This is a genomic window from Streptomyces sp. NPDC111507 (genome assembly GCF_055638955.1).
In genome coordinates, this window is record NZ_JBVKBU010000004.1 from 509,309 (window position 1) to 565,693 (window position 56,385).

The 56,385-nt window shown below is 71.6% G+C and carries 49 protein-coding genes and 1 pseudogene (1 of these 50 running past the window's edge); 25 read left to right on the top strand and 25 right to left on the bottom strand.

The genetic code is table 11. From position 1 onward, the window contains the following. The 4 genes from ACZ7M2_RS20005 to serC all read left to right on the top strand — a co-directional run. Window positions 1-110, top strand: partial view of a GTP-binding protein gene (locus ACZ7M2_RS20005; protein ID WP_403689366.1) — the 3' end only. Its footprint begins 535 nt before the window's first position; the window shows 110 of its 645 coding nt (coding positions 536-645); the start codon falls outside the window, past its left edge; it ends in the stop codon at window positions 108-110. Continuing rightward, window positions 107-1,330: a cytochrome P450 gene (locus ACZ7M2_RS20010; protein ID WP_471596372.1), complete on the top strand. Its 1,224-nt coding sequence runs from the start codon at window positions 107-109 to the stop codon at window positions 1,328-1,330. Before ACZ7M2_RS20005 ends, ACZ7M2_RS20010 begins: the two co-directional genes overlap by 4 nt. Beyond that, entirely contained in the window at window positions 1,327-2,547 is a 1,221-nt protein-coding gene (locus ACZ7M2_RS20015; RefSeq protein ID WP_471596373.1) for a cytochrome P450 family protein, read from the top strand. The genes ACZ7M2_RS20010 and ACZ7M2_RS20015 overlap by 4 nt, the downstream gene beginning before the upstream one ends. A 122-nt stretch (window positions 2,548-2,669) precedes the next feature. Further along, entirely contained in the window at window positions 2,670-3,788 is a 1,119-nt protein-coding gene (gene serC, locus ACZ7M2_RS20020; RefSeq protein ID WP_471596374.1) for a phosphoserine transaminase, read from the top strand. A gap of 104 nt (window positions 3,789-3,892) precedes the next feature. Here the strand turns inward: serC and ACZ7M2_RS20025 are convergent, their stop codons facing one another. Both ACZ7M2_RS20025 and ACZ7M2_RS20030 read right to left on the bottom strand, forming a co-directional pair. Next, on the bottom strand, window positions 3,893-5,404 hold the full coding sequence (locus tag ACZ7M2_RS20025) for a cellulase family glycosylhydrolase (RefSeq protein ID WP_471596375.1): 1,512 nt from the start codon (window positions 5,402-5,404) through the stop codon (window positions 3,893-3,895). 155 nt (window positions 5,405-5,559) lie between these two features. Beyond that, window positions 5,560-6,543: a YncE family protein gene (locus tag ACZ7M2_RS20030; RefSeq protein ID WP_471596376.1), complete on the bottom strand. Its 984-nt coding sequence runs from the start codon at window positions 6,541-6,543 to the stop codon at window positions 5,560-5,562. Between the two features lie 137 nt (window positions 6,544-6,680). On the opposite strand from ACZ7M2_RS20030, the gene ACZ7M2_RS20035 reads away from it, so the two are divergent. Further along, complete coding sequence (locus ACZ7M2_RS20035; protein WP_471596377.1) at window positions 6,681-7,355, top strand: SGNH/GDSL hydrolase family protein; 675 nt, start codon at window positions 6,681-6,683, stop codon at window positions 7,353-7,355. Here ACZ7M2_RS20035 and ACZ7M2_RS20040 read toward each other — a convergent pair. Next, on the bottom strand, window positions 7,343-8,275 hold the full coding sequence (locus ACZ7M2_RS20040; protein WP_471596378.1) for a MerR family transcriptional regulator: 933 nt from the start codon (window positions 8,273-8,275) through the stop codon (window positions 7,343-7,345). The two genes, ACZ7M2_RS20035 and ACZ7M2_RS20040, sit on opposite strands and share 13 nt — an antisense overlap. A gap of 150 nt (window positions 8,276-8,425) precedes the next feature. Between ACZ7M2_RS20040 and ACZ7M2_RS20045 the strand changes: the two genes are divergently transcribed. Both ACZ7M2_RS20045 and ACZ7M2_RS20050 read left to right on the top strand, forming a co-directional pair. Further along, window positions 8,426-9,013 carry a Uma2 family endonuclease gene (locus ACZ7M2_RS20045; RefSeq protein WP_471596379.1) on the top strand — a complete coding sequence of 196 codons (588 nt, stop codon included), beginning with the start codon at window positions 8,426-8,428 and terminating at the stop codon, window positions 9,011-9,013. A gap of 59 nt (window positions 9,014-9,072) precedes the next feature. Further along, window positions 9,073-10,065 (top strand): aldo/keto reductase, encoded by a 993-nt coding sequence (locus tag ACZ7M2_RS20050; protein WP_471596380.1) that lies wholly within the window; start codon window positions 9,073-9,075, stop codon window positions 10,063-10,065. 256 nt (window positions 10,066-10,321) lie between these two features. Here ACZ7M2_RS20050 and thpR read toward each other — a convergent pair whose 3' ends face one another. The 3 genes from thpR to ACZ7M2_RS20065 form a co-directional block, all read right to left on the bottom strand. Continuing rightward, entirely contained in the window at window positions 10,322-10,894 is a 573-nt protein-coding gene (gene thpR, locus ACZ7M2_RS20055; protein WP_471596381.1) for an RNA 2',3'-cyclic phosphodiesterase, read from the bottom strand. A 103-nt stretch (window positions 10,895-10,997) separates the two neighbouring features. Next, window positions 10,998-12,281: an MFS transporter gene (locus ACZ7M2_RS20060; protein ID WP_352044108.1), complete on the bottom strand. Its 1,284-nt coding sequence runs from the start codon at window positions 12,279-12,281 to the stop codon at window positions 10,998-11,000. Between the two features lie 344 nt (window positions 12,282-12,625). Further along, window positions 12,626-13,063, bottom strand: a complete 438-nt coding sequence (locus ACZ7M2_RS20065) for a MarR family winged helix-turn-helix transcriptional regulator (protein ID WP_352044107.1) — start codon at window positions 13,061-13,063, stop codon at window positions 12,626-12,628. Between the two features lie 143 nt (window positions 13,064-13,206). Between ACZ7M2_RS20065 and ACZ7M2_RS20070 the strand changes: the two genes are divergently transcribed. After that, on the top strand, window positions 13,207-13,392 hold the full coding sequence (locus tag ACZ7M2_RS20070) for a ribbon-helix-helix protein, CopG family (protein ID WP_403689393.1): 186 nt from the start codon (window positions 13,207-13,209) through the stop codon (window positions 13,390-13,392). 39 nt (window positions 13,393-13,431) lie between these two features. Here the strand turns inward: ACZ7M2_RS20070 and ACZ7M2_RS20075 are convergent, their stop codons facing one another. Beyond that, window positions 13,432-14,883, bottom strand: a complete 1,452-nt coding sequence (locus ACZ7M2_RS20075) for an NCS2 family permease (RefSeq protein WP_471596382.1) — start codon at window positions 14,881-14,883, stop codon at window positions 13,432-13,434. 282 nt (window positions 14,884-15,165) lie between these two features. On the opposite strand from ACZ7M2_RS20075, the gene ACZ7M2_RS20080 reads away from it, so the two are divergent. After that, window positions 15,166-15,444 carry a DUF2530 domain-containing protein gene (locus ACZ7M2_RS20080; protein ID WP_403689396.1) on the top strand — a complete coding sequence of 93 codons (279 nt, stop codon included), beginning with the start codon at window positions 15,166-15,168 and terminating at the stop codon, window positions 15,442-15,444. A gap of 133 nt (window positions 15,445-15,577) precedes the next feature. After that, window positions 15,578-17,977: a cation-translocating P-type ATPase gene (locus ACZ7M2_RS20085; protein WP_471596383.1), complete on the top strand. Its 2,400-nt coding sequence runs from the start codon at window positions 15,578-15,580 to the stop codon at window positions 17,975-17,977. A 34-nt stretch (window positions 17,978-18,011) separates the two neighbouring features. Here ACZ7M2_RS20085 and ACZ7M2_RS20090 read toward each other — a convergent pair whose 3' ends face one another. The 4 genes from ACZ7M2_RS20090 to ACZ7M2_RS20105 form a co-directional block, all read right to left on the bottom strand. Beyond that, on the bottom strand, window positions 18,012-18,776 hold the full coding sequence (locus ACZ7M2_RS20090; protein WP_471596384.1) for a calcium-binding protein: 765 nt from the start codon (window positions 18,774-18,776) through the stop codon (window positions 18,012-18,014). Window positions 18,777-18,887: 111 nt separating this feature from the next. Continuing rightward, window positions 18,888-19,670, bottom strand: coding sequence for a DUF5707 domain-containing protein (locus ACZ7M2_RS20095; RefSeq protein ID WP_471596385.1), 783 nt, complete (start codon window positions 19,668-19,670; stop codon window positions 18,888-18,890). A 238-nt stretch (window positions 19,671-19,908) separates the two neighbouring features. Then, complete coding sequence (locus tag ACZ7M2_RS20100) at window positions 19,909-23,124, bottom strand: sacsin N-terminal ATP-binding-like domain-containing protein (protein WP_471596386.1); 3,216 nt, start codon at window positions 23,122-23,124, stop codon at window positions 19,909-19,911. A 334-nt stretch (window positions 23,125-23,458) separates the two neighbouring features. Continuing rightward, on the bottom strand, window positions 23,459-24,385 hold the full coding sequence (locus tag ACZ7M2_RS20105; protein ID WP_352044099.1) for a DUF3027 domain-containing protein: 927 nt from the start codon (window positions 24,383-24,385) through the stop codon (window positions 23,459-23,461). A gap of 476 nt (window positions 24,386-24,861) precedes the next feature. On the opposite strand from ACZ7M2_RS20105, the gene ACZ7M2_RS20110 reads away from it, so the two are divergent. From ACZ7M2_RS20110 to ACZ7M2_RS20125, 4 genes are read left to right on the top strand one after another with little or no spacing between them, the layout of a single operon-like run. Continuing rightward, window positions 24,862-26,292, top strand: coding sequence for an MFS transporter (locus tag ACZ7M2_RS20110; RefSeq protein ID WP_403689410.1), 1,431 nt, complete (start codon window positions 24,862-24,864; stop codon window positions 26,290-26,292). 59 nt (window positions 26,293-26,351) lie between these two features. Further along, window positions 26,352-26,837: a DUF2771 domain-containing protein gene (locus ACZ7M2_RS20115; protein ID WP_471596387.1), complete on the top strand. Its 486-nt coding sequence runs from the start codon at window positions 26,352-26,354 to the stop codon at window positions 26,835-26,837. Window positions 26,838-26,863: 26 nt separating this feature from the next. Further along, the gene (locus ACZ7M2_RS20120) at window positions 26,864-27,601 is read left to right on the top strand and encodes a futalosine hydrolase (RefSeq protein ID WP_471596388.1); all 738 of its coding nucleotides are present in this window, start codon (window positions 26,864-26,866) and stop codon (window positions 27,599-27,601) included. Continuing rightward, window positions 27,579-28,442 carry a 1,4-dihydroxy-6-naphthoate synthase gene (locus ACZ7M2_RS20125; protein WP_471596389.1) on the top strand — a complete coding sequence of 288 codons (864 nt, stop codon included), beginning with the start codon at window positions 27,579-27,581 and terminating at the stop codon, window positions 28,440-28,442. The genes ACZ7M2_RS20120 and ACZ7M2_RS20125 overlap by 23 nt, the downstream gene beginning before the upstream one ends. A 91-nt stretch (window positions 28,443-28,533) precedes the next feature. Here the strand turns inward: ACZ7M2_RS20125 and ACZ7M2_RS20130 are convergent, their stop codons facing one another. Further along, window positions 28,534-28,917: a cold-shock protein gene (locus ACZ7M2_RS20130; RefSeq protein ID WP_054235168.1), complete on the bottom strand. Its 384-nt coding sequence runs from the start codon at window positions 28,915-28,917 to the stop codon at window positions 28,534-28,536. Between the two features lie 206 nt (window positions 28,918-29,123). On the opposite strand from ACZ7M2_RS20130, the gene ACZ7M2_RS20135 reads away from it, so the two are divergent. Continuing rightward, a complete protein-coding gene (locus tag ACZ7M2_RS20135) occupies window positions 29,124-29,390 on the top strand; it encodes a hypothetical protein (RefSeq protein WP_471596390.1) in 267 nt (88 codons plus the stop codon). Here ACZ7M2_RS20135 and ACZ7M2_RS20140 read toward each other — a convergent pair. Continuing rightward, window positions 29,366-30,037 carry an HAD family hydrolase gene (locus tag ACZ7M2_RS20140; protein ID WP_471596391.1) on the bottom strand — a complete coding sequence of 224 codons (672 nt, stop codon included), beginning with the start codon at window positions 30,035-30,037 and terminating at the stop codon, window positions 29,366-29,368. The genes ACZ7M2_RS20135 and ACZ7M2_RS20140 overlap by 25 nt on opposite strands. Window positions 30,038-30,092: 55 nt before the next feature. Continuing rightward, a complete protein-coding gene (locus tag ACZ7M2_RS20145) occupies window positions 30,093-31,160 on the bottom strand; it encodes a hypothetical protein (protein ID WP_471596392.1) in 1,068 nt (355 codons plus the stop codon). Window positions 31,161-31,381: 221 nt separating this feature from the next. Here ACZ7M2_RS20145 and ACZ7M2_RS20150 point away from each other — a divergent pair, with 221 nt between their 5' ends. Both ACZ7M2_RS20150 and ACZ7M2_RS20155 read left to right on the top strand, forming a co-directional pair. Next, window positions 31,382-33,970 (top strand): helicase-associated domain-containing protein, encoded by a 2,589-nt coding sequence (locus ACZ7M2_RS20150; RefSeq protein WP_471596393.1) that lies wholly within the window; start codon window positions 31,382-31,384, stop codon window positions 33,968-33,970. A gap of 75 nt (window positions 33,971-34,045) precedes the next feature. Then, window positions 34,046-35,689 (top strand): DNA repair helicase XPB, encoded by a 1,644-nt coding sequence (locus ACZ7M2_RS20155; protein ID WP_351308044.1) that lies wholly within the window; start codon window positions 34,046-34,048, stop codon window positions 35,687-35,689. Here ACZ7M2_RS20155 and ACZ7M2_RS20160 read toward each other — a convergent pair. Beyond that, complete coding sequence (locus tag ACZ7M2_RS20160; RefSeq protein WP_471596535.1) at window positions 35,647-36,735, bottom strand: glycosyltransferase 87 family protein; 1,089 nt, start codon at window positions 36,733-36,735, stop codon at window positions 35,647-35,649. The two genes, ACZ7M2_RS20155 and ACZ7M2_RS20160, sit on opposite strands and share 43 nt — an antisense overlap. Window positions 36,736-36,912: 177 nt before the next feature. Beyond that, window positions 36,913-37,107 (bottom strand): hypothetical protein, encoded by a 195-nt coding sequence (locus tag ACZ7M2_RS20165; RefSeq protein WP_067371831.1) that lies wholly within the window; start codon window positions 37,105-37,107, stop codon window positions 36,913-36,915. Window positions 37,108-37,537: 430 nt separating this feature from the next. On the opposite strand from ACZ7M2_RS20165, the gene ACZ7M2_RS20170 reads away from it, so the two are divergent. Next, window positions 37,538-39,502, top strand: coding sequence for a HelD family protein (locus tag ACZ7M2_RS20170; RefSeq protein WP_471596536.1), 1,965 nt, complete (start codon window positions 37,538-37,540; stop codon window positions 39,500-39,502). 109 nt (window positions 39,503-39,611) lie between these two features. Here the strand turns inward: ACZ7M2_RS20170 and ACZ7M2_RS20175 are convergent, their stop codons facing one another. Both ACZ7M2_RS20175 and ACZ7M2_RS20180 read right to left on the bottom strand, forming a co-directional pair. Beyond that, on the bottom strand, window positions 39,612-40,316 hold the full coding sequence (locus tag ACZ7M2_RS20175; RefSeq protein WP_471596394.1) for a copper homeostasis protein CutC: 705 nt from the start codon (window positions 40,314-40,316) through the stop codon (window positions 39,612-39,614). Between the two features lie 224 nt (window positions 40,317-40,540). Continuing rightward, window positions 40,541-41,215: a maleylpyruvate isomerase family mycothiol-dependent enzyme gene (locus ACZ7M2_RS20180; protein WP_471596395.1), complete on the bottom strand. Its 675-nt coding sequence runs from the start codon at window positions 41,213-41,215 to the stop codon at window positions 40,541-40,543. Between the two features lie 46 nt (window positions 41,216-41,261). Between ACZ7M2_RS20180 and ACZ7M2_RS20185 the strand changes: the two genes are divergently transcribed. The 3 genes from ACZ7M2_RS20185 to ACZ7M2_RS20195 are packed head-to-tail and all read left to right on the top strand — an operon-like array spanning window position 41,262 to window position 44,325. Further along, a complete protein-coding gene (locus tag ACZ7M2_RS20185) occupies window positions 41,262-41,945 on the top strand; it encodes an HD domain-containing protein (protein WP_471596537.1) in 684 nt (227 codons plus the stop codon). Between the two features lie 29 nt (window positions 41,946-41,974). Further along, complete coding sequence (locus ACZ7M2_RS20190) at window positions 41,975-43,201, top strand: Cmx/CmrA family chloramphenicol efflux MFS transporter (protein WP_471596538.1); 1,227 nt, start codon at window positions 41,975-41,977, stop codon at window positions 43,199-43,201. 20 nt (window positions 43,202-43,221) lie between these two features. Beyond that, window positions 43,222-44,325 (top strand): GNAT family N-acetyltransferase, encoded by a 1,104-nt coding sequence (locus ACZ7M2_RS20195; RefSeq protein ID WP_471596396.1) that lies wholly within the window; start codon window positions 43,222-43,224, stop codon window positions 44,323-44,325. A gap of 33 nt (window positions 44,326-44,358) precedes the next feature. Here ACZ7M2_RS20195 and ACZ7M2_RS20200 read toward each other — a convergent pair whose 3' ends face one another. Together ACZ7M2_RS20200 and ACZ7M2_RS20205 are read right to left on the bottom strand one after the other, a co-directional pair. Further along, on the bottom strand, window positions 44,359-44,625 hold the full coding sequence (locus ACZ7M2_RS20200; protein WP_471596397.1) for a DUF4031 domain-containing protein: 267 nt from the start codon (window positions 44,623-44,625) through the stop codon (window positions 44,359-44,361). After that, window positions 44,622-45,017, bottom strand: coding sequence for a hypothetical protein (locus ACZ7M2_RS20205; RefSeq protein WP_329367004.1), 396 nt, complete (start codon window positions 45,015-45,017; stop codon window positions 44,622-44,624). Before ACZ7M2_RS20205 ends, ACZ7M2_RS20200 begins: the two co-directional genes overlap by 4 nt. A gap of 55 nt (window positions 45,018-45,072) precedes the next feature. Between ACZ7M2_RS20205 and ACZ7M2_RS20210 the strand changes: the two genes are divergently transcribed. The 4 genes from ACZ7M2_RS20210 to ACZ7M2_RS20225 all read left to right on the top strand — a co-directional run bounded on the left by ACZ7M2_RS20210 (window position 45,073) and on the right by ACZ7M2_RS20225 (window position 49,146). Continuing rightward, window positions 45,073-45,996, top strand: coding sequence for a MurR/RpiR family transcriptional regulator (locus ACZ7M2_RS20210; protein WP_352044084.1), 924 nt, complete (start codon window positions 45,073-45,075; stop codon window positions 45,994-45,996). A gap of 126 nt (window positions 45,997-46,122) precedes the next feature. Continuing rightward, entirely contained in the window at window positions 46,123-47,073 is a 951-nt protein-coding gene (gene murQ, locus ACZ7M2_RS20215) for an N-acetylmuramic acid 6-phosphate etherase (RefSeq protein ID WP_471596398.1), read from the top strand. 16 nt (window positions 47,074-47,089) lie between these two features. Continuing rightward, window positions 47,090-48,562: a PTS transporter subunit EIIC gene (locus tag ACZ7M2_RS20220; RefSeq protein WP_471596399.1), complete on the top strand. Its 1,473-nt coding sequence runs from the start codon at window positions 47,090-47,092 to the stop codon at window positions 48,560-48,562. Then, window positions 48,559-49,146, top strand: coding sequence for a hypothetical protein (locus ACZ7M2_RS20225; protein WP_352044081.1), 588 nt, complete (start codon window positions 48,559-48,561; stop codon window positions 49,144-49,146). The genes ACZ7M2_RS20220 and ACZ7M2_RS20225 overlap by 4 nt, the downstream gene beginning before the upstream one ends. Window positions 49,147-49,156: 10 nt before the next feature. Here ACZ7M2_RS20225 and ACZ7M2_RS20230 read toward each other — a convergent pair whose 3' ends face one another. From ACZ7M2_RS20230 to ACZ7M2_RS20250, 5 genes and pseudogenes are all read right to left on the bottom strand, one after another. Beyond that, on the bottom strand, window positions 49,157-50,515 hold the full coding sequence (locus tag ACZ7M2_RS20230; protein WP_471596400.1) for a phosphoribosyltransferase family protein: 1,359 nt from the start codon (window positions 50,513-50,515) through the stop codon (window positions 49,157-49,159). 129 nt (window positions 50,516-50,644) lie between these two features. Then, window positions 50,645-51,785: pseudogene (locus ACZ7M2_RS20235) on the bottom strand (CapA family protein). Between the two features lie 9 nt (window positions 51,786-51,794). Next, window positions 51,795-53,336, bottom strand: a complete 1,542-nt coding sequence (locus ACZ7M2_RS20240) for a subtype B tannase (RefSeq protein ID WP_471596401.1) — start codon at window positions 53,334-53,336, stop codon at window positions 51,795-51,797. A gap of 512 nt (window positions 53,337-53,848) precedes the next feature. After that, on the bottom strand, window positions 53,849-55,399 hold the full coding sequence (locus ACZ7M2_RS20245; protein ID WP_471596402.1) for a carboxylesterase/lipase family protein: 1,551 nt from the start codon (window positions 55,397-55,399) through the stop codon (window positions 53,849-53,851). A 41-nt stretch (window positions 55,400-55,440) separates the two neighbouring features. Beyond that, the gene (locus ACZ7M2_RS20250) at window positions 55,441-56,322 is read right to left on the bottom strand and encodes a metallophosphoesterase family protein (protein WP_352044077.1); all 882 of its coding nucleotides are present in this window, start codon (window positions 56,320-56,322) and stop codon (window positions 55,441-55,443) included. Window positions 56,323-56,385 lie beyond the last annotated feature (63 nt).

The window sequence follows — 56,385 nt, forward strand, 5'->3', positions numbered from 1 at the left end:
ACGCGCGTTCGCGGGAGTCCAGCAAACGGGTGCTGATCACGCTGGTGGAGCACCTCAAGACCTTGTACGCCGCCGAAAGCGCCCTCACATCACCGGAGTTGGCCCTGTGACCCCCGCCCCCGTGCCCCTCAGCGGGCCCCGGTTCCAGACCGAACCCGCCGAGCTGTACCGGGAGATGCGGCGCGACCACGGTGCCGTGACGCCCGTCGTCCTGGACGGCGACATCCCGGCGTGGCTGGTGCTCGGCTACCGCGAACTGCACCAGGTCACCGGCGACCCCGTGCTGTTCAGCCGCGACTCCGAGCTGTGGAACCAGTGGGACCGCATCCCCGACGACTGGCCGCTGCTGCCGATGATCGGCCGCAGACAGCCCTCGATCCTCTACACCGTCGGCGAACGCCACCGCGAGCGCGCCGCGATGATCAGCGACGCCCTCGAAGCCGTCGACCCCTTCGAACTGCGCGCCCAGGCCGAGAGGTTCGCCGACGAACTCATCGACGCGGCGTGCGCCAAGGGCGAGACGGACCTCATCGGGGACTACGCCGCCCTGCTGCCCGTCCGTGTCCTCGCCATGCTCTACGGCTTCGCCGAGGAACAGGGCCCCGGCCTCGTCACCGCCCTCAACGACATGGTCAACGGCCGTGAGGACGCGCTGGCCGGGCAGCAGCACCTGGCCGGCTCCATGGCCCGGTTGATCGCCGACCGGAAGGCCGCGCCCGCGAACGACGTCGTGTCCCGCATGCTCGCGAACACGGCCGGCTTCACGGACGAGGAGATCATCCAGGACCTGATGGTCATGATGGCCGCAGGCCACCAGCCGACCGCGGACTGGATCGGCAACTCGCTGCGCCTGATGCTGACCGACGAACGCTTCGCCGCCTCGCTCTTCGGCGGCCGCAACAGCGTCGCCGAGGCCATGAACGAGGTCCTCTGGGAGGACACCCCCACCCAGAACGTGGCCGGCCGCTGGGCCTCCCGCGACGCCCAGCTCGGCGGTCACCGCGTCCGCGCGGGCGATCTCCTCCTCCTCGGCCTCCAGGGCGCCAACTCCGACCCCCAGGTCCGCACCGACGGCTCCGCCCTCACCGGCGGCAACAACGCGCACTTCTCCTTCGGCCACGGGGAGCACCGCTGCCCGTTCCCGGCGCAGGAGGTCGCGGAGGTCATCGCGCGGACGGGGATCGAGGTCGTACTGGACCGCCTGCCGGACATCGACCTGGCGGTCCCGGCCGACTCCCTGACCCGGCGCCCCTCACCGTGGCTGCGGGGCCTGACCGAACTGCCTGTGCGCTTCACCCCGACCCCGGCCCTGGGAGGCACCCCCGCATGACCAGTCGTATCGCCCTGGACCCGTTCGTGTCCGACCTGGACGGCGAGAGCGCCCGGCTCAGGGAGGCGGGCCCGCTCGCCGCCGTCGAACTGCCCGGCGGCGTCCCGGTCTGGGCCGTCACCCACCACGCCGAAGCACGCGCCCTGCTCACCGACCCCCGGCTGGTCAAGGACATCAACGTCTGGGGTGCCTGGCAGCGCGGCGAGATAGCCCCCGACTGGCCGCTGATCGGGCTCGCCAACCCCGGCCGCTCCATGCTCACGGTGGACGGCGCGGACCACCGCCGGATGCGCACGCTGGTCGCGCAGGCGCTCACCCCGCGCCGGGTGGAGCAGATGCGGGAGCGCATCACCAAAATGACGGAGGGTCTGCTGGACGCCCTCGTGCCGGGCCCGGGCGGGATCGTCGACCTGAAGGCCGACTTCGCCTACCCCCTCCCCATGTACGTCGTCGCCGACCTCATGGGCATCGAGGAGTCCCGGCTCCCCCGCCTCAAGGAACTCTTCGAGAAGTTCTTCTCGACGCAGACCCCGCCCGCGGAGGTCATCGCCACGCTGACGGAGCTGGCCGGGATCATGGCGGCGACGGTCGCCGCGAAACGCGCCGAGCCCGGCGACGACCTGACCTCCGCCCTGATCCTGGCCTCCGAGGACGGCGACCACCTCACCGACGAGGAGATCGTCTCCACCCTCCAACTGATGGTCGCGGCGGGCCACGAGACGACGATCTCCCTGATCGTCAACGCGGTGGTCAACCTCTCCGCCCACCCCGAGCAGCGCGCCCTCGTCCTCTCCGGCGAGGCGGACTGGTCGGCGGTCGTCGAGGAGACCCTCCGCTACTCGACCCCGACCTCGCACGTCCTGATCCGCTTCGCGACGGAGGACGTACCCGTCGGGGACAAGGTGATCCCCGCGGGCGACGCCCTGATCGTCTCGTACGGTGCGATCGGCCGCGACGAGAACGCCCACGGTCCGAGCGCGGGCGACTTCGACATCACCCGCACCACCCAGAACCGTCACATCTCCTTCGGCCACGGCCCCCACGTCTGCCCCGGCGCCGCTCTCTCCCGCCTGGAGGCGGGCGTCGCCCTCCCGGCCCTGTACGCCCGTTTCCCGTCCCTGGACCTGGCGATCCCCTCCTCAGAACTCCGCAACAAGCCGGTAGTGACCCAGAACGACCTCCACGAACTCCCCGTGCGCCTGGCCCCGACCCCCTGACCCGCTCCCTCGCTCCCGCCGTCCCTGAAGGGGTGGCGGGGGCGAGGAAAAGTGGTCCGCGCCCCGTCTCACCGGCCGGACGACGTTTCCACCACGTTTCGCATAACGGATACGCTCCCACCGTGGCTGATATCCAGATCCCCGCTGACATCAAGCCCGCCGACGGACGTTTCGGCGCGGGCCCCTCCAAGGTGCGGACGGAGGCGCTGGACGCGCTGGCCGCGACCGGTACCTCCCTGCTCGGCACCTCCCACCGCCAGGCCCCGGTGAAGAACCTGGTCGGCAAGGTCCGCGAGGGTGTGCGCGACCTGTTCTCGCTCCCCGACGGCTACGAGGTCGTCCTCGGCAACGGCGGCTCCACCGCCTTCTGGGACGTCGCGACCCACGGCCTGATCGACAACAAGTCCCAGCACCTCACCTTCGGCGAGTTCAGCTCCAAGTTCGCGAAGGCCGCCAAGCTCGCCCCGTGGCTCGCCGAGCCCACCGTCATCTCCTCCGACCCGGGCACGCACCCCGAGCCGGCGGCCGAGGCGGGCGTGGACGTCTACGCCTACACCCACAACGAGACCTCCACCGGCGTCGCCGCCCCCCTCAAGCGCGTCAATGGCGCCGACGAGGGTTCACTCGTTCTGGTGGACGCCACCTCCGGCGCCGGCGGCCTCCCGGTCGACATCACCGAGACGGACGTCTACTACTTCGCCCCGCAGAAGTCCTTCGCCTCCGACGGCGGCCTGTGGATCGGCGTCTTCTCCCCCGCCGCCATCGAGCGCGCCGAACGCATCCACGCGAGCGGGCGTCACGTGCCGGAGTTCTTCTCGCTCCCCACCGCGATCGACAACTCCCGCAAGAACCAGACGTACAACACCCCGGCCCTCGCCACCCTGTTCCTGCTCAACGAGCAGCTGGAGTGGATCAACGGCCAGGGCGGTCTGGAGTGGTCCACGGGCCGTACGAAGGACTCCTCGACCCGTCTCTACACCTGGGCCGAGGAGAGCAAGTACGCGACCCCGTTCGTCGCCGACCCCGCCAAGCGCTCGCAGGTCATCGGCACGATCGACTTCGCCGACGAGATCGACGCCGCCGCCGTCGCCAAGGTCCTGCGTGCCAACGGCATCGTCGACACCGAGCCCTACCGCAAGCTCGGCCGCAACCAGCTCCGTGTCGCGATGTTCCCGGCGATCGCCCCGGCGGACGTCGAGGCGCTGACGAAGTGCGTCGACTACGTGATCGAAAAGCTGTAGTCCTCACCCGTACGCACCTTCTCGTACGGTCTTTTCGTACGCGGACAGGGGCGCCCGGCGCGGGCAATCGCGCCGGGCGCCCCTTTCTCATGCCGTACGCATCCTCACGTCGCGGTGCACGTCACCGTCGGCACGGCCCCACCCCCCGGCGCTCCCCCGAACCCGAAGCTCACCGAACCGCCCACCGCGACGGCCCCGTTGTGATCGGCGTTCGACGCGGTGACGCTCGTCCCGCTCTGCGTGTAGCTCGCGTTCCACATGGTGGTGACCTGCTGCGCCCCGCCCCAGGTCCAGCTCACCTTCCAGGACTTGAGAGCGACCGTCCCCGTGTTGGTCACCTTCACGTCGGCGTTGAAGCCACTTCCCCAGTCACTGCTGACGGTGTAGACGGCGGCACAGGCAGCCGTACTGCCGCCGCCACTCCCGCCGCCCCCGCCACTGCCCGGAAACCCGGGCGCCTTCACGCTCGCCAGATACCCGTCCTTCACCGTGTCCACGGTCACCCAGTCGTCCTTCAGGATCCCGCCCGTGTCACCGGAGTTGGGGTTCCACGCCCAGAAGGTCCAGGAGATGCTGTCGGCGCCGTAGGCGGCCGTCGGCCGCAGGTAGGAGACGAGCGCGGCCAGCCACTTCTGGTCCACGGTCGACTGGAGGGTGGTCCCGAACTCGCCCACCCACACGGGGGCGATGTTCTGCTTGAACAGATAACCCCAGTACTTGTCCCACACGCCCGGCATGTTGTCGGGGAAGGACGGGTCACTGAACCAGCTCTGCTGGGCGACGCTCGTCGCGTAGTCGTGCGCGGAGTACACGACCCGGCCGGCGACGCTCAGCTGCACCGGATACTGGCCGGCGCCCATCAGATTGCCGCCCCACCACCCGGAGACACCCGCGTACGTCTGCACGCCCTCCACGAAGATCAGCAGGTCCGGGTTGACGGACAGCACGGCGTTCCCGGCCCGCTGCGCCGCCAGCCGCCAGTCCGTCGCCGTGTCCCCGCAGCCCCAACAGGCAGGATCGTGGGGCTCGTTGTGCAGGTCGATGCCGATGACGGTGTCCTGGCCCGCGTACCGCGCCGCCAGGGCCTTCAGATCGGCGATCCACGTCGACTCGGGAACCGCCGAGGTGTACCAGAGCGCCGACTGCCCGCCCGCGTCCGGCCGGTGCCGGTCGAGGATGACCTTCAGGCCGTCCTGGCCGGCGTAGGCCACGATCTTGTCCATGACCTGGAGCGAGTTCAGCCCTTGCAGGTCGGCGTTCTTGCCGCTGGAGAAGTCGATGCTGTTGGGGACGGCGCCGCCACCCTTGAACAGGTCGTCGCTGTACGGGAGCCGGACGGTGTTGTACCCCAGCGACTTCATCTGGTCGATCATGCTCTTGTAGTCGCGCGACCAGAGGCCGTGCACGACGTGGTTCCCGGTCTCGAAGCCGAACCAGTTGACTCCGGCGATCCGTACGGGCTGGCCTGCCGCGTCAAGGATCTGACGGCCGCTGGTGTGCCAGTACCCGGCGCCCGGCGCCGCCGCGGTGGCGGCGTGCGCCCCCTGTACGGCCGCGAGCGGCAGCAGAAGCCCGGCGGCCACGGCACACAGCGCTCTTCGCAAACTGCGGAACATGTGCGGGTTCCTCTCGGGGAGGCGCGGCCCCGGAACGGATGGGAGCGCTCCCATACGCCGCGTACTCCCCATGGAACGGATGGTTCATGAGCACGTCAAGGATCTGAGCCGAATCCAGTGGCATCGAGCCGAATCCAGCGGTATCCATGGGGCGACTACGACTTGCGCAGCAACCTCTTCAGCCCGAACCCCGCCGCCACAACCGCGGCGAGGGCGAGCGCCCCCTTGGCACCGGAGCTCAGGCCGCCGCCCCCACCGGCCGACGCCGATCCTCCGTCCCCCGAAGGCGACTTGGAACCGGACCCGCCCCCGGGAACCGAGCCGGGCTGGACCGGACTGTCCTTGCCCTCGCTGCCGTACATGAGCGCGGACCCGTCGGGGGTGTACGTGACCGACTCCCCCTGCCGCTGGAGCGGCACGTTCAACCGTCCCTGGCGCTTGAGCTTCCCGTCGTTCCAGGCGTACGCGATCCCGCCGAAGTACCCGCGCACGACGAGCTGTTCGCCGTCGGGCGAGAAGGCGCCGTCGGTGACCCAGAGGTCGATGGTGGCGACGGGCCGGAAGATGTTGGTGCCCGATGTGGAAAGCCGGGCCGGACCCTCGTACAGGTGGCCGCCGTCCTCGTTCTTGTCGGCGATGTAGACCCGTCCGGTCTTCGGATGGACCATCAGCGCCTCGGCGTTGCGGGGCCCGTCCGCGTACTTCACGACGTACTGCGTGGCCCGGATCGTCTGGTCCTTGAGCACCTTCGGCTCGGGCAGCTTGTAGATCCACACGTAGGACCACTTGCCGCCGAGGTTGTCGCCGATGTCGCCGACGTAGAGGTCGCCGTCGGGCCCGAGGGAGATGGCCTCGACGTCACGCGGCGCGCCCACTCCCTTCATGGTGATGGTGGCGACGGTCTTGCCGGTCCTGCTGTCGACGGCGTAGAGGTAGGGACCGTCGTCGCTGTCGTTGTGGGTCCAGTAGATGCCGGGGTGGAGATGCGAGGCGGCGAGCCCGCTCGACTCGGTGATCCGGGGATCCTTGATCGTGAACCCCCCGTCCCCGTCGGCGGCGAGGGCCGGTGCCGGCAGCGCGAGGGCGAGAATGGCTGCCGCGGAGGCGGCTCCGGCGAGGAACGAGGGCGATCGGCGCATGGCCCAAGCCTGCCATCCCGGAGCCGCCGGGACCCGGTGAGCCCGCGGGGAGCCGCCGCCCCCGGCGTGTCCATCCTCACACCTCGCACCCCACACGGCCCTTACTGATCGCCCGCCCGATCATCCATGATGAGCGGATGCTCAGGTTCATGCCCGTCGGCGACTCCATGACGATCGGAAGCGCGGGCGAACACACATGGCGTTACCGGATGTGGCAGCACCTGCGCGCGACGTACGGGGGCCCGTTCCGTATCGTCGGCCCGCGCGAGACGCTGTACGACAAGGCGACGGAGTCCCCCGACTCGCACGAGTACGCGGACCCGGACTTCCCGCGCGCCCACCTCGCGGGCTGGGGCGAGGGCTGGCAGCACATGGTGCCCCTGATCGGTGAGGCGGTCCGCACCCAGCGCGCGGACGTGCTCCTGGTCTCCCTCGGTCTGATCGACCTGGGCTTCTACACGAACGCCGTACAGACGGCCGCGAACGTCCGCGCCTTCGTCGCCGAGGCCCGTGCGGCGAACCCGCGCATCCACCTGGTCCTCCTCCCGGTGATACCGAACGTCCGCGCGGAGTCCGACGCGCCCTTCGCCGCCGAGGTCGCCGCCTTCAACGAACTCCTGGCGAAGGCGGTGGCCGACCTGGACGAACCCCGCTCCCCCGTCCTCCTCGCCTCCCCGCCCCCCGGCTACGACATCCACCACGACACGTACGACGGCACGCATCCCAACGCGGCCGGCGAGCACAAGATCGCGGAGGCCTTCGCGGAGGCGATGTACCAGGCCTGGGACCTGGGCGAGCCCTACTCGGCCTGACCGCCGACGCCGGCCGGTGGCTTTCCCTGCGTCCGGATCGCCTCGATGGCCCAGTCCAGCACGGGCGCCTGACTCTCCGGGGCCGGCCAGCCGTTGATGACGGCGAGCAGCTCGGTGTACCGCTCCCTGCGCGGGTCGTTGACGGCTTCGAGCCGGGTCAGGACGTGTACGTCGTGAGCGAGGAGCGCCTCGACGACCGGCGCGGCGGCACCGTCTCCCGGCTCGATCCCCGCCGCGAGGACCGGGCCGACCAGCTCACGCACGGCCGGGACCAGTCCGGGGCGGGGCGCGCCGCCCCGGGCACCCTCCTGCTCCGCCTCCAGATGTGCGACCAACCGCCTCACGACGGCCCGGAACTCCCCGTCCTGGGACAGCTCGGCCAACTCCACCCAGGCCGTGATCTGTTCGGGCTCGGGGTTGTCGGGCAGTTCGGGGGTGAACGAGCGCCGTATCCCGACGAACGCGCCTGAACGGGCCGACCCGGCGAATACGGAGTCGAGGAAGTCGTCGATCAGACGTCGGCGTTCGTCCTCTGAGAGCCCTGCCAACCGGTGCATGAGATCCATCTCCTCGGGGCTGGAGTCGTGCCGGGCCACCGCCGTCAGCACCGCGTGCCGCAGCCGCAGGGTGCGGATCTGCACGGCGAGCGCGTCCGCGTGCGCCGCCGCGACCTCGGAGAGCGAGAGCTCGCGTGCCACGACCTTCCGGATGTCCGGAAGTCCCACTCCCAGCTCACGCAGGGTCCGCACGAGATCCAGACGCGCGAGGGCGTCGGCGCCGTAGAGGCGGTAGCCGGCCGGGCTGCGACCGGTCGGCGGCACAATGCCCCGATCGGAGTAGAACCGAATCGCCTTGACCGTCAGCCCGGTCCGCCGCGCCAGCTCACCGATCGAGCAGAGCGGACCAAGGGGGTCGTTCATGCCGCCGTCCATGCCCCCACCCTGCCGCCTCCCCCTACGGGAGACTCAAGCGACCGCCGGGAACTGATCCCCACGTAACCAGGTCACCGTGCGTATCGTTGTACCGCGCGGCTGCACTCGACCGAGTGGCAGCCGGGGAGGAGCGCCACGATGACCGTCCTTGAAGACAGGATCGCGATGGCCGAGAGCGACAACACGAGCACACTCGACGAGATGTTCGAGCGACTCGAGACGATGCACGTCCCCGAGGGATACAAGGTCGAGATCGTCGAGGGGACCATCTACATGTCGCCGCAGCGGGACACCCACTGGGAGATCATCGCGGACATCTACGAGCAGCTGCGGACCAAGTACCCCCGCAAGCGCGTGAAGTCCGACGTGCGCATCGACTACCCGGGGAACCTCAACGGATTCGCGACCGACGTGACGGCGATGGCCGAAGACGCCGCCAAGACGGAGGACCGCCGCTGGCGCTACGAGGACGTCGAGTTCGTCGCCGAGGTGATCTCCAAGGGCACCGCCGCCAACGACTACGGCCCCAAGAAGACCGCGTACGCCACCGCCGAGGTCCCCGTCTACCTCATCGCCGACCCCTACCAGGGCAGGTGCCATCTCTTCACCCAGCCCAAGGACGGCGAGTACGTCAGTGAGCTGTCCGTCGCCTTCGGAGCGGACATCGACCTCACCACCACTCCCGTCGGCCTCACTCTCAGGACCGAGGACTTCCCTCGCGACTGACCCGCAATGCGGGGATCCCACTTGCCTAGAGCGCACTCCACCCCGTTGGCTGGGGAGTCATGAAGTACACGCAGCTCGGACGCACGGGACTCAAGGTCAGCCGACTCGTCCTCGGCACCATGAACTTCGGTCCGCAGACCGACGAAGCCGACAGCCACGCCATCATGGACGCGGCGCTGGACGCAGGAATCAACTACTTCGACACCGCGAACGTGTACGGCTGGGGCGAGAACAAGGGCCGTACGGAAGAGATCATCGGGAACTGGTTCGCGAAGGGCGGTGAGCGGCGCGACAAGGTCGTGCTCGCCACCAAGGTGTACGGGAACATGGCCGCCGACGGCGACGCCTGGCCCAACCACGACAAGCTGTCGGCCCTCAACATCCGACGGGCCGTGGACGCCTCCCTCAAGCGGCTGCAGACCGACTACATCGACGTCTACCAGTTCCACCACATCGACCGCCGCACTCCCTTCGAGGAGATCTGGCAGGCCGTCGACGTACTGGTGCAGCAGGGCAAGATCCTCTACGTCGGGTCCAGCAACTTCCCCGGGTACAAGATCGCCCAGGGCAACGAGATCGCCGCCCGGCGCCACGGCACCATCGGTCTCGTCAGCGAGCAGTGCCTCTACAACCTCGCCGAGCGGCGCGCCGAGATGGAGGTCATCCCGGCCGCGCAGGAGTACGGCCTCGGGGTCATCCCCTGGTCGCCGTTGCAGGGCGGACTGCTCGGCGGCGTCATCAAGAAGGAGGTCGAGGGCGGGCGCAGGGCAGGCGGGCGGGCCGCCGACTCCCTCGCGAACACCGCCATCCGCGCGCAGGTCCAGTCGTACGAGGATCTGCTCGACAAGCACGGGATCGAGCCCGGCGAGGCCGCCCTGGCCTGGCTGCTGACCCGTCCTGGCGTCACCGGCCCCATCGTCGGCCCCCGTACCGCCGCACAGCTCGACTCGGCCCTGCGCGCGGTCGAGCTGGAGCTGTCGGACGAGCTGCTGACCGGCCTGGACGAGATCTTCCCGGGTCCGGGCCCGTCCCCGGAGGCCTTCGCCTGGTAACGCTCCCCAGGGGGCGCCCGCCCGGGCGCCCCTCAAGGAGCGTGAGGAACCGCGCGACCGGCCTCGGCCTGCCCGCGAGCGGGCGGACAAGCGGCGCGGTGTTCCGGCCGACCAGGCACAGTGGCCCGGACGGCCCTACTTGACCGCCGCCGCCAGCGCCACCACGACGAACATCAGCACGAGCACACCGGCCATGATTTGGTTTCGGGTCTTCGGGTTCACGCCATCGAGGTTAACCGGCCGCCCCCGACGACCTTCAGCCGCCTGCCCCGTCCAGCGGCCAGCACGCCACCGTCTCGTAGCGCGGCTGCTCCCCCGACACTCCTGACGTCGGCAGATTGCTGCGTACGAGACACAGCTCCCGGACCGTCCAGTCCCGCCCGGCGAAGGCGTCCAGGACGGCGGCGTACGGGGCGAAGTCCGCGGTGTCGCGGCTGCGGGCCAGCGTCAGGTGCGGGCGGTAGCGACGGTGCTCGCCGGTCCCGACGCCCGCCTTCCGCGCCGCCGCCTCCGCCCGGTCGGCCAGCAGCCGCATCGTGGGGACGTCTCCCGACACCCCGGTCCACAGCGCCCGGCCCCCGAAGTGGCCACCGCCGTGGAGGGCGAGGGGGAAGGAGGGGGTGCGGTGGGCCGCACGGGCCAGGCGGTCCGACAGGGGCTGGACGAGCTCTTCCGCCACCTCGCCGTAGAAGGCGAGGGTGAAGTGCCAGCCGGGGCGGCCCGTCCAGCGCAGTCCGTCCGCGCCCGGCAGACGGTGCAACTGGTCCACCAGCGTGCCGAGTTCACGCACCGCGGCCTGAGGTGGCAGCACGGCCGCAAAGAGTCTCATGCACAGCACCCTTCCAGGGAATGGATCAGCGGGCCACCCTCGCGCCGTGCCGACGGCCGACCGCCGTACGGCGGTCGGCCGGGCAACCGTACGGCGGCCGTCTTCACACCGCCGTGGCCAGCCGCTCCTTCTGCTCCGCCGGTTCCCTGGGTACGAAGCCGACCTGCGGGTGGCCGTGGTGCCAGCCCACCGACAGGCGCAGGCCGCCGACACGGGCCAGGACCAGGCCGACGGTGGTCGCGGCGACGGCCGAGACCAGGCCGCCGAGGGCAAAGCCGACCCGGGCGCCGTAGGCGTCGGTGACCCAGCCGACCAGGGGCGCCCCCAGGGGCGTACCGCCCATGAAGACCATCATGAACAGCGCCATCACCCGGCCGCGCATGGCCGGGTCGGTGCCCATCTGGACCGCGGTGTTCGCCGTGACGTTGACGGTGAGACCGAAGATCCCGATGGGGACCATGAGGAGGGCGAAGAGCCAGAAGGACGGGGCCAGGGCCGCCACCACTTCCAGGATGCCGAAGGCCATGGCCGCCGCGATCAGGATGCGCAGTCTCGCCGTGCCGCGGCGGGCGGCGAGCAGCGCGCCGGCCACCGAGCCGACCGCCATCAGCGTGTTGAAGAGGCTGTACCCGCCGGCGCCCGCGTGGAAGATGTCGTCCGCGTACGCCGAGAGCCAGACCGGGAAGTTGAAGCCGAACGTGCCGATGAAGCCGACGAGGACGATCGGCCAGATCAGCTCGGGGCGGCCGGCGACATAGCGCAGGCCCTCGCGGAGCTGGCCCTTGCCGCGCGGCGCCCGCTCGACCGGGTGCAGGTCGCGGGCGCGCATCAGGAGCAGGCCGACGATGGGGGCCACGAAGGACAGGCCGTTGAAGAGGAACGCCCAGCCCGTGCCCACGCCGGTGATCAGGACGCCCGCGACGGCGGGACCGACCAGGCGGGCGGACTGGAAGTTGGCGGAGTTGAGGCTGACCGCGTTCTGCAGCTGACCCGGGCCGACCATCTCGGAGACGAAGGACTGGCGGGCGGGGTTGTCGACGACCGTGGCGAGGCCGACGGCAAAGGCCGCCAGGTAGACGTGCCAGACCTGGACGTGGCCGGAGAGGGTCAGGAAGGCGAGCGCGAGGCCGGTGACGCCCATGGCGGTCTGGGTGGCCAGCAGGGTGGGGCGCTTGGGGAGGCGGTCGACGAGGACGCCGCCGTACAGCCCGAAGAGCAGCATCGGCAGGAACTGCAGCGCGGTGGTGATGCCGACCGCGGCGGAGGAGCCGGTGAGGCTCAGGACCAGCCAGTCCTGTGCGATGCGCTGCATCCAGGTGCCGGTGTTGGAGACGACCTGGCCGAGGAAGAACAGCCGGTAGTTCCTGATCCTCAGCGAGCTGAACATCGAGGAGCGGGGGGAACGGGGGGAACTCTCGGGGGCGGGCGGGGAGTCGGGGGTGGCTGGTCCGGGGGCGGAAGGTATTCCGGATCCCGTACTCAAAGGGATTCGCCTCCTAGCGTGGGACGTCATTGCACGCGGGCGCGGCCGCGTCTGTCACGGTGAGGTTCGGGCACGGCGGAGCGTGCGGGGCAGTGCGCACGGCCGTCATGGCGTGCCCCTGGCGGTGCACGGGACACCGTGGCCGGCGCACATCCGGCGGTCCGCCGTGCGCGGCTGCGACCGCCGCGCGGCGCCCGCGCCGAAGCCGCGCCGCTCGCGTGCGGGCCCGGGGCGGGTGTGCGCCCCTGTCACAGTTGCGCGAGCTTTTCGAGGACGGGCGCGGCCTCGCGGACCTTCGCCCACTCGTCCTCGTCGAGGGCCTCGACCAGTCCGGCAAGGAACGCGTTGCGCTTGCGGCGGCTCTCCTCGAGCATCGTCTCGGCCTTGTCGGTCTGGGTGACGACCTTCTGGCGCCGGTCCTCGGGGTGCGGCTCCAGTCTGACCAGGCCCTTGGCTTCCAGCAACGCGACGATGCGGGTCATCGACGGTGGCTGCACATGCTCCTTACGGGCGAGTTCGCCGGGTGTGGCGGTGCCACAGCGGGCGAGGGTGCCGAGCACCGACATCTCGGTCGGGCTCAGCGACTCGTCGACCCGCTGGTGCTTGAGTCGACGCGACAGCCGCATTACTGCGGAGCGCAGGGCGTTCACGGCGGCAGCGTCGTCGCCATGGGTGAGGTCAGCCATGTCTTTAGGGTAACTCATTACCCTCTCTAAAGAGCCACAGGATGCCCGTGACACGGGCCACTGAACCTTTACGTCACCCATATGAGTGAGTCGCCTCCAGAAAGTGACCCCTCGTCCCTCCTGGTCCCGCGACCCTCGACTGCATGGGGACCAGCGTGCTCAGCCTGCGGATAGACGGGGAGCTGCTCGACCGGCTCCGACACCATGCCGCCAAACGCGGAATGAGCGTCCAGGACTATGTCGTCCGGACGCTCATTCGCGATGACTTCGACGAGCGGTTCCAGACCGCGGTCGAGGAGACGGAGAAGTTCTACGGCGGGGTCACGTGAGACCCCGCGGGGCCGCTCGCGTGACCCCCCTGGGGCCGCTCACGTCAGGCCAAGGGCCGGCATCAGGTAGTAGAAGGCGAACACCGCCGAGACGACGTACATCGCGACCGGGATCTCCCGGGCGCGGCCGGCGGCCAGGCGCAGCACCACGAAGGTGATGAAGCCCATGCCGATGCCGTTCGTGATCGAGTAGGTGAACGGCATCATCACCATGGTCACGAAGGCGGGCATGGCGATCGTGTAGTCCGCCCAGTCGATCTCCTTGACCGAGCCGGAGAGGATCAGGAAGCCGACCGCGAGCAGGGCGGGGGTCGCGGCCTGGGACGGGACCATCGTGGCGATGGGGGTCAGGAAGAGGGCCACGGCGAAGAGCGCGCCGGTGACGACGTTCGCGAATCCGGTGCGCGCGCCCTCGCCGACGCCCGCCGTGGACTCCACGAAGCAGGTGGTGGCCGAGGAGGAGGTGGCGCCGCCCGCGGCGACCGCGATGCCGTCGACGAAGAGGACCTTGTTGATGCCGGGCATGTTGCCCCGCGCGTCCGTCAGCTTGGCCTCGTCGCCGATGCCCATGATCGTGCCCATCGCGTCGAAGAAGCACGACAGCAGCACGGTGAAGACGAAGAGAATGCCGGTCAGCACGCCGACCTTGCCGAAGCCGCCGAAGAGGCTGACCTTGCCGACGAGACCGAAGTCCGGGGTGGCGACCGGGTTGCCGGGCCACTTCGGGGTGGTCAGGCCCCAGGACGGGACCTTCGCGACGGCGTTGATGACCAACGCGAGGACCGTCATGCTCACGATCGAGATGAGGATGGCGCCGGGCACCTTGCGCACGATCAGCGCGAGCGTGAGCAGCGTGCCGAGGATGAAGATCAGGACGGGCCAGCCGTTGAGGTGACCGTCGGCGCCGAGCTGGAGCGGAACGGTGGTCTGGGCGATGTCCGGGATGCGCGAGACGAAGCCCGAGTCGACCAGACCGATCAGCATGATGAACAGGCCGATACCGATCGAGATGCCCTTGCGCAGGCCCAGCGGCACCGCGTTCATGACGCGCTCGCGCAGACCGGTGGCGACAAGGAGCATCACGATGAAGCCCGCGAGGACGACCATGCCCATGGCGTCCGGCCAGGACATCCGTGGGGCGAGCTGGAGGGCGACGACCGTGTTCACGCCGAGGCCCGCCGCCAGCGCGATCGGCACGTTGCCGATGACGCCCATGAGCAGCGTGGTGAAGGCCGCGGTCAGGGCGGTCGCGGTGACCAGCTGGCCGTTGTCCAGGTGGTGCCCGTACATGTCCTTCGCGCTGCCCAGGATGATCGGGTTCAGCACGATGATGTAGGCCATCGCGAAGAAGGTGGCGAAACCGCCGCGGATCTCGCGGGGCAGGGAGCTGCCGCGCTCGGAGATCTTGAAGTAGCGGTCCAGCGCACCCTGCGCGGGGCCGGACCCCGGCTGGTCCGGGGCGGGGGCCTTGGTGGTGGCCGAGGTGGACATGGGTGACCTCATACGTGCGGGGCCTTGCGGGCCAGGACTGGCGCCGGGCGGCGACAGCGCCGGGCTGGGGGAAACATGATCGAGTCTGGCCGCTGCGCGATCACCAACAGGTTTCTCGGAAGTTTCTGTTGGAGTTTCGTACGAACAGAAAGAGCCAGACTCGGACCGTTTCAGTATGAACATATGAGTCCGAAATCGCTATCTCCGCGCGTAGACCGTTGGTATACAAGGGCCCGCACGGGTCCGGCGGAGCCGGGGCGGACGGCCTCGTAAGCTGTGTCCATGGCGAAGTGGACCCCCAAGCACGAGGCGCCGGAGCCCCTGGAGGGCCCCGTCGTCGCCACCATCACGGGCGGCACGATCCTCTGGTTCGTCCTCTTCGTGGTGCAGCTGCCGTTCTACGGCTGGTTCGACGACCACGGGCACCTGTGGTGGCTGTGGACCTGCCTGGCCGGCGCGGGCCTCGGCCTGATCGGCATCTGGTACGTGCGGGGGCGCGACGCCGCCCTCAAGAGGGCCGCCACTGAAGCGGAGCAACAGCCCTCCGCCACTACCGAGTAATCGGCCGCTGCTGCGGAGTAACCAGCTCCCCCTACAACCACGGCATCACGCGCCGCCGACCCGGTCCTCCCCTGGTCGGATCTTTGGGGCACTCGGCGGGTGAAGCCGTATTTCCACACGTACCGTCGAATGCATGACGCACATCGACGCGGGCGCCGAACTCGACCCTGTTCACCCCGTGCCCCTGCCCGCCCCCAAGCGGGCCCCGGGGCTGTCCGCCGCCGGAGTGGCCGAACGGGTCGCCCGCGGCGAGGTGAACGACGTCCCCGTGCGCAGCAGCCGCTCCATGGGCGAGATCGTCCGCGCCAACGTCTTCACCCGGTTCAACGCGATCATCGGTGTGCTCTGGCTGATCATGCTGTTCGTGGCGCCGTTCCAGGACAGCCTGTTCGGGTACGTGATCATCGCCAACACCGGGATCGGCATCATCCAGGAGTGGCGGGCCAAGAAGACCCTGGACTCGCTCGCGGTGATCGGCGAGGCGAAGCCGACGGTCCGCAGGGACGGGGTCGCGGGCGAGGTCAGTACGTCGGAGATCGTGCTGGACGACGTGATCGAGATCGGGCCGGGGGACAAGATCGTCGTGGACGGCTCGTGCGTCGAGGCGGACGGTCTGGAGATCGACGAGTCACTGCTCACCGGTGAGGCGGACCCGGTGGTCAAGCGCGCCGGCGACGCGGTGATGTCGGGCAGCTTCGTGGTCGCGGGCGGCGGCGCGTTCACCGCGACGAAGGTGGGACGGGAGGCGTACGCGGCGCAGCTCGCCGAGGAGGCGTCCCGGTTCACACTGGTCCACTCCGAGCTGCGCAGCGGTATCTCCACGATCCTCAAGTACGTGACGTGGATGATGATCCCGACCGCGATCGGTCTGGTCATCAGCCAGCTCGTGGTCAAGCAGCACGGCTTCAAGGACTCCATCGCCCGCACGGTCGGCGGGATCGTCCCGATGGTCCCCGAGGGGCTAGTCCTGCTCACCTCCGTGGCCTTCGCGATAGGCGTCATCCGGCTTGGCCGGAAACAGTGCCTCGTGCAGGAACTTCCCGCCATCGAGGGCCTCGCCCGCATCGACACCGTCTGCCTCGACAAGACCGGCACCCTCACCGAGGGCGGCATGGACGTCACCGAGCTGCGGCCCGTCCAGGGCGCCGACGAGACGTACATACGCAAGGCCCTCGGGGCGCTCGGCGAGTCCGACCCGCGCCCGAACGCCTCCCTCAAGGCGATCATCAACTCCTACCCGGACAGCGAGGACTGGCGCTGCACCGAGTCGCTGCCGTTCTCCTCGGCCCGCAAGTACAGCGGGGCGTCCTTCAGCGAGGGCAACGGCGAGTCGAGTACGTGGCTGCTCGGCGCCCCCGACGTCCTGCTGCCCGACGGGGATCCGGCGCTCGCCGAGACCGCGCGGCTGAACGAGGACGGGCTGCGTGTGCTGCTGCTCGCCAAGGCCTCGAAGGACCTCGACGACCCCAAGGTGACGGAGGGCGCCCGCCCCACCGCCCTGGTGGTCCTGGAGCAGCGTCTGCGCCCGGACGCGGCGGACACCCTGCGCTACTTCGCCGAGCAGGACGTCAAGGCGAAGGTCATCTCCGGCGACAACGCGGTCTCGGTGGGCGCGGTGGCCGGGAAGCTCGGCCTGAGCGGCACTGTCGTGGACGCGCGCCACCTTCCCGACGAGAAGGAGGAGATGGCGAAGTCGCTGGACAAGGGCACGGTGTTCGGACGGGTCACCCCGCAGCAGAAGCGGGACATGGTGGGCGCGCTCCAGTCACGCGGCCACACGGTGGCGATGACGGGCGACGGCGTGAACGACGTGCTCGCCCTGAAGGACGCCGACATCGGCGTGTCCATGGGCTCGGGCTCGGAGGCGACCCGGGCGGTGGCCCAGATCGTGCTGCTCAACAACAGCTTCTCGACGCTGCCCTCGGTGGTCGCGGAGGGCCGCCGGGTCATCGGCAACATCACCCGCGTCGCGACCCTCTTCCTGGTGAAGACGGTCTACTCGGTGCTGCTGGCCATCCTGGTGGTGTGCTGGCGGGTCGAATACCCCTTCCTGCCCCGGCACCTGACCCTGCTGTCCACGCTGACCATCGGCATCCCGGCGTTCTTCCTCGCGCTCGCGCCCAACACGGAGCGGGCGAGACCGCACTTCGTCCGGCGGGTCATGCGGTACTCGATCCCCGGCGGCGTCGTCGCGGCCGTCGCCACCTTCATCACGTATCTGGTGGCCCGTCACCACTACACCGGACCGGGCGAGCTGGACGCGGAGACCAGCGCCGCCACGCTGACGCTGTTCCTGATCTCGATGTGGGTGCTGGCGATCATCGCCCGCCCGTACACCTGGTGGCGCGTCGCCCTGGTGGCCTCGATGGGCCTGGCGTTCCTCGTCGTACTGATCGTGCCCTGGCTCCAGCACTTCTTCGCCCTGAAGCTGGTGGGCGTGCAGATGCCGTGGATCGCGGTGGGCATCTCGGTGGTGGCGGCGGCCACCCTGGAGTTCCTGTGGAAATGGGTGGACCGCCGCTTCCCGGCGTGAGCCGTGCCGACAGGTACGGCGGGTACGGCGGGTACTACTTCACGTCGATGTAGTCACCGGTGGCGTTGACCGCCGGGGTGGTCGTGGTGCCGGCGAAGGCGTAGCGGTAGGTGCCGTCGACGGACGCCTTGACCGTCGTCTTCAGGGCGCCGCCGCTGGTCGTCTTGACCGTCTTGACCGTGGTGTAGGCGCTGGCGCCCTTCTTCTTGAACTGCAGCTTCACCGGCTGACCCGTGTAGCCCACGTACTTCCCGTACTCCCAGCTCGCGCGCGTCAGGGCACCGGTGACCGTGATGGTCCTGCCCTTCTTCACCGGCTCCGGGGCCGCGTTGACCGTCAGCTTGGAGAGGCGCTGGAGCTTGAAGCTGCCCGCCTTCTCCTTCCAGATGAAGTTGGAGTCGTCGCCGTTGGCGTCGACCCAGGCGTCCACGTACCAGGTGCCCGCCTGGTCGCTCGTGACGTCGTACACCCGCGGGTCGACGGTGAAGCTGGTGGAGCAGGTCGACGTCGTGGCGCTCGCGGCGACGCACTTCACCGAGGACGTGGTGAGCATGCCGTAGCCGGGGCCGTTGAGGGTGATGTCGGCGCTCTTGATGCCCTTGTCGTCGGTGGCGGTGACCGAGACCGTGAACTTCTTGACGGTCGCCGCGCCGATGACGACGTCCTTGCCGCCGTTCACGACGACCTTGGTGATCCTCGTGTCCCCCTGGCTGCCGTCCGCGAAGGCCGCGGGCGCCAGAGCGGCTCCGGCTGCGGCGAAGGACGCGAGCAGGGCGACGGTGGTGGTGCGCTTGCGCATGGATTCCCCCCATGGGTTGATGTGCCGGCTGACGAACCGAGCGAGGTGCGAAACGACGAACCCGCGCCCCTGGAGGGGACGCGGGGAGAAGCACGGAACAGCTGGTGGTGACTACTGCACGTCGACGTAGTCGCCCGTGGCGCTGACGGCCGGGGTCGTCGTGGTGCCCGCGAAGGAGTAGCGGAAGGTGCCGTCGACGGACGCCGTGACCGTCGTCTTCAGCGCGCCACCCGAGGTCGTCTTGATCGTCTTGACCGTGGTGTAGGCGCTGGCGCCCTTCTTCTTGAACTGCAGCTTCACCGGCTGGCCGGTGTAACCCGTGTACTTGCCGGTCTGCCAGTCGGCGCGGGTCAGGGCACCGGTGACCGTGATGGTCTTGCCCTTCTTGACCGGCTCCGGGGCCGCGTTGACCGTCAGCTTGGAGGCGCGCTGGACGTAGAAGCTCTTGGCGTTGTCCTTCTGGACGTAGTTGTTGTCCTTGGCCTGCGCGATCGCCCAGACCTTCCAGGTGCCCGCGTGCGCGTTGAGCAGCTGCTCGTTGGCCTGGATCGTGAAGGTCTCCTTGCAGTTCGAGGTCGTGCTGCTGACCGCGGTGCAGGTGGCCTTCGCGCCGCCGTTCTCGTTCGGCACGGCGCCGTTGTCGGAGTCGTCGATGTTCGCGCCGTGGTACAGGACCGCGAGCGCCATTTTGATGCCGGAGTTGTCGGTGGCCGTGAAGGTGACCGTGAAGGTCTTCTTCGTGGTCGTGCCGAAGACGACCCCCTTGCCGCCGTTGACGACGACGTTGGAGATCTTGGTGTCTCCATGGGCCTCGTCGGCGTGAGCGGCCGGCACGACGAAGGCAGAGAGGGCCAGGGCGCCGGAGACGGCGGCCACAGTGGCGCGAATGCGCATGCGATCCCCAAGTGGAGAAAGGGGCCCCGGTGGTGAGTGGTCGTTCCTCACGGCTCGTCTTCCCTTGGGGCCCAAGTGATCATGGAGTCTGTTGACTCGGGTGATCAGATTCGCGAGGCGAGCGAATGGTTGTACGGCCCGTGGAACCTTTGTGCGGGTATGACGAAGGTCACAGTGCGAGCCCGCCGGAGGGGACGCGGACGACCGCGTACGCCCTCCGACGGGCCCCTGTCCGAGCTCAGTCGAACCAGCGGTCCCGGGCCAGTTCCTCCGTGCGGGACGGGTCCTCCAGCAGGGCCGCGACCTCGAAGCGGCGCGGCCACTGTCCGGCCGCCCAGGCGAGGCCGGCCGCCACGCCCTCCAGGGTGGCGGCGTGCAGCACCCCGTCCCGCGTGCGGCGCCAGTCCAATTCGGTGCCGTCGACGACGAGTTCCTCGTGTTCGACGTACGAGGTGGGGGTCGAGGGGCCCAGCAGGACCCGCACGGACTCCGGTACGTCGTGCTCGGTGCCCTCCGAGGTCACCTCGCCGGTCACCGACTCGCTGAGCCGCCGCACCTGGAACAGCTCGGCGAGATCGGCGGCGCGCGCGGGCCGTACGGGGAGCAGCGGCATGCCACCGGTGAAGGGCAGCAGGTCGGGCGAGTCGACGACCACGGCGTCGGCGGCGTCCACCACGGCCACCTCGCCGTCCACCACGGCCCGCAACTCGTCCGGCAGGGTCACCTGTTCGGGATCGAGGTCGGCCAAGGCCCCGTAGAGAGCGTGGAGTTGCGCTCCGGAGACCTCGCGGTCGAGATCGGCGAGCCGGTCGAGGAGTTCGGCGGCGCCGCCGGGCTCACCCAGGAGGGCGGCCACGGACGTGCGTACGCCCAGCGCCCGCAGGACCTGCTCGTCGTCGAAACCGGTGGCGTCGACGGCGTCGTACAGGCCGTGCAGGAGGGGGTCGCCGCCCTCGGCCCGCAGACCGGCCGGGCGGCGGCCGTCGAGGACGGGGTGGTCGCGCAGCCACCAGGCCGTGTACGGCCGGACGATCTCGTGCGTGCCGTCCGGGAGGAGGATCCGCACCGGCTGGGTGAGCGCGTCCCGCAGGGGCGGCCGGGAGAGCAGGGCAAGTGCCTGCGGCCAGCGGTCGTCGTCGACCAGGTCCAGGTCCCGTACGGCGACGATCTCCGTCGCGACCGGCGGCACCGGCGTGTCGGGCAGCCGGTCGAGGACGTCCTCGCACCACACGTCGACGGCGTCCAGCAGACCCGCGTCGTCGGGTTCGGCGAAGTCCGAGTCGCGGGGCTCCAGTTCGTCCGGGTCGAGGACGACGTCGGTGGCGCGGACGAGGGTGAAGTTGGCGAGCACACCACAGGCCGCGAGCGGCTGTTCGCCCCAGCGGTCGGCCAGCTCGCCGTCGACGAAGGCGAGTTCGTCCTCGCGCATGACCTGCGCGAAGGGGCTGCCGGGCAGCACGAGTTCGCCCGCGGGGAGGAGTTCGCCCTCCTCGTCGGGCAGGGCGAGGGCGCCGAGCCAGGGTTCGTCGCCGGGTTCGAGGCCGGCGTCACGGACGAGGGCGAGGACGAGGTCCGCCAGCTCCTCGGTGTCCGGGGTCTCCTGGTCCCAGGCCGCGCCCTCGTCGTCGAGGGAGGCGGCGACGGCGGCACGCACCTGCGGGGTGGTGAGGACGGCGCGGGGGGTGGCCGGGAGGGCGCCCAGCTTCTCCAGGAGGGGGTGGGCGGCGTCCGGGTGGGCGACCTTGAGGCCGAGGCGGGCGAGGGCGTCGGAGGTGGCGGCCCAGGTGTCGTCGGGAGTGGGCCCTTCGGGGAGCGGCAGCAGGATCTGGCGGGGGCCGATGGTCGTACGGCCGTCGGCGAGCGGTACGGGCAGGCCGGAGAGCCGGTCCGGGTCGACGCCGGCGAGGCTGTCGTACAGCCGCCGCCACCAGCCCGGGTCCTTCTCCAGGCCGGCCAGCCGGTCCACCGCCTCGGTGAGCGGGACGCGGGCGACACCCAGCGTCCGCAGCTCCACCCGGCGTTCCAGCCCGGCGGGCAGCAGGCTGGGGATCACCTCGGCGAGGACGCGGACGGTGTCGGCACCGGCGCCCTCGACGACCTCGGCGTCGCGCGGCCGGAGGGCGTCCGGGTTCTCCGCGATCTCCGCGAGACCGATCCCGGCTCCGGTCGCGTCGCTCTCGCCCTCGGGCCAGTCCACCGGAGTGTCCTGGTCCTTGGCCTGCGGGACGGCGGGTGGCAGGAAGGCGGTACGCGGCAGCCGGTCCAGGATCGCCTGGCGCAGGGTGCCGTCCAGCTCGCCCTTGCCGAGGGGGCCGGGCACGAGGTCGATGATCCCGGTGTCCACGGGGCGCCAGGCGGCGAGGAGTTCGGCGTAGGCGTCCGCGGCGCGCTCCACCAGGAACTCGGTGAGCGGGCCGGGCGCGGCATGGCGCCGGGTGGTGTCGAGCGGGAGGGAGGCGATGAGGAGGGCCGGCACGCCGAGGGGTTCGTCGCTGGGGGTGGGCGCGTGCACGACGGGGCTGGTACGGGGCCGGGCGGGCGTGCCGTCCTCGTCCACCGGGACGGCCCAGGTCACCGACCAGTGCGGGCGCAGTCGCTCCTCGACCGGGCGGTCGGCGAGCAGGGCGGGGTCGAGGGGGCCGTGGTGGGAGACGGTGCGGTAGGGCGTGGTGCCGTGGCGGGAGTCCTCGATGGTGACGCCGTGCTCGTCGTCGCGGCGTCGCAGCGTGCGTACGTCCTCGTCGCCCTCCCCGACCTCGACGATCACTTCGTCCAGGCCCGGGAGGGCGAGCAGGAGGGCGTCGTCGATGTTCTGCAGGAGGCGCTCGGCGAGGCCCTCGGCGGCGGGGTCGCGCAGCGGGAGGATCACGACGGTGTCGTACGGGTCCGGGGCGGTGCCCTCGGCCGCGAACGGCAGCCGCAGCAGCGGCACATGACCGTCGCGCCGACGGATCTCGTCCCCGAGGCCCGGGCTGTGGCGGGCGGTGTCCGCCGCCAGTTCGCGGGCCTCGGCGAGGGACCAGCGCACGCCGCCGTGCCGGCCGACCACGGCGGGCTCGTCGGTCACCGCGAGGACGGCCGCGAAGCCGACGCCGAAGCGGCCGACGGCGGTGTCGTGCGCGTCCCGCTTCGCGGAGGCGCGGAGGGTGGCGAGCGATTCGACGCCGGCCGCGTCGAGGGGGGCGCCGGTGTTGGCCGCGAGGAGCACTCCGTCGCGGAGGGTGAGGCGGAGACGGCCGGGGACGCCGGCGCGGGCTGCCGCGTCGGCGGCGTTCTGGGCGAGCTCGACGACGAGCCGGTCCCGGTAGCCGCCGAGGACGAGGTCCTCCTCGGCGTTGGCGTCCTCGCGGAACCGGGCCGGGCTGGTGGCCCAGGCGTCCTGCACGCCGCGGCGCAGGCGGGCCGTGCCGAACGGGTCCGCGCCCTCGGCTGCCGGCCGCACGAACTTGCTCACGGTTCACTCTCCCTCTCGCTTCGCGCGGTCGCGAGCGCTGGGCTCGGCCGCGGCACGAAGGTACCGCGCGGCGGAAGGGGTTCCGGCCCGGCCCACGGTGCGTGCGAGCCGCCGGGGTGCCTGAACCGGGGCTACGCCCCGGAATCCCCGCCCACAGATCCCCTGTCCGCGGGCCGGTGAGGGCTGATCGCGCAGATCCCCGCGCCCCTGAAAACCCGCAGGGCACCCGCCGTTCCAGGACCCGCGCCTCCGCCCGCCCGAATCGCCCGGCTACGGCCGACTGGGGGCTGGTCGCGCAGATCCCCGCGCCGCTGCGGGCGCGGGGCGAGGGATCTTACGAGTGGCCCAGTTCGGCTGCGGATTCGTCGGGGGTGAGGGAGACCGAACCGGAGTCCGGGGACGGGCGCAGGGGGAAGGGGTCCACCTGGGTCTCGTCGATGACCGGAGGGGCCGGGCGGGGAGTTTTGGGCATGACCGCGGCCTCGGAGTGGCCGCCGCAGCCGTAGGAGAGCGAGACGACACGCCCGTCCGCCGGAGAGAACTCGTTCGCGCAGACACCGAACGCCTGCCCGAGCGAGCCCCCGATGGGGTTCAGGAAGCCACAACTGACGCAGGACGCGGGGGCGGCCTGGGCCATCGCCGTCTTGGGGCCGTACGACTCCTCCCAGCGGTCGGCCGCGACATGCAGGCCGTAGCGGGAGAGGACACGCGCCCGGCGCAGGCCGAGTTCCTCCGCGACGGCCGCGATCGAGCCGCGGCGCGGGGCGAACGGCAGGTGCGCGGGGGTGCCGGCGGTGACCTCGGCGTCCTCCGCCTCGACCAGTTCCGCCATGTCCTGGGAGACCGCGGAGTTCGGCGCGGGCTCGTCCTCCCCGGAGAAACCGGGCTCCAGACGCAGATCCTCGGCGTCCGTGGGCAGCAGGTCGCCCGGGCCCATGTCCCCGGGGCGCAGCCGCTCGCTCCACGGCACCCACTCGGGGGCGAGCAGGGAGTCGGGGCCGGGCAGCAGCACCGTCTCGTCGAGCGTGACGACCTTCGCGCGGGAGGCACGGGCGACGGTGACGGCCCAGCGCCAGCCGCGGTACCCGAACTCCTTGCACTCGAAGTAGTGCGTGACAACGCGGTCCCCCTCGGAGACCAGTCCCACGTGCTCGCCGACGACGCCGGGGGCGGCGGCCTCCTCGGCGGCGGTGCGCGCGAGGTCGACGGCCTCGGCGCACAGGCGGTCGGGGGTGCGGCTTCGCGTTGTCGCTGCGCTCACAGGTATCGCTTCTCTCCTACGCCGTCTCACGGGTGCGCCATTCCTCGGCGGGAGTGCGGACGGAGCGGACCGGTGGGCCGCGTCGACGTCCACGCCCGATCGCACTCGGGCGCACCTACGTCATCCATTCTGCGGGATGACCGAGAGGCGCGCGGCCGAGAACAACCGCCGCAGGCGCGCTACGCACGCTACCTTCTCCTGAGCCCTGGGCCCACACCGGCGGGGCGCTTCCGCACTCCGCGCCAGGTTTCCGGACCCCTCCGAGGCCGTGTTTTCCCACCCCACACGCCCTCTCGTACGGATCGAAAAGAACCTCGCACAACCGTCGCGGTCGGCCGGAAAACGCTCCTCGCCCCCGCCCCGGTCCGGTTCGGCACCCCGACACGCGCCCCGCATGCGGCCCCTCACCAGCCCACTCGGCCGCCATACGCGCGGTAACCCCACTACGTACGCACTTCTCGGGGCACTATTGCGGAGTGGCAGCCGCAAGGTCGCCCCAAGGAGCCGCCGGTGTCGGCGCTGCCAAGGGGGGCACCAGAAGTGGCGGATCGGGCCGGATGACCGGTTCCGTCCGCGCGGTGGGCCGTGCCCTGCATTTCCCGGTGACCGGAACGGCGCGCGGGATCCGCAAGGCGACCCACGCGCACGGGGCGGGCGAATCCGGCCTCGGGAAACTGATCGAGCTGCACGCGGTGAACGGCGCCGGCGATGTCATGATCACCGTCGCGCTCGCCTCCACCGTCTTCTTCTCGGTGCCCACCGACGAGGCACGCGGGCGCGTCGCTCTCTACCTCGCCATCACCATGGCGCCCTTCACCGTCCTCGCCCCGGTGATCGGCCCGCTTCTGGACCGTCTGCCGCACGGCCGCCGGGCCGCGATGGCGGGCGCGATGTTCGCCCGGGCCCTGCTCGCGCTGCTGCTGTCGGGCGCGGTCGTGACCGGCAGCCTGGAGCTGTATCCCGCCGCGCTGGGCGTGCTGGTCGCGTCCAGGTCGTACGGGGTCGTACGAAGCGCCGTGGTGCCGCGGCTGCTGCCACCCCGGTTCTCCCTGGTGAAGGCGAATTCCCGGGTCACCCTGGGCGGACTCCTGGCCACCGGCATCGCCGCGCCGATCGGGGCGGGGCTGCAGGCCCTCGGCCCGCGCTATCCGCTCTACGGCGCCTTCGTCATCTTCATCGCGGGCACGTTCCTGTCGTTCACGCTGCCGCCCAAGGTCGACTCGGCCAAGGGCGAGGACCGGGCGCTGCTGGTCGCGGACGAGGAGCATCTGCACGGACCGCAGCTCATCAAGGACAAGCTGCGGCGGCCGGGACTGCGCACCGTCGGTACGGCCGTCACCCACGCCCTCGGCGCCAACGCGGCCCTGCGCTGTCTCTCCGGCTTCCTGATCTTCTTCCTCGCCTTCCTGCTCCGCGAGCACCCGCTCACCGGCGAGAGCGCGGCCGTCTCGCTCGGGATAGTGGGCGTCTCGGCGGGCGCGGGCAACGCGCTCGGCACGGCGGTCGGGGCCTGGCTGAAATCGCGCGCCCCGGAGATCATCATCGTGACGGTCGTCGCGTGTGTGCTGGGCGCCGCGATCACCGCCGCCCTCTTCTTCGGGGCCTTCCTGGTGGCCTGTCTGACGGCGGTCGCGGGGTTCTCGCAGGCGCTCGCCAAGCTCTCCCTGGACGCGCTGATCCAGCGGGACGTGCCGGAACTCGTCCGTACGTCGGCGTTCGCGCGCTCGGAGACGCTGTTGCAGGTGGCCTGGGTGTTCGGCGGCGCGATCGGCATCGTGCTGCCCCTCAACGGCACGCTCGGCCTGTCGGTGGCCGCCGCGATCGTCGCCGTCGGATGGCTGACCACCACGCGGGGGCTGCTCGGCGCGGCGCGGCGCGGGGGCCCGGCGCGCTCACGCGTGGCCTGACGGCGGCACGCCGTACCCCACGTGGGGAGAGCGGTGGACGTGCCCGATAGCCTTCGGCCATGACCTCCCTGCCCCGCGGCAGAGCCGCCAATGGACATCGCCGTCGCGCCGTTGCCGCTCTCGGCGCCGTTTCCGCCGGACTTCTCGTCCTGTCCGCCTGTGACAAGCCGACGCCGCTGGCCACCATCACGGTCGGCAAGAACTCCGTCAGCTCCGAGACCGACTGCTACAACGACGGCAAGGAGGTGAAGGCCGCGGACCTGGCCAAGTGCCTCAAGGCCACGGACATCAAGTCCATCAAGGTCGACCCCGACGAGACCGTCCGGTTCGGTGTGGACCCGAAGATCGCCGACAACGGCTGGACGATCCTGATGAACGGTCAGCCGCTGACCGACGCCAGCAAGAAGACGTACCGCACGATCCCGGGCAGCGTGTTCTTCAATGCGCAGTACGGCGCGAGCGGCAACTCCACGCTGGTCTCCATCAAGGAGGGCGACAAGACGGTGACCGGGCTGTGGACCTTCAAGTTCAAGAAGGACGCCTGATCGCTGCCGCTGGGCTGAAGGTGCTGGTGGCCACCGCCGTTCCCGTGGAGAGGGACGCGGTGGCCGGGGCGTTCACTGCCACCGGCCGTTCGCTGCGGCTGCCCGGGACGACCCTGGAGCGGCTGTCCCCGGCCGCCCGCGACAGCACGTCCGCCCGCGTGACCCTCGATCTGCTGGCCGCCGGGGTGGGGCCCGCGCCGGCCGCCGCGTCCACCGCGGGCGCGCTCACCGCGGCCGCCCTGGACGGCGCCCCCTACGACCTCGTCGTCTCCACCGGGATCGGGGGCGGTTTTCAGCCTCAGGCCCCGGTGGGATCCCTCGTCGTCGCCGACGAGATCACCGTGGCGGACCTGGGCGCCGAGACCGCGGACGGGTTCCTGCCGGTCACCGAGCTCGGGTTCGGGACCGTCAGCCACCGTCCGCCACCATCACTCGTACGAGAAGTCGTGTCGGCCACGGGTGGACGCGCCGGAACCGTACTGACCGTGTCCACCGTGACGGGCAGCGCCGAGCGCGCCGCCGAGCTGCGGGCCCGCCACCCGCGCGCCCTCGCCGAGGCCATGGAGGGCTTCGGCGTCGCCGAGGCGGCCGCCGCGCACGGTGTGCCCGTACTGGAGATGCGCGCGGTCTCCAACCCCGTCGGCCCGCGCGACCGCGCCGCCTGGCGCATCGGGGAGGCTCTCGCGGCCCTCACCGAGGCGTTCGGGAAGCTCGCGCCCGTCCTGGAGAGTTGGAACCCACATGACCCAGACCACCAGCCCTGAGAAGACGCTGCAGATCGCGTACTCGCCCTGCCCGAACGACACCTTCGTCTTCGACGCCTGGGCCCACGGCCGCGTCCCGGGCGCGCCCGCGCTCGACGTGACCTTCGCGGACATCGACATCACCAACGGCATGGCCGAGCGCGGCGAGTTCGACGTGCTGAAGGTGTCGTACGCCGTCCTGCCGTACGTCCTCGACGAGTACGCGCTGCTGCCGTGCGGGGGCGCGCTGGGCCGGGGCTGCGGGCCCCTGGTCCTCACCCGTGAGCCGGACGCGGACCTGACCGGGCGCACGGTCGCCGTGCCGAGCGAGCGGTCGACCGCCTACCTGCTCTTCCGTCTCTGGGCCGCGGACACCGTTCCCGGCGGGGTCGGCGAGATCGTCGTCATGCCCTTCCACGAGATCATGCCGGCGGTACGGGACGGAAAGGTCGACGCCGGACTCGTCATCCACGAGGCCCGTTTCACGTATCAGAACTACGGGCTGCACAAGCTCGCCGACATGGGCGAGCACTGGGAGCGCACGACCGGACTGCCCATCCCCCTCGGCGCGATCATCGCCAAGCGCGCGCTGGGCGAGGAGCGTCTGAAGGGCCTCGCCGACGCCGTCCGTGCCTCGGTCCGCGCCGCCTGGGACGACCCGGAGATCTCCCGCCCCTACGTCCTCGAACACGCCCAGGAGATGGACCCGGCCGTCGCCGACCAGCACATCGGCCTGTACGTCAACGAGTTCACCGCCGACCTCGGGGAGGACGGCTACGCCGCGATCCGGGGCCTGCTCACCCGTGCCGCCGCCGAAGGACTGGTCCCGGCACTCGGACCCCACACCCTGTCGTTCCCCTGATCCCCGGCCGACGGCATGGACGGGGCCGAGGGGCTGACCACGCCCCTCGGCCCGCATACGCTTCCGACGCTTCCGTCCGCCCGCCCGCGGGCTATACGTCGAGTTGGTCGGCGACCGCTCGCAGAAGGCCCGCGATCTTCTTGCCGGAGGCCTTCTCGGGGTAGCGGCCCTTCTCCAGCATCGGCGTGATGTTCTCGAGAAGGGTCGTCAGATCCTGCACGATGGAGGCCAGTTCGTCCGGCTTGCGGCGCTGGGCAGCCGCGACGGAGGGGGTCGGGTCCAGGATGGTCACCGAAAGCGCCTGGTCACCGCGCTGTCCGGCGACGACGCCGAACTCCACGCGCTGGCCGGGCTTGAGCACATCTACTCCGGCGGGCAGGACCGAGGAATGAACGAAGACGTCGCCGCCGTCGTCGCGGGAGAGAAAGCCGAAGCCCTTCTCGCTGTTGAACCACTTGACCTTGCCGGTAGGCACGTCTGTCCTCGTCCTCGTACTCGTCGGGAACTGCTCTGAAACTGCACGGGCGCACACTCGGGCCGTTGCACGGGCAACGGTCGGAAACTGCCCCGGATAGCACTACAGCGGGTCGTCGGACCCGCCGGTACCAAGGCTAATGGTCCCGGGGCCGGTGACAAGACGTCGCCGGATTGTTCCTTCGCGCTGGGAACTACCCTGGTCCGGTGCGTGACAAAACCCAAGCGAATTCCGCAGAGCCCGGTGACCGGCTGATCCGTGCCGGTGCCATCGTGTTCTTCGTCGGAGCCGTGGCCACACTCGTCACCGTGGCCCCGCTACTCCTCCATACGACGCCTTTTCCGACGTACATGTTCGGCTTGAGCATGCTCATGGGCGTCGGCTTTCTGATCGCCGCGGCGGGGGTGTTCCGGTCCATCGCCGCGGGACGCCGTCAGGCCCGCGCGAATCAGGCCCGTACGGCCTCCCGGTAATCCCCCCGGTAGTCGCTCAGCCACGCCGGGAACTCCGTCAGGTCGGCCAGCACGACATCCGCGCCCGCCTCGCGCAACTCCGCCGCGTCGCACGGGCCGGTGGCGACCGCGACGGAGTACGCGTCCGCGGTGCGCGCGCCGCGGACGTCGCCGGTGTGGTCGCCGACGTACACGCTCGCGCCGTGCTCCCGCAGCGCCTGCGCCTTCTGCTCGGCCCACAGGTTGCCGACGACCGCGTCGGCGTCGATGCCCAGGTGGTCCAGATGCAGCTTCGCGTTGGGCTCCCATTTCGCGGTGACGACGACCGCGCGCCCGCCCGCCGCGCGGACCGCCGCGACGGCCTCGCGGGCGCCGGGCATCGCGAGTGTGCCCGCGATAGCGTGCACGGGGTACATCTCGCGGTAGAGGTCGGCGATCGCGGGCACCTGGTCCGCCGGGAACCAGTTGGCCAACTCCTCCGCCAGCGGCGGTCCGAGCCGCGTGACGGCCAGGTCGCAGTCGATGTACGTCCCCGTGCGCTTGGAAAGTGCCTGATAGCAGGAGTGGATGCCGGGGCGGGAGTCGATCAGGGTCATGTCGAGGTCGAAGCCGACGGTCAGCAGGTGGGGGGTCCGGGGGGTCGTCGATGCGATAGGCATATGGACCATTGTGCCCACGCGTCCCTGTGCCCATGTGAGGGCCGGTGGCGGTCGGCCGTGCGGGTCAGCGGCGTCGCTGGGAGCGCCACACCAGGTACAGCGCCGAGGCCACGGCCGCGCCCCTGACCACCCACGGCCAGGTCTGCGCGACCGCCTCGTTCATGTGCCCCTTGACGATCGGATCGCCCCAGCGGCCGTCCGTACGGCCCCACAGCCAGACGACGCCCGCCGTCACGGCCAGCCCCGGCATGCCGAGCACGGCCCACTTCGACTCGACGGGGCTCAGCCGGCGGGAGGCCCAGGCGATGAGCCAGCCGAGGCCGAGGGCGAACCAGTTGCCGAGGGCGGCGCCGACGACGAGGAGGACGGCGGCCAGCAGAAGGAGGGGGTTGCTCCAGTTGCCGGGGCGGGGGAGCCGGCGACGGGGCGCGGCGGCGACGTCGGGGTCTTCGACGGGGGCGGACTTCTCGGCCTTGGGCGGCTTGACCGGCTTGGAGGGCTTGGAAGACCCGGAGGACTTGGCGGACTTGGCGGACTTGGCCTGATCGTCCTCGCCCTCGTCCCCGGTCGCGTCCTCGTCGTCGTCCTCGTGCCTCGGTGGCGGTTTGAGCAGCTCGGGGATCTCCACGCCGCCGACGAATCCCGGCACGCTGTCCCCCAGCCCGAACGGGCTGGTGTCCTTGCGCCACCAGTCCGGATCCGCGGAGCTGTCGCCCAGTTCGTGCGTGCTCGCGAGGTGGGGCGGGGAGGGGGCGTCGTCGGCCTCGGTGGGGCGGGGCGTGGGTTTCGGTTCCGCCGGGCGCGGCCTCGGGACGACTCGGCGCAGGCCCTTGGGGCGGTCGGCGTCCTCGCCGGCACGCTGGGTGGGGACGGCGGCCCAGGTGTCCGTACCGGCCCCGGGGGCGCCCTCGCGGGCGGCGGTGACGATGTCGTCCGGGGTGCCGAGGCGGGAGAGGATGCGGCGGACGGCGGCCGGGCTGTCGACGGGGGCCTTCGCCCGGCGTCGGTCGATCTCGTTGCGCAGCTCCGACACGAGTCGCATGCGGGTGGCCGAGGGCAGCTGGCGCTGCTGGGCCAGGTCTCCGACGCGGCTCAGATAGTCGAATACGAGCTGGTCGCTCTCAATCCCCACGAAGTCCCCTCCGGGGCGCGCACGTTGTAGACCCCGTGGCCACGACGGTACCGCGTAGACCCCGAGTTCCTCGCCCCCACACCCCCGGGTGGGGGCGCGGGGAACCGCGCGCCAAGCCCCCACTCACCCGCGGCCGGGCAACACACCCGGGGTCCGGGGCCTAGCCCCGGGGATGGGGTGGGTAGGGGCGGCGGGGGCGAGAAACCACTACCGTTGAGCGGATGAGCACAGAGGAGCACCCCACGCCGGACCGCGCCCCGCAGGGCACCGCTCCGCGCTCCCTCGCGGAAGCCCTCCGCGCCCGGGACGACGCCTCCCTGTCGGCCCTCCTCCGCACCCGCCCCGACCTCATCACCCCCGTCCCCTCGGACCTCACCCAGCTCGCCACCCGCGCCGGCACCCGCGCCTCGGTGGTCCGCGCCCTGGAGCGCCTGGACCGGTTCGCGCTCCAGACCGCGGAGGCCCTCGCCGTCGCGTCGGACCCGGCGACGCACGACGAACTGCTCGCACTGCTGGCGGGCGACGACAAGGACCCGGCGGTCACGGCGGCGTTCCCGCGCGCTCTGGGGACGCTGCGCGAGCAGGCCCTGGTGTGGGGCCCCGACGAGCGCCTGCGCCTCGTACGGACGGCGCGCGAGCTGCTCGCGCCGTCTCCTCAGCACCCGTCCCCCACCGGCCTGGGCCCGGCCGTCGCCGAAGCCACGGCCGGGATGTCCCCGGGGCGCATCCAGGAGATCGTGGCCGAGGCCGGACTGCCGACCACCCACGACTCCGTCTCCGCCGTCGCCTCGCTCACCGCGCTGTTCACCGACCGGGCCCGGATGTCGGCGCTCCTCGACACCGCCCCCGCCGAGGCGGTGGACGTGCTGTCCCGGCTGGTGTGGGGCCCGCCGTACGGCCAGGTGACCGCCGACCCGGCACGCCATCTGCGCTGGCTGATCGACCGCGGGCTGCTGCTGCCGACGGCGCCCGGCACGGTCGTACTGCCCCGGGAGGTCGCCCTGCATCTGCGGGCGGGCCGCGCGCACCGGGCGACGGAACCGGTGGCCCCGGCGGTCGAGGCAGTGCGGACGCACCGTCCACAGGTTGTGGACAGTGCGGCGGCGGGCCAGGCGTACACGGCGCTCGCCACCGTCGAGGAGCTGCTGAAGGACTGGCACGAGGGCGGGCCCGCCGTACTGCGCGCCGGTGGGCTCAGCGTGCGGGACCTGAAGCGGACGGCGGTGGCGCTGGACGTCGCGGAGCCGGTGGCCGCGTTCTGGGTCGAGCTCGCCTACGCGGCGGGACTGCTGGCCTCGGACGGGGAGGCCGACGAGCGGTACGCGGCCACCCCCGCCTATGACGAGTGGCTGGAGAGGCCCGCCGCCGAACGGTGGGCGACGCTCGCCTCGACGTGGCTGGCCGCGACCCGTACGGCGGGCCTGATCGGCGGGCGGGACACGAAGGACCGTACGTTGTCGGCGCTGGGGCCCGGCCTCGACCGCTCGGCGGCCCCCGAGGTCCGCCACCGCGTCCTTACCCTCCTCGCCACCCTGCCCGAGGGCGCCGCCGCCACCCCGGACTCGGTCCTCGCCCACCTCCAGTGGGAGCGGCCGCTGCGCGGGGACCGGAGCACGGCCGAGGATCTGCGGGCCCGGCTCGCCCGGTGGACGCTGTCCGAGTCGGAGCTGCTGGGAGTCACCGGCCGGGGCGCCCTCTCGGCGCAGGGGCGGGCGCTGCTGGGGCTGCCGTCGGCGAGCGTGCGGGAGACCGGGACGCGCGCCCCGTCCGGTCCCGGCGACAAGCTCCCCGCCCACAAGCACCACCGCCCCGCCGTCGAGGCCCCCCTCTCCGAAACCCCGCGCTCCCCCGCCGAGCAGGCCGCCGCCGTCGCCCACGCCGCCCGGCTCCTCGCCCCGCTGCTGCCCGAGCCCCTGGACCACGTCCTCCTCCAGGCGGACCTGACCGCCGTCGCCCCCGGCCCGCTGGAGCGGCCCCTCGCCGACACGCTCGGCGTGCTCGCGGACGTCGAGTCGAAGGGCGGGGCGACGGTCTACCGCTTCACCCCGGGTTCGGTACGGCGGGCTCTGGACGCGGGCCGGTCGGCCTCGGACCTGCACGCGTTCCTCGCGGCCCACTCCCGCACGCCCGTCCCGCAGCCGCTCGCCTATCTGATCGACGACGTGGCGCGCCGGCACGGCCATCTGCGGATCGGGGCGGCCTCGGCGTACGTCCGCTGCGACGACGACGCGCTGCTGAGCGAGATCCTCGCCGACAAGCGCTCGCAGGGACTGCGGCTGCGCCGCCTCGCACCCACCGTGCTCGCCGCCCAGGCCGACCCGGCGGCCCTGCTGGAGGGTCTGCGCTCGATGGGCTTCGCGCCCGCCGCGGAGTCCGCCGAGGGCGATGTGCTGATCACCCGCGCGCACGCCCACCGCACCCCGCCGCGCTCCGCCCCCGTGCCGGTCCCGGACGGTCCGCCGGTGCCCGACGCCACCCTCCTCGGTGCCGCGATCCGCGCCATCCGCGCCGGTGACCTGGCCTCCACGGCCCCGCGCAAGGACACGCAGGCACCGGCGCCGGGAACCGGCGAGCTGCCGCGCACCAGCTCCGCCGAGACCCTCGCCACCATGCAGGCAGCCGTCATGACCGGTGAGGCGGTGTGGATCGGGTACGTGAACGCCGAGGGCGCCGCCAGCCAGCGCGTGATCGCCCCGATCCGGGTGGAGGGCGGCTTCGTGACGGCGTACGACCACACCGCGGACGAGGTCCGCACCTATCCGTTGCACCGCGTGACGGGGGTCGCCGAGCTCGCCGACGACCAGCCGTGATCACCGCCCCTTGAGGCACACTGGACGTTTGGCCGGTCATCCGCGCGGGGTGACGGCACGCAGAAAGGGACGGGTGTGAACGGACCCCTCATCGTCCAGAGTGACAAGACCCTGCTCCTGGAAGTCGACCACGAGCAGGCCGACGCCTGCCGTCGGGCCATCGCGCCGTTCGCCGAGCTGGAGCGCGCGCCCGAGCACATCCACACCTACCGGGTGACGCCGCTCGGCCTGTGGAACGCGCGTGCCGCGGGCCACGACGCCGAGCAGGTCGTCGACGCGCTCGTCGAGTTCAGCCGCTACCCCGTGCCGCACGCGCTGCTCGTCGACATCGCCGAGACGATGGACCGCTACGGCCGTCTCACCCTCAGCAAGCACCCGGCCCACGGGCTGGTGCTGACCACCACCGACCGGCCCGTCCTGGAGGAGATCCTGCGGTCGAAGCGGATCATCCCGCTCGTCGGCAACCGGATCGACCCGGACACCGTGGCCGTGCACCCCTCCGAGCGCGGGCAGATCAAGCAGACGCTGCTGAAGCTGGGCTGGCCGGCCGAGGACCTCGCCGGTTACGTCGACGGGGAGGCGCACCCGATCGAGCTGGCGGAGGACGGCTGGGCGCTGCGGCCGTACCAGAAGCAGGCCGTGGAGAACTTCTGGCACGGCGGGTCGGGCGTTGTCGTCCTGCCCTGCGGAGCCGGGAAGACGCTCGTCGGCGCCGGGTCCATGGCGCAGGCCAAGGCCACCACGCTCATCCTCGTCACCAACACCGTCTCCGCCCGGCAGTGGAAGCACGAGCTGGTGAAGCGGACCTCGCTGACCGAGGACGAGATCGGCGAGTACAGCGGGACGAGGAAGGAGATCCGCCCGGTCACCATCGCCACCTACCAGGTGCTGACGACCAAGCGGAAGGGCGTCTATCCCCACCTGGAGCTGTTCGACTCCCGGGACTGGGGACTCATCGTCTACGACGAGGTGCACCTGCTGCCCGCGCCCGTCTTCAAGTTCACGGCCGATCTCCAGGCGCGACGGCGGCTGGGCCTGACCGCGACCCTGGTCCGCGAGGACGGGCGCGAGTCGGACGTCTTCTCGCTCATCGGGCCCAAGCGGTTCGACGCGCCCTGGAAGGAGATCGAGGCGCAGGGGTACATCGCGCCCGCCGACTGTGTCGAGGTCCGCGTCAATCTCACCGACTCCGAGCGGCTCGCGTACGCCACCGCCGAGACCGAGGAGAAGTACCGCTTCTGCGCGACGACCGCGACCAAGCGAAAGGTGACCGAGGCGCTGGTACGGAAGTTCGCGGGGCAGCAGATCCTCGTGATCGGCCAGTACATCGACCAACTCGACGAGCTGGGCGAGCACTTGAACGCGCCCGTCATCAAGGGTGAGACCAGCAACGCGCAGCGGGAGAAGCTGTTCGACGCCTTCCGGGAGGGCGAGATCAGCGTGCTCGTCGTGTCGAAGGTCGCCAACTTCTCCATCGACCTGCCGGAGGCGACCGTCGCCATCCAGGTGTCGGGCACCTTCGGCTCGCGCCAGGAGGAGGCCCAGCGCCTGGGCCGCGTGCTGCGCCCGAAGGCCGACGGCCACCAGGCGCACTTCTACTCCGTCGTCGCCCGCGACACCATCGACCAGGACTTCGCCGCCCATCGGCAGCGGTTCCTGGCGGAGCAGGGGTACGCCTACCGGATCGTCGACGCCGACGAGCTCCTGGCCGACAACTGAACCAGCAGTACCAGCCCCAGCAGGGGGTACGGCGAGGCGAACGGCTGCTGCCACCAGGGCAGACGAAGGTCCAGATCGCCCTGGTGGGGGACCAGCCAGAGGGTGCGGGCCGCGAAGACCGCGGCGGTGGCGGTGGCCGGGCGCGGGCCGTGTTCGGCGTACAGCACGGCGATCAGCGGGACGCACCACACCCAGTGGTGCGACCAGCTGATGGGTGAGATCAGCAGGGCCGTGAGGGCGGTGACGAGGACGCCCTCGCGGTCGGTGCGCGCGCGGCGGGCCAGCCACAGTCCCGCCGACGCGACGGCCAGCGCGGGTACGGCCCACAGCGGACCTGGTGCCGGGTCCCCCAGCGCCCGCGCGATCAGCCCCTGGAGCGACTGGTTGTCGACGATCCACACCTTGCCGACGCGGCCGGTCTCGTAGAGCCGCCGGGTCCAGAAGTCGACGCTCGCGCCGGGAAGGGCGAGCGCTCCCAGGAGTACGGTCCCGGCGAAGGCCGCCACAGCGGTGGCCGCTTCCCGTCGCCGGCCCCTGAGCAGCAGATACGCCACGAAGACGGCGGGGGTCAGTTTCACCCCGGCCGCGATGCCGAGTGCGATGCCCTTGCCGGGGGCGCCGGGCGGCCGTGTCAGGTCCCAGAGGATCAGACAGGCGACGGCGAGGTTGATCTGGCCGAAGAGCACGCTCTGGAAGACGGGTTCGAGCCACAGGGCGAGCGCGGTGGCGGCGCAGAGCGCGGGCAGCCGCGTCGGCAGGCCCGCGAGACGGCAGGAGAGCCGGACCAGCACGGCCAGCAGGGCCACGTTCCCGGCGACGAAGGCGGCCTTGAGGACGGGCAGCGGGAGCCAGGTCAGCGGGACGAAGAGGACCGCCGCGAAGGGCGGGTACGTGGCGGGCAGCTGCCACTCGGTGACGGTGAACCCGTAGAGATCCGTGCCGTGGACGACGGCCGCACCCTCGGCCCGGTAGACGAGCGCGTCGGCCATCGGGGTGCGCCGGAGAAGACACAGCGCGGCGAACGCGGCGAGGGAAGTGGCAAGCAGGAGGAAGGGAAGAAGAGACGCGGGGAAGCGGGAGACGGAGAAACGGGGGACGGAGAGACGAGGGACGGAGAGACGAGGGTCGGAGAACGGGAGAACTTCGTCGAGTGAGCGATCGGTCACGTTCCGCTGAAGCACGGAGCGACCCTAGTGCCGCGACGGTTCACCCCGGCGGACGGCTCACCGGCGTCGTACGCCCGCCTCCTCCTCGTACTCACCGAGGAGCACCACGCCGAACGCCGCGCCCACGAAGACCTTGACGGCGTGCAGGGCGTCGCCGACACGGTGGCGGTGGTGGACGGCGGAGAAGGCGGTCGCGCCATGAGCGGCGGGACCGCGCTGGGAAGGGCCTGGGGTGAAGGTTGCTGCGCTCATGTATCCATGATGGAATGCGCGACCCCCTATGGCGTCGGCCTATGGACCGAACCTCGCCGGCCCCTCGTACGCCTCCAGGCCTCTGCGTGTACGCCTCACGACGGACGGCGACCCCTAGGGATATGGGGGTCGCATCCCTGATGCCGCGCAGGACGCCGCGAACGCTTCCACGAACGATGCCGCGAGCGATCCGCGAAAAAGAGTTGGCCCGGACCTCCTCCCCTGACCTAGAATCTCCGCTCTTGCCCGCCTCCCTCGACGGAGTGCCGCCGCCCGGCCGGAAACCGGACAGCATCCAACGGCTCGACCGCCGTACCCACTCACACGCAGCAGGTCTTCCGGAGGCACCACGTTGTCCACCCCACCCGCCCAGGACCCCCTCTCCCGCGAGCGCGCCCACCTCGGCTCGTCCCGCGCGGCACTGCGCGCGATGCGCGAGGACGTGGAGAACCTCGACATCGCGGACGTCACCGCGAACTGGGTGAACGCCGCGGTCCTCCAGCACCAGATCGACGAGCGGATCAAGGCCCTCGCCGACCTCAGCCACACCCCGCTGTTCTTCGGCCGGCTCGACTATCTGCACGCACCCGGCGCCGACAAGGCCGAGGGCGCGGAGGGTGAGCGTTTCTACATCGGGCGCCGGCATGTGCACGACGCCGAGGGCGACCCGATGGTCATCGACTGGCGCGCGCCGGTGTCGCAGCCGTTCTACCGGGCCTCGAAGAAGGACCCGATGGACGTCGGACTGCGCCGCCGCTTCGGGTACACCGGCGGCGACCTCACGGCGTACGAGGACGAGCACCTGTCCGACCCCTCCGAGGCCGCGGCGACCAGCAAGCTGCTCCAGCAGGAGATCGAGCGCCCGCGCGTCGGCCCGATGCGGGACATCGTGGCGACCATCCAGCCGGAACAGGACGAGATCGTACGGTCGGGTCTCGCGGGCTCCGTCTGCGTGCAGGGCGGCCCCGGCACCGGGAAGACGGCCGTCGGCCTGCACCGCGTCGCCTACCTCCTCTACGCCCACCGGGAGCGGCTGGCCCGCACCGGCACCCTGGTCATCGGGCCGAACAAGTCCTTCCTGCACTACATCGAGCAGGTGTTGCCCGCGCTGGGCGAGCTCGAGGTCAAGCAGGCGACGGTCGACGACCTCGTCGCGCATGTGGAGGTACGCGGGACGGACGACGCGACCGCCGCCGTCGTCAAGGGCGACGCCCGGATGGCCGAGGTGCTGCGCCGGGCCGTCCGCTCGCACGTGACGCTCCCGACCGAGGGCGTCGTGGTCGTGCGCGGGTCGCGGCGCTGGCGTGTCCCGGCGTACGAACTCGAGACGATCGTCGGGGAGTTGCTGGACCGCGACATCCGGTACGGCGCCGCCCGCGAGGCCCTTCCGCAGCGGATCGCGCACGCCGTGCTGGTCCAGATGGAGCGCTCGGGCGAGGCACCGGACGACCGGGTGCAGGACGCCGTGGCCCGCAACACCGCGGTGAAGGTGGCCGTCAAGGCGATCTGGCCGCCGGTCGACCCCGCCAAGCTGGTCCTTCGCCTGCTCACCGACGCCGACTTCCTGGCCGTCCACGCGGACGGAATCCTCGACGAGGACGAACAGAAGGAGATCCTCTGGTCGAAGCCGGTGCGGTCGGTGAAGTCGGCCAGGTGGTCGCCCGCCGACGCCGTACTGATCGACGAGGCCACCGATCTCGTCCAGCGCACCCACTCCCTCGGCCATGTCGTGCTCGACGAGGCGCAGGATCTGTCGCCGATGCAGTACCGGGCGGTGGGGCGGCGCTGCACGACGGGTTCGGCGACTGTGCTCGGCGACCTCGCACAGGGCACGACCCCCTGGGCGACACGGAGTTGGGACGAGGCGCTCGCGCACCTCGGCAAGGGGGAAGCGGTGATCGAGGAGCTGACCGCCGGTTTCCGCGTCCCCACCGACGTCATCACCTACGCCTCCCGACTGCTGCCGCACATCGCGCCGGGCCTGACCCCGGTGGCGTCGGTCCGTGAGAACCCGGGCTTCTTCGAGGTGCGGCCGACGACCGCCGACGAGCAGGTCGTGGACGCGTGCGAGGAGTTGCTGCGCAACGAGGGTTCGGTCGGTCTCATCGCCGCCGACGCCCGGATCCCGGCGCTCACCGAGGCGCTGACGGCGGCGGGCCTGACGTACCTGGGCCCCGGCGAGGAGACGACGGCTCAGACCCGCCTCACCCTCGTCCCCGCCTCCCTCGCCAAGGGCCTGGAGTACGACTATGTGGTCCTGGACGAGCCGCGGGCCGTGGTCGACGGCGAGCCGGACGAGCGCACCGGACTGCGCCGCCTGTACGTGGCCCTGACCCGAGCGGTCTCGGGCCTGACCGTCACCCACGCGGCCCCGCTGCCGCAGCAACTGGGCTAGCGCCCGTCCGGGCCTGGCGGGCCCTTCGACAACGGCGCGGCACGCGTACGGCCGTGCTCTTCACGACGCTTCAACGACTCCGCACGGCTCTTCATGCCGATGCCGGCCGCTACGCGTCCAGGGCCTGCCGCCACTCCCGTACGGCCGCCACCGTCACCGGCTCGTTCCATCCGCCGGGCCGGGCCGCCCCACCGATGTGGAAGGCGTCGATCCCCGCGGCCCTCAGCCGAGGAACATGATCGAGACGCAGCCCGCCGCCCACCATGATCCGCGGCTCGTAACCGGGTTCGGTGCGGCGGGCGGCCTCGGCGAGGAGGGTCGGGAAACCGTCGTCCACGCCGTCCGGGGAACCCGCCGTGAGGTACGCGTCCAGGCCCGGCAGGTCCGCGAGCTGCTTGCGCAGGGAGTCCCGGTCGGCGGCGCGGTCGATCGCGCGGTGGAACGTCCAGGGGCAGCCGTCCAGTTCGGCGACGATCCGCTCCACGGCGGACAGGTCGGGACCGCCGTGCTCGTCGAGGAAGCCGAGCACGAACTCGTCCGCTCCGGCGGCCCGCATCTCCCCCGCGACCCGTACGAGCGCGTCGATGCCCTTGGCGCCGCCCGCCGCGAAGCCGTCCGCACGCCTCAGCATCACGCGCAGCGAGATGTCGACGGCGGCGCGGATCCCGGCGAAGGTCTCCACCGCCGGGGTGAGCCCGTCGGCGGCCATGTCAGTGACCAGCTCCAGCCGGTCGGCGCCTCCGGCCCGGGCGGCGACCGCGTCCTCCACGCCGAGGGCGATCACCTCCAGAACTGCACGCTTGCGCTCGCTCATGGGACCTCTTCCTCTGGGGCGGCTACAGGTCTAGTCCAATCTCAGGGTACGCCGCGCCCGGCGACCACCGCGAGAAGGCCTCGCCGTTCACCGGGGCACACCAGCGGCGGGGGCTGATCGCGCAGTTCCCCGCGCCCCTGAAAGCCTCAGCCCGTCCGGCGTTCGAGGAACCCCCTGTCCCCGGGGGCGGAGCTCCGGGGAGGGGGCGCTGTCATGGTGACGCGTCAGCCGAAGATGTTCAGGTCCCGCTCGGCCGCCCCGGCCAACTCGTACCCCGTGCCGGAAACAGGACGGCCGGCGTACAGCCGGATCAGTGTCGGGGCGTCACCGATGTAGCGCGCCGGCGGCCGATCCCCCGCCACGCCGCCCAACCGCAACGGCTCGTCCAGATCGTCGAGGTCGGCGTGCACAGGGACATGCCCCCTCTCGCGGCTGACGCGCGCGAGCAAGGTCAACGCATACGGAAGTCCCGCCCCCGCATACGCCCCCGGCTCCCCGAACGCCTCACGCACATCCCCCGCATGCACCCACTCCCCGAGCGCGACCCCATCCAGCACCCCGCCCGCGCCGGCGATCACCCTCCCCGCCTCACTCATCCCCCGCTCCAGCTCGTCCACGATCTCCCCCACGGACCAGCCGGCCCGCTCGGCGATGTCACGGTCGTTCGCCTCGGGCGAGAACACCCCCTCCTCGAACCGACTCTCCACCACCCGGGTCAGCGCGGCCCCGCAGTGCGCGAGCACATCCCGCACGGTCCACCCAGGACACGCGGTCGGCAGCCCGAAGTCCTCCCCCGGCCGGGCCCGCAGCAGCGGTATCAGCGCGTCGCGCTCAACGGTCAACAGCCGCCCCGGCAGCCCGGGATCCCTCGCCTCGTACACGTCAGCAGGAGTCGTCATGCGCTCCACGCTAGGGGCCAAGCCGCCCAAGCGGGAGAATCGGCGTATGCCCGACCTCGACGCGCTGCGCACCCGCTGGTCCCATGCCCTCGACGGCGCCCGTTCCCCCGGCGGCCCCGACCCCGCCCCGTACGCGGACAACCTCCTCGCCCGCTGGCAGGAGCCACAGCGCCGCTATCACACCGTCGCGCACCTCACCGCGGTCCTCGACCACATCGACGTACTGGAAGAGTACGCGGACGACCCCGCGCTCGTCCGCCTCGCCGCCTGGTTCCACGACGCCGTCTACCTCCCCGACCGCTCCGAGAACGAGGAACGCTCCGCCCGCCTCGCCGAACGCGCCCTCGCCGAGGCCGGGGCGGGAGAGGAGAAGTCGGTCGAGGTCGGGCGTCTGGTCCGGCTCACCGTCACCCACGCCCCGGCCGACGACGACCGCAACGGCCAGGTCCTCTGCGACGCCGACCTCGCGATCCTCGCCGCGGCCCCGGACACCTACGCCGCCTACACCGCCGCCGTCCGCGAGGAGTACGCCTTCGTCCCGGACGAGGCGTTCCGGGCGGGCCGGGCAGCCGTGCTGCGCCAACTCCTCGACCTGCCAAGGCTGTTCAGGACGCCGTACGGAACACGGGAGTGGGAGGAGCGGGCCCGGGAGAACATCCGGCGCGAGCTCGCCCACCTCACCGAAACCGCCCCGGACTCACCGAACCCGCCCCGGAAGGCCGCCAAGTGAGCCGCCCCGGTCCGCCGCCCGGCCCCCGTATGCCCCTCGCCGTCTACATCCTCGCCCTCTCCGTCTTCGCCCTCGGGACCAGCGAGTTCATGCTCTCGGGGCTCCTGCCGCCCATCGCCGACGACATGGGTGTCACGATTCCCCAGGCGGGTCTGCTCATATCGGCGTTCGCCATAGGCATGGTCGTCGGCGCGCCGCTGCTCGCCGTGGCCACCCTCCGCCTCCCCCGCCGCACCACCCTCGTCTCGCTCATCGCCGTCTTCGGGCTCGGCCAGATCGCCGGCGCGCTGGCGCCGACGTACACCGTGCTCTTCGCCTCCAGGGTCGTCAGCGCCCTTGCCTGTGCCGGCTTCTGGGCGGTGGGCGCGGCGGTGGCGATCGCGATGGTCCCGGTGACCTCCCGGGCCCGCGCGCTCGCGGTGATGATCGGCGGTCTGTCGATCGCGAACGTGCTCGGAGTCCCGGCCGGTGCCTTCCTCGGCGAGCATCTCGGCTGGCGGTCCGCGTTCTGGGCCGTCGGCGCGGCCTCCGCGATCGCCCTGGTCGGGGTCGTCACCCTCATCCCCCGCATTCCGCTCCCCGACAAGAAGCCGCAGCTCAGGCGGGAACTTTCCATCTACGGTGACGCGCAGGTCTGGCTCACCGTCGCTCTCGTGATGCTCGCCGCGGGCGGGGTCTTCTGCACGTTCAGCTATCTCTCGCCGCTGCTCACGGATGTCGCCGGGCTCGACGACGGCTGGGTGCCGAGCGTGCTCGCCCTCTTCGGGGTCGGGGCGCTGATCGGTACGACGATCGGCGGGCGGGTCGCCGACGCGCACCTCTTCGGGGTGCTCCTCTCCGGCACCGCGGCCTCGACCACCGTCCTCGTGGCGCTCGCGCTCCTGGGGCAGTACGCGATCGCGGCCGTGGCTCTTTCCTTCCTCCTCGGCGTCACCTGCTTCTTCACCGCCCCGGCGCTCAACGCCCGGCTCTTCAACCTCGCCGGGGCCGCCCCCACCCTGGCCGGTGCCACCACCACGGCCGCCTTCAACCTCGGCAACACCGGCGGCCCCTGGGTCGGCGGCACGGTCATCGACGCGGGGCTCGGCTACGCGGCGACGGCCTGGGCGGGCGCGGCCATGACGGTGACGGGCCTGGGGGTGGCCGCGGTCTCGCTGCGCCTCCAGCGCCGTACCCGGGCCTCCCGCGTGGTGTCCATGAACAAGAAGGCCGAAAAGGCCGACAGGTCCAACAATCCAGTACGTAACGATGTCTGACCGCGCCTATCCTCAGCCGCATGCGATCCATGGGTGGGGACCAGGTGGAGGAAGCCGTCGCGGGCGCCGTCGCGCTGTTGCGGGCGGTGGCCGGGCGGGACTGGGACGGCGTCGGGGCGGGGCGTCTCGAGTGGAGCTGCCGCAGGACCGCCGAGCACATCGCGGACGATCTCCTCGCGTACGCGGGCCAGTTGGCCGGGCGGGCCACCACGGCGTACGTGCCCTTCGAGATCACCCTGGACGACGGCACCGACAACGCGGGCGTCGTCGACGTGATCGAGACGACCGGCGCCCTGCTCGCCGCCGCCGTGCGCACCACGCCGCGCGAGGTGCGTGCCTTCCACCCGTATCCGTTCCGCAGCGCGAACCGCGAGGGCTTCGCCGCGATGGGTGTCACGGAGGTGCTGCTGCACACGCATGACATCGCGCAGGGTCTCGGGGTCGCCTACGAGCCGCCGGCCGAGCTCTGCACGGACGTACTCTCCCGGATCTTTCCGCACGTCAGGCCGGGGTCCGAGCCGTGGCCCACGCTCCTGTGGGCGACCGGCCGCGGCGAGCTGCCCGGCCGCGCCCCGCTCACCGAGTGGCGCTGGAGCAACAACCTGGTGATCGAGGCCGGACGGCTCACGCTCCAAGGAGTCACCCCGGCGGCCGCCGCCGATCTGCGCGCGGGTGGCACCGGCGGCTTCGAGTGGATCGAGGGCGGCCCCTTCGACGGCACGCGGGACGCCGCCGGAATGGTCCTGAAGGCGTACGAGAGCGGGGTGCACCGCCCGGAGTGGGGCATGTTCGTGCTCGTACGGAGCGAGGACGGCCGGGCGGTCGGCGCGATGGGTTTCCACGGCGCCCCCGACGAGGACGGCCGCGCGGAAGTCGGCTACGACCTCGCCGAGAACGCCCGCGGCCACGGCTACGCGACCGAGGCCCTGCGCGCCCTGGCCGCCTGGGCCCTCGCCCACGACGAGCTCGACATCCTCTTCGCGGCCATAGAGCGGACCAACGCGCCCTCCCAGCGGGTCATCGCGCGCGCCGGCTTCACCCGGGTGAGCGAGGACGAGCAGGAGTACGCGTACGAGCTGCGCGCGCTGGATCCGTCGCTGCGGGTGTACACCCGTACGGACTGACCTCCGCCCACCAAGACAGGCCGACCGGTCCGCCTACCGGCCGACGTACTTGCGCCGGCGCAGCCCCGCCCCGTACAGCAGCCGCACCACCTCGCGGCTGCTGACCTCCACCGCCCCGGCGCGCACGGCGTCCGCGTAGCGGTGGGAGGGGAGGTCGTAGTGGTCGCGCTCGAAGGCGCGCGGAGGTACGCCCAAGTCCGCGGCGAACAGGTGCAGTTCCTCGTACGAGACGTCGCTGACCAGGTGGGACCAGAGACGTCCGTGGCCGGGCCAGACGGGTGGGTCGATGTAGAGGGTCACGAGGACGGCGTCCCGCCGGTCGCCGACCCCAGGCATCCCACGGACGCGACCTTCACGCCCGCCTTGTGGCAGACCCAGTGCGGATCGGGCCCGAGCTCCGGCTCGACGTCGAGGGCGTGCGGGTCGCCCGAGCCGCAGACCGGACACAGCGGCCATCGCCCGTACCGCTCCAGCAACGCGTCCTGTACGTCCTGGGCGACGAGCCCGGCCACGTAACCGACGCCCTCCGGCCATTGTTCGACCCACCATCGGCGCTGCACCACCGAGTCCTCGACGAGCGAGACGACATCCGCCTCGGCGACCTCACCCGCGACGAGATCGGCGAGAACGAGGGCGCGGGCCGCGTGCAGCGCCTGCTCCAAGGGGCTGACGGGGTGGCTGGTGGGGTCCATGCACCCATTGTGCGCACCCTTGACCGCATACCCCAGCAGAAAATATCTTTCACAAGTGACCCCAGACGTGAAGGAAATTTTCGCCGGTGAGGCTCCGCCCGCTCCCGCCGCCCTCGCGGCCAAGGTGCGCACGCTCGCCCCGTCGATGACCCGCTCCATGCAGCGGGTCGCCGAGGCCGTCGCCGGTGACCCGGCCGGCTGCGCGGCCCTCACGGTCACCGGCCTCGCAGAGCTCACCGGCACCAGCGAGGCCACGGTCGTGCGCACCGCCCGCCTGCTGGGCTACCCCGGCTATCGCGACCTGCGCCTCGCGCTCGCCGGCCTCGCCGCCCAGCAGCAGTCGGGCCGCGCGCCCGCCGTCACCGCGGACATCGCGGTCGACGACCCCATCGCGGACGTCGTCGCGAAACTCGCGTACGACGAGCAGCAGACCCTCGCCGACACCGCGGCGGGGCTCGACACGGTCCAGCTGGGCGCGGCCGTCACGGCGCTCGCCGCCGCCCGCCGGATCGACATCTACGGCGTCGGCGCGTCCGGCCTCGTCGCCCAGGACCTGGCCCAGAAGCTGCTGCGCATCGGACTCATAGCCCACCCGCACAGCGATCCGCACCTCGCCGTCACCAACGCGGTCCAGCTGCGGGCCAAGGACGTGGCGATCGCGATCACCCACTCCGGCTCGACGGGCGACGTCATCGAGCCGCTGCGGGTCGCCTTCGAACGCGGCGCGACGACGGTCGCGATCACCGGCCGCCCGGACGGGCCCGTCACGCAGTACGCCGATCACATACTCACCACGTCCACGGCCCGCGAGAGCGAGTTGCGTCCCGCGGCGATGTCGTCGCGCACCAGTCAGTTGCTGGTGGTGGACTGCCTGTTCGTGGGGGTCGCCCAGCGGACGTACGAGACGGCGGCGCCCGCGCTGTCCGCGTCGTACGAGGCGCTGGCGCACCGACATAGCCCGCGCGGCCGTATGCGCTAGCGCTCCGCGGGAAGCCGTGGCTGGATGTAGTCGTAACGCTGCGGGCCCGTTGTGGCTGGTCGCGCAGTTCCCCGCGCCCCTGAGGGGCGCGCCTTCACCACCCAGCACTGGAAAGAGCCGTTCGTCATGACCTTTTCCACCGCCGACGCCTCCTCCAACCACCGGTCTCTGCGGGCCGAGTTGGAGACGTTGACCACTGAGGCGTTCCGCCCCGAGCTGTCCCAGATCGACCGGCTGCCGACGCTGGAGATCGCGAAGATCATGAACGCCGAGGACGCGACCGTGCCGACGGCCGTCGCGACCCAGCTGCCCCGTATCGCCGCCGCGATCGACGCCGTGGCCGAGCGCATGTCCCGCGGCGGCCGGCTGATCTACGCGGGCGCGGGCACCGCCGGCCGCCTCGGTGTGCTGGACGCCTCCGAGTGTCCGCCCACCTTCAACACCGACCCGTCCGAGGTCGTGGGCCTGATCGCGGGCGGCCCGAGCGCCATGGTCACCTCGGTCGAGGGCGCCGAGGACTCCAAGGAGCTGGCCGAGGCCGACCTGAAGGAGCTCTCCCTGACCCCCGACGACACGGTGGTCGGCGTCTCCGCCTCCGGCCGCACCCCGTACGCCGTCGGCGCGATCGAACACGCCCGCGCGCGCGGCGCGTTGACGATCGGCCTGTCCTGCAACGCAGACAGCGCGCTGGCCGCCGCAGCCGAGCACGGCATCGAGATCGTCGTCGGGCCCGAGCTGCTGACCGGCTCGACCCGTCTCAAGGCGGGCACGGCGCAGAAACTCGTCCTGAACATGCTCTCGACGATCACGATGATCCGTCTCGGCAAGACGTACGGGAACCTGATGGTCGACGTCCGCGCCTCGAACGAGAAGCTGCGGGCCCGCTCCCGCCGTATCGTCGCCCTCGCGACCGGCGCCTCGGACGAGGAGATCGAACAGGCCCTCGCGGCCACCGACGGCGAGGTGAAGAACGCCATCCTCACCATCCTCGGCGGCGTGGACGGGTCCACGGCGGCCCGCCTTCTGGAGGAGAGCGACGGCCATCTGCGCGCGGCGCTCGCCGCATCGACGGGCTGACCAGCACCCTCGTGGAGTGCGCACAACGAACGACCTCACCCCCCATGCCGCCACGGCCGCCGCGATCCTCCCCCTGGTCGGCGGCGCCGCGAACGTCACCTCCGTCGCCCACTGCATGACCCGCCTGCGCCTGGGCCTGCGGGACCGGACGCTCGTACGCGAGGACGCTCTCAGGTCCCTGCCCGCCGTGCTGGGCGTGGTCACGGACGACGACAGCTACCAGATCGTCCTGGGGCCGGGCACGGTCGCGCGGGTGACCCCCGAGTTCGAGGCGCTCGCCACCAGCACGGCCGGTGCGCCGGTCACCGGCACGGCCGAGGCGCTGGCCGCACGCGGCGCCGCGTGGAAGGCGGCCCGGCAACAGCGCAACGCGACCCCCCTCAAACTGCTCCTCCGCCGGATCGCGAACATCTTCGTCCCCCTGATCCCCGCCCTGATCGGCTGCGGAGTCATCGCGGGCCTGGGCGGCCTGCTGGTCAATCTGGGGTGGCTCCCCTCCCTCGCCCCCGCCCTCGCCGCGATCGCCTCCGGCTTCATGGCCCTGATCGCGGTGTTCGTCGGCCACAACACGGCGAAGGAGTTCGGCGGCACCCCGGTCCTGGGCGGGGCGGTGGCGGCGATCGTCGTGTACGCGGGGGTCGCGAAGGTGACGGCCTTCGGCATGACCCTGGCGCCGGGCCAGGGCGGGGTACTCGGCGCACTGGCCGCCGCGCTCCTGGGAACGTACGTGGAGAAGTGGTGCCGCCGCTGGGTCCCCGAAGCCCTCGACGTCCTCGTCACCCCCACCCTCACGGTCCTGCTCACCGGCCTGGTGACCCTCTACGCCCTGATGTACACGGCCGGCGAGCTGTCGGCGGCCATCGGGACGGGCGCGAACTGGCTCCTCGACCACACGGGCGCCTTCGCGGGCCTGGTCCTGGGCGGCCTGTTCCTCCCCCTGGTGATGCTGGGCCTGCACCAGGCCCTGATCCCGCTGCACACCACCCTCATCCAGCAGCAGGGCTACACGGTCCTGCTGCCCGTCCTGGCGATGGCGGGCGCCGGGCAGGTCGGCGCGGCACTCGCGGTCTACGTCCGCCTCCACCACGACCAGTCGCTCCGTACGACGATCAGGTCGGCGCTGCCCGCGGGCCTCCTGGGCGTCGGCGAACCCCTGATCTACGGCGTCTCGCTCCCCCTCGGCCGCCCCTTCGTCACCGCCTGCGCGGGCGGGGCGGCGGGCGGCGCGTTCGTCGGCTTCTTCTCGATGCTCGGCGACAAGATCGGCTCCACGGCGATCGGCCCCTCGGGCTGGGCGCTGTTCCCCCTGCTCAAGGGCACGGGCGGACTGGCCCTGACGGCGGCGATCTACGCGGGCGGGCTGCTCACCGGGTACGTGGTGGGGTTCGCGGCGACGTACTTCTTCGGACTCGGGGGCACTGTCAGTGGCGTGTGCGACCCTTCGAAGGAGGGGCAGGACACCGACCCGGGAGGGAATCCACCACCGTGAACCACGCACAGCTGACCGCCCTCGGCCGCGCCCTGCGCGTGCTCGGCGAGCACGGCGACGCGCTGAACGCCGACACGCCCGACGCGAAGCTGCACGAGGTGAAGGCCGACCTGAAGCGGGCGCTGGACCTGCTGGAGGAGACGGTGACGACGGCGGTGCCCACGACGCGCTGCGCCGAGCACCCCAGTGGCCCGGTGGACGAGGGCGCCGTCGACCTCTGTCTGCTCTGCGAGACACGGCGGCGCACCGCCCGCCGCACCGAGGTCAACGACGCCTTCCCGCAGGGCCGCCCCGGCGGCGCCGACGACGCACCCGAGCGCACGATGTCCCGGTACGGCGTGCGGGCCGACCGTCCCCAGCCCCAGCAGCGCTGGCTGCCGGAGGTGTGGACAGGGCAGGCGTGGCAGCTGTGCGGCACCCCGCGCCGCGACCGCGTCGAGGCGGAGCGGTATCTCGCCGCGGAGCGCCGCACCCCGCGCCCCGGCATGGCCTACCGCCTGGTCCACGAGTTCACGGACTACGAGGTGCTGCGCATCTGGGGCACACCGGTGAAGGTGGACATCGAGCCGATGGGCAACCTGTAGTCGATCCGCGTCACCTGTGTGCTCCCGCGCTCGGGACGGCGGAGGCGAGATGCCTGCTGAACCAGTCCGTGGCCAGCTCGGTGACCGATTCCAGGGTGCCGGGTTCCTCGAAGAGATGGGTGGCGCCGGGGACGACGGCCAGCTGATGCTCACAGCTCAGGCGCGCCGCCGCCTGCCGGTTGAGGTCCAGTACGACGTGGTCGCGGCCCCCGACGACGAGCAGCGTCGGAGCCTTCACCTCCGGCAGCCTGGCGCCGGCCAGATCCGGCCTGCCCCCGCGGGAGACGACTGCCGCGACGTCCGCCGCGGGCTCCGCCGCGGCCCACAGCGCGGCGGCGGCGCCTGTGCTGGCACCGAAGTAACCGAACTCCATGCCCTGGACGCCGGGCTGCTCACGCAGCCATGCGGTCGCCTGGATCAGGCGGCGGGCGAGCAGCTCCGTGTCGAACACGTTGTCCCGGTTCACCGCCTCGGCCTCGGTGAGCAGATCGAACAGAAGGGTGCCGAGACCGGCGCGGTTCAGCCCGGTGGCGACGAAGCGGTTGCGCGGGCTCTTCCTGCTGCTGCCGCTGCCGTGGGCGAAGAGGACGATCCCGGGGGCGCCGCGGGGTACCGTCAGCCGCCCGTCGAGCGCGGCGCCCGTGGCCGGTATCCGGACCTCCTCGTCAGAGGGCGGGGGAGCGTGCTCGGGGGAGGCGCTGCCCGCGGCCGGCGGTGCGTCGGACGTGGCGTGCGCCGCGCGGTTGTGCTCCAGGCAGGCGATGACCTCCTCGTCGCTCGTCTGCCCGAAGTCCGTGTAGAACTGGCCGATCGCGTAGAACAGCCGGGGGGTGTGCAGACAGACGCCTTCGTCCGCCGCGCCTCCGAGGCGGGCCGACCAGTCGTGCGGCGCCACGGGAACCGCCAGCACGATCCGCGACGCGCCGCGGGCGCGCGCGATCCGGCAGGCCGCGAGTGCCGTGGAGCCGGTCGCCAGCCCGTCGTCCACCACCAGGACCGTCCGTCCCTCGTACCGGGCCGGCTGCCGCTCGCCCCGGTAGCGGCGGGCCCTCTGCTGAAGGACGCCGCGCTCGTGTTCCTCCACCGCCGCCAGGGCGCGGTCCGTCACACCCGTCCCCCGCAGCACCTCTTCGTTGATGACGCGGACGCCTTCCTCGCCGATGGCTCCCATGGCCAGCTCCGGCTGGAAGGGCACCCCCAGCTTGCGCACGAGGCAGACGTCGAGCGGGGCGCCGAGGGCCTCGGCGACCTGCGCGGCGACCGGGACACCGCCGCGGGGAAGTCCCACGACCACGAGGTCCTGGCCCTTGAGGTGGTGCAGCCGGGCGGCGAGCTGCCGGCCCGCGTCGGTTCGATCAGCGAAGTACATGGTCGCCTCCCGGGGTGAGGTGAGCTCCTCGGGTCCCGAGTGAAGTCCGGTCCGCACTGCCGGGCGGACCTGTCCGTTCCGGGCAGATCTTCCTGTTCCGGACGGATAAGTCCATTGCGGACAAGTCCATTATGGGGCGCTGCCACTCGCCGCTCCCAGGGCGGGCCGGACGGTGAGGGTGCCGTCCGGGTCGAGTGCGACCCGTGAGCCGTAGGTCCGGCTGATCCGGCTCAGCACGTCCCGCACCCACCGCGAGTCCTCGGCCTTCGCCCGCTCCAGCCGCATCCGCCGGGACCGCATCGGGACGACGCGCACGTCGTGGTACCGGCCGCCGTCCGGATCCACGGTGACGAAGTACAGCAACCGGAGATCGTCCCGGTACTCCTCGTAGCCGCCGATGCCCTCATAGTCGTTGATCAGGTCGCCGCAGCCGTGGGTGATGAGCTTTCCCCGGTACGTCTCCAGCGGCCGCGGATGGTGCGAGGAGTGCCCGTGCACGACGTCCGCGCCGCCGTCGACGAGCGCATGGCCGAAAGCGGACCTGGTCACGCGGGACGAGGTAGCCCCAGTTGGAGCCCCAGTGGACCGAGACGACCACGATGTCGCCCGGCCGCTTGGCCGCACGCAGCCGGGTCGCGATCCCGGCCGCGGCGGCGTCCGACGGCTCGGCGACGAAGTCGACCCCGCCGCGCTGTGCCGTGGCGGCCCAGCCGCGGGGTATGCCGCTGGAGGCCACCCCCACGGAGAAGACCAGGACACGCCCGCCGCCCGTGACGGGGACGATCGCGGGACGCCGGGCCTCGTCGGCGTCCCGCCCCGCTCCGGGTGCGCGAAGACCCGCGTCCGCCAGGGCGTCGAGGGTCTCCTCCAGCCCGCGGCGGCCGTAGTCCAGCACATGGTTGTTGGCCAGGGCACAGGCGTGCGGACGGGCGGCGGCGAGGGCGGGCAGGTTGGCCGGGTGCATCCGGTAGTGGATCTCTTTGCCGGGCGCGGCCTCGTCGTTGCGCGTGACGGCGGTCTCCAGGTTGAGGATCCGGGCGTCGGGGGCCACCGCGGCGAGCACGTCCAGCGCGTCGCCCCAGGGCCAGGTGAAGCCGGCCGGGCGGGGAATCACGCCGTTCGCCGCCTCGGCCAGCTCCACATAGGCGCGGGCATCCTTGACGTACGACTCCCGCAGCTTCGGATCGCCGGGGTGCGGAAGGATCTGGTCGACTCCCCGGCCGAGCATCACATCACCGGCCAGGAACAGCGTGACGAGGCCACCGCCCATGCCTCCAGGCTAGGACCTGTGGCCCGACACCGTCGCGATCCACTTGATGAAGTCGCCCGGGTCGTTGTCCGCGCCGTGACCGGCGTCCCAGTAGTACGAGGTGTCGACGTCGTCGCCGAGGTTCTTCAGGCGGGCGGCGAGGTTGCTCGCGACGGTGAGCGCGGTGTCGCTGTCCTTGGTGCCGAGGCGGATCCACCAGTGCTTCGACCGGTTCTCGTTGGCCTTGTCCACGAGGTGGTACATCGGGTTCATCAGGTGGAGCTTCGCGGGGATGTCACTGTCGAGGCGCGCACGGGCACCCTCTTCGTGGCGCAGGCTGTAGAGGGTGAAGTGCCGGTTGGCGGTGGTCCCCGTACCGAACTCGTTGTTCTCCCCGGCGGACAGGTCGAAGGCGTCGAACGCCGGGGTGTCCTTCTTGCGGGCGCCCACATGGGTGAGGAAGTCGGCCCAGGAGAAGGCCGCCCTGCCGCGGGACCACGTGATGAACGGGTTCGCGGCCAGATAGGTCGCGCGGTCCGCGTCCGACAGCGCCGCGAGGTACGTGGTGGCCGACGGCTCCAGGTGGGTCCTGACCAGGTACTCGTCGAGGTTGCGCGCCGTGAGGGTGCCGAAGCCCTTCGCCGTCAGCCGCAGGGAGGCGAGATAGTCGCCGTACGCGCCGGCCAGCGTCTTGGAAACGGTCTGGTCGACGGTCGAGCCGCTGCTCAGCGCGTTGGCTCCCCAGTTCCACTCGTAGGCCATGTCGGCGTGTTCGAGGTCGGTGATCGGGCACCAGGCACCGGTGGCGAAGATGGCGTCGCTCGCGTCGGCCGCGCCCAGCTCCTCCAGGTAGGAGTGGTAGACCGGACTGTCGCCGGACGCGCCGAGCAGCGAGGACAGCGCGCCGCCCGCGCTGACTCCCGCGGAGACGATCCGGTCCACGTTGCCCGGGATGCGCCCCTTGTTGAACTTCACGTACCGCACCGCGGCCTTGAGGTCGACGATGGCGGCGGGCGCGGTGCCGTAGTACGTCCCGCTGGAGTCGACCAGCGACCGCCCGCGCGCGCCCGGCTCCACGACGACGTACCCGGCGGCGAGCGCCAGTTGCTGGCGGCTCGCGGCGGAGTCGGCGGCGGGAGCGGGGCCGCCCGGGCCGCCGGGGCCCATCCCACCGCCCGCGCCGACGCCCGTGGCGTTCGCGACGGACGAGGGCATGTAACCGCCGACCTGGTTGGCGAAGAGGACAGGAGCGCCGGACGCGTCCACGACGCTCCCGTCGATCTTCACCGGAACGCTGACGTTGAGGGACTGATAGGTGGCGTCCACCGGATTGGCCACGTACGAGGCCACTTTGTAGAAGTGGTAGACGACCTCGTGAGCGGTGCCGGTGGTGTCCGTGATGCTGGTGGTCAACTCCGTGTAGCTGCTCGGATCGAAGACCAGGGAGGAGTCCGTGGACGCCGCGGACGACGCCGCTGACGTTCGGCTCGCCGCCCGCGCGCTTGAAGCGAACCCGACCGCCGGCACCACGGCACCCGCGGTGAGCCCCATGACCACTGTTCTACGCTTCACTGCCGTCTCCTGTCTTCGCGGCTCGTTCGCACAACGAGCCCCAGGACAACAGCCGTTCCTTAAGCGTTCCTTTGTGTCTCCCGTGACGGCACCGGGATCCGGCCACCGCCCTGACCAGCCGCAACCACGGGCGTCCTGCCGCGCCGGCCAGCAAACCGAACCAATCGCCCACAAAATTGTCAGCAATTTTGGCGCGATTTCGATCCGCCCGAAGAGGGGTGGCTGGAGGGGGCGGCCGACGAGGGAGTCGAGGATGTCACGCGCGGCGGTCAGGTCGTCGATCGCCGCCGTGATCCGCCCGCGCTCCTGCGCGAGTCCTTCGAGGAGCTCCGGGCACTTGCCCGCCAGGACGACGGTGTCGCCGGCCACGGACCGGACGGACTCCGCCGCCTGGCCACGGTCCTGCGCACCCGACCCCGACCAGCACTCCGACGCTCAGGCCCCCAGCCCCGAGTCACCGAAAAGCTCGAGGACCACACGGACCGAGCCGCCCGGAAGAACCCCCGGCTCTGTCACCGGACCAACGGGAGGGCCGGAAACTCGTGCCCCTCCCACAGCCGCCTCGACGTCTCCTCGGGGTACCCGGTGACCAAGGGATCGGTGTCGAGCACCTGCGTCAGCCGACGTTCACCGTCGAAGGCCGGCCAGCCCGGATCGCCCGTCGCCGCGAACGCGGTCCAGGACGTCCGGAAGCAGGACGACAGCGCCTCGGCCTCCGGCGAGGGCTCGGCGCCGTCGAACAGCAGCATGCCGAGGTCCGCGCCGAACGTGCCGAACAGCAGCGGGATGTCCAGGCCGTGGCAGGCGCCCAGGACGCCGCCGTTGCCCGGGGCCGGCCAGGTCAGCTCGTAGACGTGCGCACGTCCACCCCCGGCGACCTGCGCCTCGGCGAGGTGGAGCGAGGGCATGCTGAACAGCCAGTCGGTCTGGACGCGTTCGTACCACTCTCCCGGCGAGGCCTCGGGGAAGGCGGCGCGGTAAGCCCGTTCGCCGTCAGGGCCCGGCCCGAACCTGCGCAGCGCGGCTGCCGCCGCCTCCTCCGTGATCTTTCCGAGCTGGCCGCCGAGCCCGACGAACAGCCGGTACTCCTCCCGGTTGTGACCGGCGATCAGTTCCACGTCCCGGGCCGTGCCGGACGCCAGCGCCCGCCAGGGAGTGGTCGGCAGTACGTCACCGTCGACGACCGGCGAGAAGGGCGTCAGCGTATGGACCACCGGCCCCCACCTCTCCTCGTACGTCCGCATTTTGGCGCCCAACGCCGCCCCCGCCTCGGTCAGTTGACGCGGGTCGACGGTGGTCAGGTCGGCGACCGTCGGACGCAGGCCCGCCTCGGCGGCGATGGCGGCCGCGATGTCCCGGGCCAGCTCGTCCGAGAAGAACGTGCCCGGCACGGACTGCGCGATCGCCCGCCGGAACAGCCCGGCCGCGCGCGGCATGGCCAGCAGTGAGGCGATCGAACCGGCACCGGCCGACTCTCCGAAGACGGTGACCTGGTCGGGGTCGCCGCCGAAGGCCGCGATGTTCTCGCGCACCCATTCCAGGGCGGCGACCTGGTCGAGCAGGCCCCGGTTGGCGGGCGCCCCCTCGATCCGGGCGAAACCCTCGATGCCGACGCGGTAGTTGAAGGTGACGACGACGAGGTCACCCTCGCGGGCGATGAGCCGGGCGTCGTAGCCGGGGCTGCCGGAGTGACCGAGTTTGTAGGCACCGCCGTAGATCCACACCATCACCGGACGACGGGCGGCCGGGTCCGGGTCCGGCGTCCAGACGTTCACCGTCAGCCAGTCGTCGCCCGTCGGAGCGTTCAGCACACCGGTGCGGCCCTGGATTCCCGCCTCCTGCGGGGGCGGCGGCCCGAAGGAGTACGCCTCCCGTGTCCCGTCCCAGGCCCGCGCGGGGCGCGGCGCGGCGAACCGCGCCTCCCCCACCGGAGGTTCGGCGAACGGGACACCCCGGAAGACCGCCAGGCCGTCCTCCCGCCGCCCGCGCACCGCACCGGCGGCGGTACGCACCACGGGCTCGGCGGGCCCGGCGGCGGGCTGTCGGGATGCGGCTGTCGTCATGGATGACTCCTTGCTGAAGGCTGCGTACGGGAGACCGGTCGTCAGCTGGTGCCGTATCTCTCGAGGAAGGAACGCGTCTGGTCCCCGTCCAGTTCGTAGACGGTCTCGTGCGCCCGCGGATCGCGTGCGTGGAAGGTGTGGAAGAGCGGACCGCCCGGGGTGTCCAGTTCCACGAGAGACGCCGACGCCCCGCGTACGGCACGCTCGGTGCCGGCGGCGGTGGTGAGGTCGATGCGGTTGACGACGCCCGGGGTGACCCACACCGGCGTCGACTCCAGGAAGCCGAGGATCTGGAGGTGGAAGTGGCCGCAGAGGATGACCCGGACGTCGGTCCCGCGGATCGCGTCGGCCAGGTCCGCCGGATTGCGCAGCCCGAGCACCCGCTGGACCTCGACGTCGAGGGTGATCGGAGGGTGGTGGAAGACAAGGACCGTGCCGTGCGGCGCCGGCGTCCGCAGGACTTCACGGAGCCAGTCCAGCTGCCCCGCGCCGAGGTGTCCGTGAACCCTGCCCGGCACCAGCGAGTCGAGCGTGACGAACCGGTAGCCGTCGACCAGACTCACGGCCGCCCGCTCCCTCTCGTCGGACGGGACGACGGCCTCGGCCCGGTCGGTGCCGTCCGGCGCCACGTGCCCGCTGCCCAGCACCTTGGCGAAGGCCTGGCGCTCGTCGTGGTTGCCGGTGCTGTAGAAGACCGGCGCGTCCATCCGCACGGCGAACCCGTCCAGCAGGCCGCGCACACCGGCGTACGCCTCGGACGACCCGTCGTCGGCGAGGTCGCCGCTGACGACGACGGCGTCCACATCCCGCTGGTGGCGGAGTTCACTGAGCATCAGACGCAGGGACTCGGTGGCGTTGACGCCGTGGCGGTTCGGGGCGTCGGTGCGGTCGATGTGGGTGTCCGACAGATGCAGAATCCGCATGCGCCGAACGCTAGCGGGAGTGGGACTCCCCGGCCAGGGCACCGCCCTGGCCGGGGAGTCCCA

Bases quoted from the DNA above. Each gene is read 5' to 3' on its own strand.
- ACZ7M2_RS20015 (WP_471596373.1), top strand. From the start codon at position 1,327: ATGACCAGTCGTATCGCCCTGGACCCGTTCGTGTCCGACCTGGACGGC.
- ACZ7M2_RS20025 (WP_471596375.1), bottom strand. From the start codon at position 5,404: ATGTTCCGCAGTTTGCGAAGAGCGCTGTGTGCCGTGGCCGCCGGGCTT.
- ACZ7M2_RS20030 (WP_471596376.1), bottom strand. From the start codon at position 6,543: ATGCGCCGATCGCCCTCGTTCCTCGCCGGAGCCGCCTCCGCGGCAGCC.
- ACZ7M2_RS20035 (WP_471596377.1), top strand. From the start codon at position 6,681: ATGCTCAGGTTCATGCCCGTCGGCGACTCCATGACGATCGGAAGCGCG.
- ACZ7M2_RS20040 (WP_471596378.1), bottom strand. From the start codon at position 8,275: ATGAACGACCCCCTTGGTCCGCTCTGCTCGATCGGTGAGCTGGCGCGG.
- ACZ7M2_RS20045 (WP_471596379.1), top strand. From the start codon at position 8,426: ATGACCGTCCTTGAAGACAGGATCGCGATGGCCGAGAGCGACAACACG.
- ACZ7M2_RS20050 (WP_471596380.1), top strand. From the start codon at position 9,073: ATGAAGTACACGCAGCTCGGACGCACGGGACTCAAGGTCAGCCGACTC.
- thpR (WP_471596381.1), bottom strand. From the start codon at position 10,894: ATGAGACTCTTTGCGGCCGTGCTGCCACCTCAGGCCGCGGTGCGTGAA.
- ACZ7M2_RS20060 (WP_352044108.1), bottom strand. From the start codon at position 12,281: ATGTTCAGCTCGCTGAGGATCAGGAACTACCGGCTGTTCTTCCTCGGC.
- ACZ7M2_RS20065 (WP_352044107.1), bottom strand. From the start codon at position 13,063: ATGGCTGACCTCACCCATGGCGACGACGCTGCCGCCGTGAACGCCCTG.
- ACZ7M2_RS20070 (WP_403689393.1), top strand. From the start codon at position 13,207: ATGGGGACCAGCGTGCTCAGCCTGCGGATAGACGGGGAGCTGCTCGAC.
- ACZ7M2_RS20075 (WP_471596382.1), bottom strand. From the start codon at position 14,883: ATGTCCACCTCGGCCACCACCAAGGCCCCCGCCCCGGACCAGCCGGGG.
- ACZ7M2_RS20080 (WP_403689396.1), top strand. From the start codon at position 15,166: ATGGCGAAGTGGACCCCCAAGCACGAGGCGCCGGAGCCCCTGGAGGGC.
- ACZ7M2_RS20085 (WP_471596383.1), top strand. From the start codon at position 15,578: ATGACGCACATCGACGCGGGCGCCGAACTCGACCCTGTTCACCCCGTG.
- ACZ7M2_RS20090 (WP_471596384.1), bottom strand. From the start codon at position 18,776: ATGCGCAAGCGCACCACCACCGTCGCCCTGCTCGCGTCCTTCGCCGCA.
- ACZ7M2_RS20095 (WP_471596385.1), bottom strand. From the start codon at position 19,670: ATGCGCATTCGCGCCACTGTGGCCGCCGTCTCCGGCGCCCTGGCCCTC.
- ACZ7M2_RS20115 (WP_471596387.1), top strand. From the start codon at position 26,352: ATGACCTCCCTGCCCCGCGGCAGAGCCGCCAATGGACATCGCCGTCGC.
- ACZ7M2_RS20125 (WP_471596389.1), top strand. From the start codon at position 27,579: ATGACCCAGACCACCAGCCCTGAGAAGACGCTGCAGATCGCGTACTCG.
- ACZ7M2_RS20140 (WP_471596391.1), bottom strand. From the start codon at position 30,037: ATGGTCCATATGCCTATCGCATCGACGACCCCCCGGACCCCCCACCTG.
- ACZ7M2_RS20150 (WP_471596393.1), top strand. From the start codon at position 31,382: ATGAGCACAGAGGAGCACCCCACGCCGGACCGCGCCCCGCAGGGCACC.
- ACZ7M2_RS20165 (WP_067371831.1), bottom strand. From the start codon at position 37,107: ATGAGCGCAGCAACCTTCACCCCAGGCCCTTCCCAGCGCGGTCCCGCC.
- ACZ7M2_RS20170 (WP_471596536.1), top strand. From the start codon at position 37,538: ATGCGCGAGGACGTGGAGAACCTCGACATCGCGGACGTCACCGCGAAC.
- ACZ7M2_RS20175 (WP_471596394.1), bottom strand. From the start codon at position 40,316: ATGAGCGAGCGCAAGCGTGCAGTTCTGGAGGTGATCGCCCTCGGCGTG.
- ACZ7M2_RS20180 (WP_471596395.1), bottom strand. From the start codon at position 41,215: ATGACGACTCCTGCTGACGTGTACGAGGCGAGGGATCCCGGGCTGCCG.
- ACZ7M2_RS20185 (WP_471596537.1), top strand. From the start codon at position 41,262: ATGCCCGACCTCGACGCGCTGCGCACCCGCTGGTCCCATGCCCTCGAC.
- ACZ7M2_RS20190 (WP_471596538.1), top strand. From the start codon at position 41,975: ATGCCCCTCGCCGTCTACATCCTCGCCCTCTCCGTCTTCGCCCTCGGG.
- ACZ7M2_RS20195 (WP_471596396.1), top strand. From the start codon at position 43,222: ATGCGATCCATGGGTGGGGACCAGGTGGAGGAAGCCGTCGCGGGCGCC.
- ACZ7M2_RS20205 (WP_329367004.1), bottom strand. From the start codon at position 45,017: ATGGACCCCACCAGCCACCCCGTCAGCCCCTTGGAGCAGGCGCTGCAC.
- murQ (WP_471596398.1), top strand. From the start codon at position 46,123: ATGACCTTTTCCACCGCCGACGCCTCCTCCAACCACCGGTCTCTGCGG.
- ACZ7M2_RS20230 (WP_471596400.1), bottom strand. From the start codon at position 50,515: ATGTACTTCGCTGATCGAACCGACGCGGGCCGGCAGCTCGCCGCCCGG.
- ACZ7M2_RS20245 (WP_471596402.1), bottom strand. From the start codon at position 55,399: ATGACGACAGCCGCATCCCGACAGCCCGCCGCCGGGCCCGCCGAGCCC.
- ACZ7M2_RS20250 (WP_352044077.1), bottom strand. From the start codon at position 56,322: ATGCGGATTCTGCATCTGTCGGACACCCACATCGACCGCACCGACGCC.